This window comes from Streptomyces sp. NPDC058678, assembly GCF_042714835.1.
GTDB lineage: Bacteria > Actinomycetota > Actinomycetes > Streptomycetales > Streptomycetaceae > Streptomyces.
Genome location: NZ_JBHXSG010000063.1, coordinates 1 through 49,955 on the forward strand (window position 1 = coordinate 1; position 49,955 = coordinate 49,955).

General features: G+C 70.5%; 49 protein-coding genes and 6 pseudogenes. 30 read left to right on the top strand and 25 right to left on the bottom strand.

The window, feature by feature from the left end; all coding sequences use genetic code 11:
- A partial coding sequence (locus tag ACFWWR_RS38460) for a helix-turn-helix domain-containing protein (protein WP_384308291.1) occupies positions 1-257 on the bottom strand: 257 nt, incomplete at its 3' end.
- A 116-nt stretch (positions 258-373) separates the two neighbouring features.
- On the opposite strand from ACFWWR_RS38460, the gene ACFWWR_RS38465 reads away from it, so the two are divergent.
- The 6 genes from ACFWWR_RS38465 (at position 374) to ACFWWR_RS38490 (ending at position 3,656) form a co-directional block, all read left to right on the top strand.
- Positions 374-601, top strand: a complete 228-nt coding sequence (locus ACFWWR_RS38465; protein ID WP_384308352.1) for a hypothetical protein — start codon at positions 374-376, stop codon at positions 599-601.
- Positions 541-831 (top strand): hypothetical protein, encoded by a 291-nt coding sequence (locus tag ACFWWR_RS38470; RefSeq protein WP_384308294.1) that lies wholly within the window; start codon positions 541-543, stop codon positions 829-831. Before ACFWWR_RS38465 ends, ACFWWR_RS38470 begins: the two co-directional genes overlap by 61 nt.
- 172 nt (positions 832-1,003) lie before the next feature.
- Positions 1,004-1,873: a WD40 repeat domain-containing protein gene (locus ACFWWR_RS38475; RefSeq protein WP_384308297.1), complete on the top strand. Its 870-nt coding sequence runs from the start codon at positions 1,004-1,006 to the stop codon at positions 1,871-1,873.
- A gap of 138 nt (positions 1,874-2,011) precedes the next feature.
- Positions 2,012-2,329: a (2Fe-2S) ferredoxin domain-containing protein gene (locus ACFWWR_RS38480; protein WP_383872847.1), complete on the top strand. Its 318-nt coding sequence runs from the start codon at positions 2,012-2,014 to the stop codon at positions 2,327-2,329.
- 31 nt (positions 2,330-2,360) lie between these two features.
- A complete protein-coding gene (locus ACFWWR_RS38485) occupies positions 2,361-2,735 on the top strand; it encodes an ArsR/SmtB family transcription factor (protein WP_383872733.1) in 375 nt (124 codons plus the stop codon).
- Positions 2,736-3,452: 717 nt separating this feature from the next.
- Entirely contained in the window at positions 3,453-3,656 is a 204-nt protein-coding gene (locus tag ACFWWR_RS38490) for a cold-shock protein (RefSeq protein ID WP_020120296.1), read from the top strand.
- A gap of 136 nt (positions 3,657-3,792) precedes the next feature.
- On the opposite strand, the pseudogene istA (ACFWWR_RS38495) reads toward ACFWWR_RS38490, so the two are convergent.
- Both istA (ACFWWR_RS38495) and ACFWWR_RS38500 read right to left on the bottom strand, forming a co-directional pair.
- A pseudogene (gene istA, locus ACFWWR_RS38495) lies at positions 3,793-4,980 on the bottom strand (IS21 family transposase); the annotation flags it as partial.
- Between the two features lie 265 nt (positions 4,981-5,245).
- A complete protein-coding gene (locus tag ACFWWR_RS38500; RefSeq protein ID WP_384308299.1) occupies positions 5,246-5,701 on the bottom strand; it encodes an Lrp/AsnC family transcriptional regulator in 456 nt (151 codons plus the stop codon).
- A gap of 122 nt (positions 5,702-5,823) precedes the next feature.
- Between ACFWWR_RS38500 and ACFWWR_RS38505 the strand changes: the two genes are divergently transcribed.
- Together ACFWWR_RS38505 and ACFWWR_RS38510 are read left to right on the top strand one after the other, a co-directional pair.
- Positions 5,824-6,369 carry an RBBP9/YdeN family alpha/beta hydrolase gene (locus ACFWWR_RS38505; RefSeq protein WP_383872740.1) on the top strand — a complete coding sequence of 182 codons (546 nt, stop codon included), beginning with the start codon at positions 5,824-5,826 and terminating at the stop codon, positions 6,367-6,369.
- A gap of 68 nt (positions 6,370-6,437) precedes the next feature.
- Positions 6,438-7,616, top strand: a complete 1,179-nt coding sequence (locus ACFWWR_RS38510) for an IS481 family transposase (protein ID WP_384308301.1) — start codon at positions 6,438-6,440, stop codon at positions 7,614-7,616.
- 213 nt (positions 7,617-7,829) lie between these two features.
- Here the strand turns inward: ACFWWR_RS38510 and ACFWWR_RS38515 are convergent.
- The 3 genes and pseudogenes from ACFWWR_RS38515 to ACFWWR_RS38525 all read right to left on the bottom strand — a co-directional run.
- Positions 7,830-8,162: pseudogene (locus ACFWWR_RS38515) on the bottom strand (transposase); the annotation flags it as partial.
- A 27-nt stretch (positions 8,163-8,189) separates the two neighbouring features.
- Positions 8,190-8,575: pseudogene (locus ACFWWR_RS38520) on the bottom strand (transposase); the annotation flags it as partial.
- A gap of 37 nt (positions 8,576-8,612) precedes the next feature.
- Positions 8,613-9,683, bottom strand: a complete 1,071-nt coding sequence (locus tag ACFWWR_RS38525) for a LacI family DNA-binding transcriptional regulator (RefSeq protein ID WP_383872745.1) — start codon at positions 9,681-9,683, stop codon at positions 8,613-8,615.
- Positions 9,684-10,003: 320 nt separating this feature from the next.
- Here ACFWWR_RS38525 and ACFWWR_RS38530 point away from each other — a divergent pair, with 320 nt between their 5' ends.
- From ACFWWR_RS38530 to ACFWWR_RS38545, 4 genes are read left to right on the top strand one after another with little or no spacing between them, the layout of a single operon-like run.
- On the top strand, positions 10,004-11,305 hold the full coding sequence (locus ACFWWR_RS38530) for an ABC transporter substrate-binding protein (RefSeq protein WP_383872747.1): 1,302 nt from the start codon (positions 10,004-10,006) through the stop codon (positions 11,303-11,305).
- A gap of 11 nt (positions 11,306-11,316) precedes the next feature.
- A complete protein-coding gene (locus ACFWWR_RS38535) occupies positions 11,317-12,387 on the top strand; it encodes a carbohydrate ABC transporter permease (protein WP_383872750.1) in 1,071 nt (356 codons plus the stop codon).
- Positions 12,384-13,217 (top strand): carbohydrate ABC transporter permease, encoded by an 834-nt coding sequence (locus ACFWWR_RS38540; protein ID WP_383872753.1) that lies wholly within the window; start codon positions 12,384-12,386, stop codon positions 13,215-13,217. Before ACFWWR_RS38535 ends, ACFWWR_RS38540 begins: the two co-directional genes overlap by 4 nt.
- A gap of 41 nt (positions 13,218-13,258) precedes the next feature.
- Positions 13,259-14,941 (top strand): glycoside hydrolase family 13 protein, encoded by a 1,683-nt coding sequence (locus tag ACFWWR_RS38545; protein WP_383872755.1) that lies wholly within the window; start codon positions 13,259-13,261, stop codon positions 14,939-14,941.
- Between the two features lie 267 nt (positions 14,942-15,208).
- Here the strand turns inward: ACFWWR_RS38545 and ACFWWR_RS38550 are convergent.
- The 4 genes and pseudogenes from ACFWWR_RS38550 to ACFWWR_RS38565 all read right to left on the bottom strand — a co-directional run.
- A pseudogene (locus ACFWWR_RS38550) lies at positions 15,209-15,481 on the bottom strand (transposase); the annotation flags it as partial.
- A 118-nt stretch (positions 15,482-15,599) separates the two neighbouring features.
- Positions 15,600-16,316 (bottom strand): annotated as a pseudogene (locus ACFWWR_RS38555) (ATP-binding protein); the annotation flags it as partial.
- Positions 16,288-17,418 (bottom strand): annotated as a pseudogene (gene istA / locus ACFWWR_RS38560) (IS21 family transposase); the annotation flags it as partial. The pseudogenes istA (ACFWWR_RS38560) and ACFWWR_RS38555, both read right to left, overlap by 29 nt.
- Before the next feature lie 668 nt (positions 17,419-18,086).
- The gene (locus ACFWWR_RS38565) at positions 18,087-19,052 is read right to left on the bottom strand and encodes a pirin family protein (protein ID WP_384308304.1); all 966 of its coding nucleotides are present in this window, start codon (positions 19,050-19,052) and stop codon (positions 18,087-18,089) included.
- A 135-nt stretch (positions 19,053-19,187) separates the two neighbouring features.
- Between ACFWWR_RS38565 and ACFWWR_RS38570 the strand changes: the two genes are divergently transcribed.
- Positions 19,188-19,655 (top strand): MarR family winged helix-turn-helix transcriptional regulator, encoded by a 468-nt coding sequence (locus ACFWWR_RS38570; RefSeq protein WP_384308306.1) that lies wholly within the window; start codon positions 19,188-19,190, stop codon positions 19,653-19,655.
- Positions 19,656-19,705: 50 nt separating this feature from the next.
- Positions 19,706-20,053: a tetratricopeptide repeat protein gene (locus ACFWWR_RS38575; RefSeq protein WP_384308308.1), complete on the top strand. Its 348-nt coding sequence runs from the start codon at positions 19,706-19,708 to the stop codon at positions 20,051-20,053.
- An 81-nt stretch (positions 20,054-20,134) separates the two neighbouring features.
- Here the strand turns inward: ACFWWR_RS38575 and ACFWWR_RS38580 are convergent, their stop codons facing one another.
- Positions 20,135-21,550, bottom strand: a complete 1,416-nt coding sequence (locus tag ACFWWR_RS38580) for a PepSY-associated TM helix domain-containing protein (protein ID WP_384308312.1) — start codon at positions 21,548-21,550, stop codon at positions 20,135-20,137.
- A gap of 147 nt (positions 21,551-21,697) precedes the next feature.
- On the opposite strand from ACFWWR_RS38580, the gene ACFWWR_RS38585 reads away from it, so the two are divergent.
- Positions 21,698-22,345, top strand: a complete 648-nt coding sequence (locus tag ACFWWR_RS38585; protein WP_383872772.1) for a peptide deformylase — start codon at positions 21,698-21,700, stop codon at positions 22,343-22,345.
- Between the two features lie 9 nt (positions 22,346-22,354).
- Here the strand turns inward: ACFWWR_RS38585 and ACFWWR_RS38590 are convergent, their stop codons facing one another.
- Positions 22,355-23,788 (bottom strand): dihydrolipoyl dehydrogenase family protein, encoded by a 1,434-nt coding sequence (locus tag ACFWWR_RS38590; protein WP_384308315.1) that lies wholly within the window; start codon positions 23,786-23,788, stop codon positions 22,355-22,357.
- A 119-nt stretch (positions 23,789-23,907) separates the two neighbouring features.
- On the opposite strand from ACFWWR_RS38590, the gene trxA reads away from it, so the two are divergent.
- The gene (gene trxA, locus ACFWWR_RS38595; protein ID WP_383872777.1) at positions 23,908-24,294 is read left to right on the top strand and encodes a thioredoxin; all 387 of its coding nucleotides are present in this window, start codon (positions 23,908-23,910) and stop codon (positions 24,292-24,294) included.
- An 18-nt stretch (positions 24,295-24,312) separates the two neighbouring features.
- Here trxA and ACFWWR_RS38600 read toward each other — a convergent pair whose 3' ends face one another.
- From ACFWWR_RS38600 to ACFWWR_RS38615, 4 genes are all read right to left on the bottom strand, one after another.
- Positions 24,313-25,749, bottom strand: coding sequence for a benzaldehyde dehydrogenase (locus ACFWWR_RS38600; RefSeq protein WP_384308318.1), 1,437 nt, complete (start codon positions 25,747-25,749; stop codon positions 24,313-24,315).
- Between the two features lie 30 nt (positions 25,750-25,779).
- Positions 25,780-26,958, bottom strand: a complete 1,179-nt coding sequence (locus tag ACFWWR_RS38605; RefSeq protein WP_383872782.1) for a 4-hydroxybenzoate 3-monooxygenase — start codon at positions 26,956-26,958, stop codon at positions 25,780-25,782.
- 18 nt (positions 26,959-26,976) lie between these two features.
- On the bottom strand, positions 26,977-28,011 hold the full coding sequence (locus tag ACFWWR_RS38610; protein ID WP_383872784.1) for a LacI family DNA-binding transcriptional regulator: 1,035 nt from the start codon (positions 28,009-28,011) through the stop codon (positions 26,977-26,979).
- Between the two features lie 71 nt (positions 28,012-28,082).
- A complete protein-coding gene (locus tag ACFWWR_RS38615; RefSeq protein ID WP_383872786.1) occupies positions 28,083-28,751 on the bottom strand; it encodes a TetR/AcrR family transcriptional regulator in 669 nt (222 codons plus the stop codon).
- A gap of 118 nt (positions 28,752-28,869) precedes the next feature.
- Between ACFWWR_RS38615 and ACFWWR_RS38620 the strand changes: the two genes are divergently transcribed.
- Positions 28,870-29,433 (top strand): NAD(P)H-dependent oxidoreductase, encoded by a 564-nt coding sequence (locus ACFWWR_RS38620; protein ID WP_384308321.1) that lies wholly within the window; start codon positions 28,870-28,872, stop codon positions 29,431-29,433.
- Positions 29,434-29,552: 119 nt separating this feature from the next.
- Here ACFWWR_RS38620 and ACFWWR_RS38625 read toward each other — a convergent pair whose 3' ends face one another.
- Positions 29,553-30,458: a LysR family transcriptional regulator gene (locus ACFWWR_RS38625; RefSeq protein WP_384308324.1), complete on the bottom strand. Its 906-nt coding sequence runs from the start codon at positions 30,456-30,458 to the stop codon at positions 29,553-29,555.
- Positions 30,459-30,571: 113 nt separating this feature from the next.
- Here ACFWWR_RS38625 and ACFWWR_RS38630 point away from each other — a divergent pair, with 113 nt between their 5' ends.
- Positions 30,572-30,790: a hypothetical protein gene (locus ACFWWR_RS38630; protein WP_384308327.1), complete on the top strand. Its 219-nt coding sequence runs from the start codon at positions 30,572-30,574 to the stop codon at positions 30,788-30,790.
- Here ACFWWR_RS38630 and ACFWWR_RS38635 read toward each other — a convergent pair.
- Both ACFWWR_RS38635 and ACFWWR_RS38640 read right to left on the bottom strand, forming a co-directional pair.
- Positions 30,766-31,647: an LLM class F420-dependent oxidoreductase gene (locus tag ACFWWR_RS38635; protein WP_384308330.1), complete on the bottom strand. Its 882-nt coding sequence runs from the start codon at positions 31,645-31,647 to the stop codon at positions 30,766-30,768. The genes ACFWWR_RS38630 and ACFWWR_RS38635 overlap by 25 nt on opposite strands.
- 95 nt (positions 31,648-31,742) lie before the next feature.
- Positions 31,743-32,714, bottom strand: coding sequence for a TerC/Alx family metal homeostasis membrane protein (locus tag ACFWWR_RS38640; protein ID WP_384308332.1), 972 nt, complete (start codon positions 32,712-32,714; stop codon positions 31,743-31,745).
- Positions 32,715-32,960: 246 nt separating this feature from the next.
- On the opposite strand from ACFWWR_RS38640, the gene ACFWWR_RS38645 reads away from it, so the two are divergent.
- Both ACFWWR_RS38645 and ACFWWR_RS38650 read left to right on the top strand, forming a co-directional pair.
- Positions 32,961-33,944, top strand: a complete 984-nt coding sequence (locus tag ACFWWR_RS38645) for an alpha/beta hydrolase (protein ID WP_384308334.1) — start codon at positions 32,961-32,963, stop codon at positions 33,942-33,944.
- An 88-nt stretch (positions 33,945-34,032) separates the two neighbouring features.
- Complete coding sequence (locus tag ACFWWR_RS38650) at positions 34,033-35,022, top strand: helix-turn-helix domain-containing protein (protein ID WP_383872803.1); 990 nt, start codon at positions 34,033-34,035, stop codon at positions 35,020-35,022.
- A gap of 28 nt (positions 35,023-35,050) precedes the next feature.
- Here the strand turns inward: ACFWWR_RS38650 and ACFWWR_RS38655 are convergent, their stop codons facing one another.
- Positions 35,051-35,404 (bottom strand): hypothetical protein, encoded by a 354-nt coding sequence (locus ACFWWR_RS38655; protein WP_383872806.1) that lies wholly within the window; start codon positions 35,402-35,404, stop codon positions 35,051-35,053.
- A gap of 179 nt (positions 35,405-35,583) precedes the next feature.
- Here ACFWWR_RS38655 and ACFWWR_RS38660 point away from each other — a divergent pair, with 179 nt between their 5' ends.
- Positions 35,584-36,042, top strand: coding sequence for a MarR family winged helix-turn-helix transcriptional regulator (locus ACFWWR_RS38660; RefSeq protein WP_383872809.1), 459 nt, complete (start codon positions 35,584-35,586; stop codon positions 36,040-36,042).
- The gene (locus tag ACFWWR_RS38665; RefSeq protein ID WP_384308338.1) at positions 36,039-37,232 is read left to right on the top strand and encodes a CaiB/BaiF CoA transferase family protein; all 1,194 of its coding nucleotides are present in this window, start codon (positions 36,039-36,041) and stop codon (positions 37,230-37,232) included. Before ACFWWR_RS38660 ends, ACFWWR_RS38665 begins: the two co-directional genes overlap by 4 nt.
- A 42-nt stretch (positions 37,233-37,274) precedes the next feature.
- Here ACFWWR_RS38665 and ACFWWR_RS38670 read toward each other — a convergent pair whose 3' ends face one another.
- Complete coding sequence (locus ACFWWR_RS38670; protein WP_383872816.1) at positions 37,275-37,982, bottom strand: SDR family oxidoreductase; 708 nt, start codon at positions 37,980-37,982, stop codon at positions 37,275-37,277.
- A gap of 101 nt (positions 37,983-38,083) precedes the next feature.
- On the opposite strand from ACFWWR_RS38670, the gene ACFWWR_RS38675 reads away from it, so the two are divergent.
- On the top strand, positions 38,084-38,923 hold the full coding sequence (locus ACFWWR_RS38675; RefSeq protein WP_383872819.1) for a helix-turn-helix transcriptional regulator: 840 nt from the start codon (positions 38,084-38,086) through the stop codon (positions 38,921-38,923).
- Here the strand turns inward: ACFWWR_RS38675 and ACFWWR_RS38680 are convergent.
- Together ACFWWR_RS38680 and ACFWWR_RS38685 are read right to left on the bottom strand one after the other, a co-directional pair.
- Positions 38,920-39,597: a formylglycine-generating enzyme family protein gene (locus ACFWWR_RS38680; RefSeq protein ID WP_383872822.1), complete on the bottom strand. Its 678-nt coding sequence runs from the start codon at positions 39,595-39,597 to the stop codon at positions 38,920-38,922. The genes ACFWWR_RS38675 and ACFWWR_RS38680 overlap by 4 nt on opposite strands.
- A 61-nt stretch (positions 39,598-39,658) precedes the next feature.
- Entirely contained in the window at positions 39,659-40,552 is an 894-nt protein-coding gene (locus ACFWWR_RS38685; protein ID WP_384308340.1) for a hypothetical protein, read from the bottom strand.
- 238 nt (positions 40,553-40,790) lie between these two features.
- Between ACFWWR_RS38685 and ACFWWR_RS38690 the strand changes: the two genes are divergently transcribed.
- Positions 40,791-40,934, top strand: a complete 144-nt coding sequence (locus tag ACFWWR_RS38690) for a hypothetical protein (protein ID WP_383872827.1) — start codon at positions 40,791-40,793, stop codon at positions 40,932-40,934.
- A 182-nt stretch (positions 40,935-41,116) separates the two neighbouring features.
- On the opposite strand, the gene ACFWWR_RS38695 is transcribed toward ACFWWR_RS38690, so the two are convergent.
- Positions 41,117-41,302 carry a hypothetical protein gene (locus tag ACFWWR_RS38695; RefSeq protein WP_384308343.1) on the bottom strand — a complete coding sequence of 62 codons (186 nt, stop codon included), beginning with the start codon at positions 41,300-41,302 and terminating at the stop codon, positions 41,117-41,119.
- Positions 41,303-41,533: 231 nt separating this feature from the next.
- On the opposite strand from ACFWWR_RS38695, the gene ACFWWR_RS38700 reads away from it, so the two are divergent.
- From ACFWWR_RS38700 to ACFWWR_RS38710, 3 genes are all read left to right on the top strand, one after another.
- Positions 41,534-42,334 carry a pectate lyase gene (locus tag ACFWWR_RS38700; protein WP_384308346.1) on the top strand — a complete coding sequence of 267 codons (801 nt, stop codon included), beginning with the start codon at positions 41,534-41,536 and terminating at the stop codon, positions 42,332-42,334.
- A gap of 261 nt (positions 42,335-42,595) precedes the next feature.
- The gene (locus tag ACFWWR_RS38705; RefSeq protein WP_383872832.1) at positions 42,596-44,674 is read left to right on the top strand and encodes a bifunctional polysaccharide deacetylase/glycosyltransferase family 2 protein; all 2,079 of its coding nucleotides are present in this window, start codon (positions 42,596-42,598) and stop codon (positions 44,672-44,674) included.
- A 30-nt stretch (positions 44,675-44,704) separates the two neighbouring features.
- Complete coding sequence (locus ACFWWR_RS38710; protein ID WP_383872834.1) at positions 44,705-45,916, top strand: LCP family protein; 1,212 nt, start codon at positions 44,705-44,707, stop codon at positions 45,914-45,916.
- 21 nt (positions 45,917-45,937) lie between these two features.
- Here the strand turns inward: ACFWWR_RS38710 and ACFWWR_RS38715 are convergent, their stop codons facing one another.
- A complete protein-coding gene (locus tag ACFWWR_RS38715) occupies positions 45,938-47,131 on the bottom strand; it encodes a N(5)-(carboxyethyl)ornithine synthase (RefSeq protein WP_384308349.1) in 1,194 nt (397 codons plus the stop codon).
- Positions 47,132-47,800: 669 nt separating this feature from the next.
- Here ACFWWR_RS38715 and ACFWWR_RS38720 point away from each other — a divergent pair.
- The 3 genes from ACFWWR_RS38720 (at position 47,801) to ACFWWR_RS38730 (ending at position 49,719) form a co-directional block, all read left to right on the top strand.
- On the top strand, positions 47,801-48,877 hold the full coding sequence (locus tag ACFWWR_RS38720) for a fatty acid desaturase family protein (protein WP_384308355.1): 1,077 nt from the start codon (positions 47,801-47,803) through the stop codon (positions 48,875-48,877).
- Between the two features lie 90 nt (positions 48,878-48,967).
- Positions 48,968-49,450, top strand: coding sequence for a DUF2975 domain-containing protein (locus ACFWWR_RS38725; protein ID WP_383872839.1), 483 nt, complete (start codon positions 48,968-48,970; stop codon positions 49,448-49,450).
- Positions 49,450-49,719, top strand: coding sequence for a helix-turn-helix domain-containing protein (locus ACFWWR_RS38730; protein WP_383872842.1), 270 nt, complete (start codon positions 49,450-49,452; stop codon positions 49,717-49,719). Before ACFWWR_RS38725 ends, ACFWWR_RS38730 begins: the two co-directional genes overlap by 1 nt.
- Positions 49,720-49,955 lie beyond the last annotated feature (236 nt).

Consider the following 49,955-nt stretch of genomic DNA (forward strand, 5'->3'; position numbering starts at 1 on the left):
CACATCGCGAGCTTGGCCTGCAGGCGAGGGCCGAGCCGGCAGTCGTAGCCGGAGGGGCCTCTGGAACGCAGCGCCTCGCGTCCGCCCGTCCTCCAGGTGCGGCGCCACTGGTAGACCGACTTCTCACTCACCCGTAACTCCCGGGCGATGCAGGGGACTTCCACGCCTTCCTCGAAGAGGTCAACGGCCCGCATCCGCACCTCTTCCCGGCGCCTGCGCTGCTCGGCGGGCAGCCCGCCCCCGTCCGGATACCGCATGCCTCCGGCGTACCAGCCCAAACGGACCGCGTCATCGGTCCCGACACAGATCCAGACCCCGAAACGCCGAAGTCAGTAAGCGGTGGCGGCCCGACGACAGCCACCGCCACTACCTGATCTGCCGCGCCTGCGGCAGCAGCCGGCCGGTGGACTCCGAGGTCGTCGAGGAGTGGGCCGAACGCATCGCCGCCGACTCCGGATTCGCGGCGGTGGAGCACACCGTCGAACTCACCGGCGTCTGCGCCGGCTGTCAGCCCACCACAGACGAAGGAGAACTGCCGCCATGCCACTGGGATTTGGCCCCGGAAGCCCCGCGACACCGAGCCCACGGCTGCGCGAGCTGAAGGAGGCCGTACGCACCCTGCTGGACCTCGACGAGGACACCGCCGTCGTGATCCGCCAGCTCGCCTGCACCGAACCGGGCTGCCCGCCCCTGGAAACGGTCGTCGCCGCCCTCCCCATGAACGGGCCGCCCCGCCGCTGGACCCTGCACCAACCCGCCGAGCAGATCACCGAGGACGACCTCAAGGCCGCCCTGCTCACCACCGCACCCGAAGGAGCCCGACCCGCATGACCCAGCCCACCCCTGTGGACGGCCGCGTCCCCGTCACCGTCCTGACCGGCTTCCTCGGCTCCGGCAAGACAACCCTGCTCTGAACATCACCGCACCCGACCAGGCCCTGACCGTCGCCTGGGAGATCACCATCGACGACGCACCCGTCGCCCTCAGCGCCCGCGGCGACCTCGTGGCCGTCGCCGGAGCCGAGGGCACGGTACGCGTCCTCGATGCCGCCATGGGCGCCGAAATGGAAGAACTCGAGCTGCCCGGCGGCGCCCTGAAGGTCCAACTTCCCTCGCCAGCACGACACTTGGCGGTCACCGGACCCATGGGGTACGCGCTGTGGCGGCGCACGGACGGCCGCACCGTCGTCCGCGAGTCCGGCGCCTGGTCCTCCTCCGCCGCCTGGGCCAACGACGAGCGGGTCGCGGTCGCCTCCGGACGCGTGGCGCTCGTACTCGACGCGGACAGCGAGGAGTTGTGGCGTACGGAGCCCGCCGCGTCCACCGTCACCGACCTCGCCTGGCTGCGCCGGGGGCGACGGCTGGCCGCGGCCGGGGCCGTACGCGGCCACGAGCGCCACACCGCCCAGCCCGTGGTCACCTACCCCTACATCGGCTCACACCTCGCGCTCGCCGTCGCCCCGACCGAGAAGTGGATCTGCAGCGGCAACCAGGACGCCTCCATCCACATCTGGCGCACCCGCGACGGCAGCGAACTGACCATGTCCGGCTACCCGGAGAAGGTCTCCCGCCTCGACTTCGACGACACCGGCTTCTGGCTCACCGCCGACGGGGCGCCGGACCTGACGGTCTGGGACTTCTCCGGAAAGGGCCCCGCCGGCACCGCACCGCGCCAGCTGCGCTGCCACGAGACGATCACCGCGCTCGCCTGGCGGCCCGGTCCCGCCGGACACCTCGCCAGCGGCGGCCACGACGGAACGGTCGCCCTCTGGTACCCACCGCCGGACAGCCCGCCAACCGGCTGCGACCGGTGCGCACCCTGGACGACACGGGCGCCGCAGTCGGCGCGCTGGCCTGGGCCGGACCGCACCTGATGATCACCGCCTACCGCGACGGCCGCGTCCGGGCCTACGGCCTGCCCTCGCGGACAACGCTGTGAACCGCCGTACGACACCGATCGCCACCACCGCCGGCCGTACGGTGCCGATCGGCGCGGCAACCGCCCTTGCACACTGGTCGTCTGCCGCGGCTGCTGCTGCGGCAACCCACGCAAGCACCCAGGCGCCGACCACGCCTGGCAGCTCGACCGCCTGCGCGCGGTGGCCGCCGACTCCGCGGGCTGCCTCGCCGTCCGTACATCGGACTGCCTCGGCCCGTGCGACCAGGCCAACGTCATCGTCGTCCGGCCCTCCACCGCCGGCCGCAGGGCCGGCGGCCGGGCCACCTGGATCGGCTTCGCCCTGGACGACGACTGCACCGACGATCTGATCGCCTGGGTCACCGCGGGTGGACCCGGCCTCGCCCAACCCCCGTCCGCCCTGAAGCTTTAGTTCGTCCGCCCACCCCGTGAGACGAGGACCCGTGCACGCCGCTGAACCCGGCAGCGGAGCAGGAACGGGCGGCCGCGGCATCTTCGCGGCCGCCCGCCTCGACGAGGCCACCGCCACCTCCGTCGCCGCCACCCTCCAGGCCCTGGCCACACCATCCCGGCTGCGGATCCTCACCACCCTGCGGCACGCCCCATACCCGGTCGGCGCCCTGGCAGCCGCCGTCGGCATGGAACAGTCCGCCGTCTCCCATCAACTTCGGCTCCTGCGCGCCCTGGGCCTGGTCACCGGAGAACGCGACGGCCGACGCATCGTCTACCGCCTCTACGACGACCACGTCGCCCAACTCCTCGACCAGGCCGTCCACCACATCGAGCACCTCCGCCTCGGCCTGCGCGACCCCCACTGAACCACCCCGGAGTGCTCCGGTTGGCGACTGGGACGCTCAGCATCGCTCCAGCGCGGCAACTGACGCGCGCCATACGGGACTAGGCACCGCACACTTGAAAACAATTTTCATTAAATTGGACAGAGTCGACCTGAGGCAGCGCGACGGAGCCGTAGCGCAGACGACGCACGCCGAACAGACGTGCATGCCAGTCACACACATGCCAGACAGGAGAAACCCCGTGAGCGAGACCGCGCACCGCCGGCAACCGGCGTCGTACCGGTGATGTACACGATCGAGGACGGCATGGCCGCGGCAGTCGGCCCGTCGTCGAGGTGGACGAAGACGACGTTGCCGACGCATACTCCGTGGCACCGCAGTCCTGCGGCAGGGGCTGTCCGGTCAGGACGGCGCTGGAGGCGGCCACCGGACGGTAGCCGCGAGAAGTTCCAGGGCAAGGCGGTGTGCAGGCAGCCGCAAGGCGACCGTCCCGTGTGCATTCAGTGAGGTTCCGCCTGAGGCGGCCGATGCCTGGAAGCACACCGGCACTGGCGCCGTCTTGATAGCGGCTGCCACGCCGCGGGTGTAGCGTCGTGAGCCAGCAGTCGTGGTTCCGAAGTCCCGTTCGCCTGTGATCGCCATCACGGGCGTTCTTGCGTTTCAGCGCCTCTCCGGACCAGGGCGATCACCTCCCGGGCACGCAGGGTGCGGGCCCGGTTTCCCTCGAAGGAGACAGTCATGGCCAAGGGCACGGTCAAGTGGTTCAACAGCGAGAAGGGCTTCGGCTTCATCGAGCAGGAGGGCGGCGGCCCCGACGTCTTCGCCCACTACTCCAACATCGCCGCCCAGGGTTTCCGCGAGCTGCAGGAGGGCCAGAAGGTCGAGTTCGACGTCACCCAGGGCCAGAAGGGCCCGCAGGCGGAGAACATTCGTCCTGTCTGATCGCCGCTGCGGCAAGGCCCGGCATACCGACTTGAGGCCACCGGGCCTTTCCGCCTGCTGTATCCGGACAGCAGGCCGGTGTCCCAGGCCGAGCCTGGGCCGTCGCCGGGTACGGCTCGGGCCCGCTAAGACTGCAGATGCGAGCACCACGCCTGCTACCCGCATCAGAGAGATGAACCCGCAGGTGGGCACGCCCTGAGCCCTGGTGGTCGGGTGTCGTGGAGTGGAGCGTGACCTGGGATTTCGTGGCCCTGATCTCGACCAGCTGGCGCGGACGAACCCGCATCGCCGGCACCGAGTAGAGGTTCGCCTCGACGGCAACAAGGCAGTCCTTGCCGACGTAGCGGAGATATCGCTGGGCGACCACGTAGGGGGTGGCCGGCAGCGGACGCAGAGCCATGTGGTCGCGGACCGCCCGCAGGCCGATGACCTCGCCGTGGGTGCCGTGGACCTTCGCCCGCCGCAGAGGGACTCAGGCAGTGAAGGCGGCGTTCATCTCCTCGACCGAGGAGAAGGCCCGACCGGCCAGGACATGGTCGCAGACGATGCCGACCTGCCGCTCGACCCGGCCCTTGCCCTGAGGACGGTAGGCGGCTAGCACGTCCACATCGAAGTCGTAATGGCCGGCGAACGCGACTGCCTCCGGATGCAGCGGGACAGCCTCGCCTGGTGCGATGTGGCGGCGGACGACGGTCTTGGTGCGGTCGTAGACGATCGACATCGGGACACCGCCAAAGTGGGGCGAACGACTGACGGTGGCAGTCGAAGAACGTGGCCAGGCCCTGGCTGGTGGTGAAGCAGCAGAACGGGTCCCGCGAGTAGGGCAAGGTCATATGGAAGGAGTAGACCTTCGGGATCCCGACATGTGCCAGAATCTTGCCCTCGTCGCCCCAGTCCACCTGGGCCTGAGCCCCGGGTACCACCTCGAACTGGCGGTGAAGACCGGCCAGCTCACCCGGACTGATCCCGAGTTCCTCCGCGATCCTGGGTCGGGCCTCCTGCAAGTAGAGTTTCACGCGCTGATAGGTGCCGGTGAACCCGTACTCGGCCACCAGCCGCTCGTGGATCACGGCCCTTTGAGGAGGATCTCGGCCTTCAGCATGGCATCGATCAGCGGCGCGACCTCGTCCACCACCCGCCGCCGCGGCTGGCCGTTCGCGGCCCTCTTCGGCGGCGCGACCGGAACCTCACCCGACAGGTACTTGGTGACCGTGCGCCGGTTCAGCCCAGTCTCCTTCGCGATCTCCCGCAGGCTCATCGCGCCGGATTCGTAGAGACCGCGAAATCGCCTCAGCTCCAGCCACCGATGCGGGTCCAGCACCACCGTCAGCCGCCCTCCCCGATCCCGAACCGACGGCAGCAGACTTCCGGCTCCTACCCCTCCGTGCATCAACAACGGTGCGGTCTCATTCGTACGAGGTGGTGCACGTTCACGTTCACATGTACGCCGACAGTCGGGGTGGGCACGGTGCCGACGTGCGGGGTGGCGCCGCCGGCTGGCAGCGCCGCGAGCGACGCCGACTTCGCCCCGCGTACGCACACTGCCGGCGCCCAGTGCGTCGGGCGGGCCGGTCCCTAGCTGTTGCTGGTCAGGACGTTGTTGACGGTGCCGTGGGCAACGATTTGGGCGGGTAGCTGCGCAGGACGAGTGAGGTGGTGACCGGTCCGTAACGGGCGAGGGAGTCTACGACCTGTTCAAGGCGTTCGGCGTGAGAACAGTGCACGTCGAGCAGCAGGCAGTCCTCGCCAGTCACGCGGAGGGTCGAGACGATCTCGGGTGTCTTGGTGGCAAGGGTGAGTGCTTGGGACAGCTGCGCGTGGGTGGTGCGTAGCCGGACGATGGCGTGGATGTTCAATCCGACTGCGGCTGGGGCGACGACGGCACGGTAGCTGGTGATGATCCCGTTCTTCTCCAGGCGTTGGATGCGGGCGCTGGCTGCCGGCTGGGACAGCCCGACGCGGCGTCCGACTTCGGCTCCGGTGAGCCGGCCGTCGGTCTGGAGCAGTTCCAAGATGGCACGGTCGATCTCGTCGAGTGATTCCATCGTTGTCACCCCCACTTTCTTTGAGATCACTTGCTGAGCCCGATCGTTGCCGCTGATCCATCGAGAATCGCCCCAGGGTGCCCCCGCGATGTGCGTGGGCACGATTGGAAGGGCGGTAGGCCATGGTCGCGTACGTCATCATTCCTGGGATTGACGGTTCGGATGAGCGGCACTGGCAGAGCTTGTGGGAGAAGCGATGGGGGCCCTCAGCGGTCCGGATCGCACCGGCCTCGTGGAGCAGGCCGGACCTGTCGGACTGGGTTGCCGCAATCCAGGCTGCCTACGAGATCGCTTCCCGGCGTGATAACCAGGTGGCGTTGGTGGCCCACAGCCTTGGCTGCTGGGCAGCTGCGCACTGGCTGGAGCAGGCACGACCCGACACGCTGGCGGCGTTCCTGGTCGCACCTCCCAATCCCCAGGGACCGGCGTTCCCCCGTGAGGCCGCATCGACGTTCCTGGGCCTGTCCGCTCGCCCTTTGCCGTGCCCGAGCCTGATGGTGGCCAGCAACGACGACCCCTACTGCGACCCGACGACGTCCGCCTCCTTCGCACACGAGTGGCAGGCGGAAGGCCATCTCATCGCAGGCCACGGCCACATTAATTCCGACAGCGACCTCGGTGACTGGCAGGCGGGCCTGGAACTCCTTCGCACGCTCGTCGACCGCTGAGATGACCGATCCGACACGGAGGCCCTCCGCGTCGACGCCTGCCCTCACCCTGCTCAGAAAGCCCGTGCATGTCGCATCGCAATGCCCCGCGGTCTCCTGAAGGGTGGCGCCGTCTGATCGACCGCTGCCGGAACCGCCCGATCGCCCACGTCGCCGCAGAGATGGGAATCTCTCGCGCGTGCGCGTCGAAGTGGGTCAACCGCTTCCGCCGCCATGGCGACCTCGGCCTCTTGGACCGCTCTTCAGCGCCCCACCGGCAACCCACAACAACTGATGCCGACGTCGTTGCCCGCATTGAGGACCTCCGCCGCACCCGAAAGTGGTCGGCTGCGAGGATCGCGTTCGAACTCAACAACGGCGGCATCACCATCAGTCGCCGCACCGTGTCCCGCCTCCTCGTAAGCCTGGGCCTGAACCGGCGCCGGTTCATCGACCCCAACGGCGAGACCAACCGCGCACCACGGAAGATCACCGCCCGCCGCCCCGGGCACATGGTCCACATCGACGTCAAGAAAGTCGGCCGCATCCCCGACGGCGGCGGCTGGCGCGCTCACGGGCGGGGCAGCGGACAAGCCAAAGCTGTCGATCGGCGCAAGAAGAAGACAGAACGCGGCGGCTATGTCTATCTGCACTCCGCGGTCGACGGCTACAGCCGCCTCGCCTACACAGAAGCCCTGCCAGACGAAAAGGCCGCGACCGCCGTCGGATTCCTCCACCGCGCCCACGCGTGGTACGCCACCCACGGCATCACCCGCATCGAACGCATCGTCACCGACAACGGCGCCTGCTACCGAGCCGACGCCTTCGCCCGCGCACTACTCGGATCCCGGCATCAACGAACCGCGCCCTACACACCACGCCACAACGGCAAGGTGGAGCGGTACAACCGGATCCTCGCCGAGGAGTTCCTCTACGCCCGCACCTGGCTCTCAGAGCAGCAGCGCACCGAGGCCCTCAAGGTCTGGAACATCCACTACAACTACCACCGGCCCCACAGTGCTACCGGAGGCCAACCGCCAGCAGACCGGCTCCGAATAGGCGTAACCAACGTCTTGGCCTCCTACATAAAGGCTGTGTCAGCTCATCGTCTGCACCAATCACGCCCGAACAAACATCTTCTCCGAACCCGGCCGTGCAAGCTCCTGACACCATCTCCCGCCGTCGGCGCGGCGGCGACGTCAGGCGGCGAACGGCGACCGGCGTGGGCGCGACCGTGGTCGGCGTGGTCACCCTGCTCAGCCAAATGAGATCGCCCGGCAGTTCCAGCGTTCTCTTCTGAGCCGCTGTCCCCCTCCGAAAGAGCACCCTCGTCTCGGGACACCGGTTCCTTCCTGGAACCCGCAGGACGAGACCATGCGCGCATGCCCGCGCCTCGGCTGCCATCGGCGTGCGGACGCGGTCCCGTCTACGCAGGACCCTCGCCGGAGCAAGCCGACGGGGGTCCTCACGTGTCACAGCCCCTATGAGCGGGGTCCTGGCTGTAGCTGTTTGACCAGGTGGAAGACCTCCCGGGCCGCATAGCGCTTGAGGCAACGGACGATTTCGCGACGGGTCTTGCCCTCTTTGATCCGGCGCTCGTAGTAGTCCTGGGTGCGCGGGTCGACCCGCAGACGGGTGAACACAATGCGATGGAGCGCGGCATTGGCCTGACGGTCGCCACCACGGTTGAGGCGACGGTACTGCCGGCGTCCCGAGGAGCGCTCGACGGGACTGACCCCGCACAGCGCGGCGAAGGACGCCTCACTATCCAGGCGCTCCGGGTTGTCCCCCACCGTGATCAGCAAAGCGACGGCCGTGTCCGGACGCCTCGCGACCGCCCCCTTGGACCTGGTCTCCTCCTCTTCGGCGGCAGCCTTCTCCAAAGCGGCGAGCACATCCTGGCTCGTGTGCATCCCGGCGGCATCGTGATGGGCCCGCACGGTGGTGGAGTCGATACTGACCAGCGACAGATCCACCTCACCCCGCTTCGCGGCCTCCGCGATCAGGCCCTCCAGCAGGGCCTCGAACACGCCGACGTCACGCCACTGCCGGAAACGATTGGACACCGTCGACCAGGCACCGAATTCCTGCGGCATCTCCCGCCACTGCCCGCCGGTCCTGAACCGCCAGACCACGCCCTCGAACTGCTTGCGCAACCGCTCGGGGTACGGGCCATACTCGCCGATCGGCAGTACGGCTCGATGAACTCCCACTCCACATCGGTCAGCTGCGCATAACGACCCGATACGCGCCCTAACGGCCCGTCACCCGTGCCGCCGTTCGCCGCGGCCGCCGTCCTCCTGCTGCTGAGGGGCTGATGGCGGAGCCGTCGTGGCCCGCGGGATCAGGTGGGTGGGCAGGATGACGTGCCGCATGTGGTCCGCGTCTGAGTCGTTGATGAGCTTCAGGGCCAGCTCGCCGGCCACGCGCCCTATCTCCGACGGCAGTTGCGCCACCGTTGACAGGTCGCACCACTCGGCCAGTGGCTGGTCGTCGAAGCCGAGCACCGACATCCGCCCGGGTACCTCGATCCGCGTCCTGCGCAGGGTCGAGAGGACGGAGACGGCCAGTTCGTCCTGTTCGGCGAAGATGGCGGTGGGCGGTTCCCGCAGGCTCAGCAGCTTACCGACCGCCTCCAGCGTGGCGCGCCTGTCCTGGGCCTGTGCCGTGACCACCAGGTCGTCGGCCGGGGAGATGCCCGCCTCCGTGAGCGCCTGGCGATAGCCGAGCAACCGCTCGTGCGAGCTGAAGGTGAAGCCGCTGGCGCCCACCGTCGTCACAAAGGCGATCCGGCGGTGCCCGAGGTTGAGGAGGTGCCGGGTGCCGTCGCAGGCACCGGCCACGTCGTCGACGTACACACTGGGGCGGCCCTCGACGTGCTGGCTGACGTAGATGACCGGCATCCCGAGGTCGTCCAGCCGCGCACTCTCCTCGTCGGTGAGGTCGAAGGAGAACACGAGCAGCGCGTCGGCGTTGCGGCGGGCCGGGAGATGCTCGAAGAACGAGGCGCGCTCGGTGAGGTCAGGGATGACGTATACGGCCAGTTGCATGTCGGCCGCGCGCAGCAGCGGGCCCAGGCTGGACAGCGCCGAGCCCATGAACCACGAAGTGAGCGTGGGCACGAGCACCGCCACGACCCCGGTTCTTCCCGTGACCAGGCTCGCGGCCTGCCGCGAGACCGCGAAGTTCAGCTCACGGGCGGCTTGTTCGACCCTGGCGCGGACCTCCGGTGAGACGGTCGGCAGGCCGCGCAGGGTGCGGGAGACGGTGGACGGGGAGACACCGGCCCGTTCGGCGACGTCGGTCATCGTGGGATGCCGTTGAGCTGGAGGCATGAGCGGACGTTAACACGGCCGGGTACCTCTGGGAGGCTCAGCGTGACAGCGCTGTCACGCGCCGGGCCCGGACGTGAAACCGCCAAAGGTAAGTAAGTGCCGCATAACGGGCACAGCATTCAGCCAATTGCCGCCCGCATTACCGGGAATTTGCGGATTGTTTTCCCCAGGTTGCACGCCTGTCATGCAAACGTTGCCACGGCCGAGTCGAAGTCGCCCCCGTGAGGTCATCTGCCATGGCTTTGACCTGCGCTTTCTTCCAGAGAAGCCCGTGACAACACTGTCGCGGCTCCGGTTCCGCACGACCAGGAGAGAGACCCGTGAACAAGATCAGGACGACCAGAGTCCTTCAGTGCTCGGCAACGCTCGTCGCCGCCGGGCTGCTGCTCACCGCCTGCGGCTCGTCCGGCGGCAGCAGTTCCGCCGCGCCCGCCCAGAGCACGTCCTTCAAGGGCCGTGGGCCCATTACCTACGTGGCCGGCAAGGACACCACCGGCACCGTCCAGACGATCCTCAACCGCTGGAACAAGCTGCACCCGAAGGAGAAGGTCACCTTCATCCAGCTGCCGACCGACGCCGACTCGCAGCGGCAGCAGATGATCCAGAACGCGGAGACGAAGTCCGACGCCTACACCGTGCTCGCCACCGACGTCGTGTGGACGTCGGAGTTCGCCGCCCACCAGTGGATCGAGCCCCTGCCCGCGAACCAGTTCCCCCTGCAGAAGATGCTGAAGCCGGTGGTTCAGACGGGGCAGTACCGCGGCAAGCAGTACGCGATACCGGCCAGTTCGAACGGTGAGCTGCTCTTCTACCGCACCGACCTGCTGAAGAAGGCCGGCATCACCCAGCCCCCGTCCACCTGGGCCGAGATGACAGCCGACTGCGCCAAGGTGAAGAAGCTGCCCGAGGCCAAGAACATGTCCTGCTACGCCGGGCAGTTCCAGAAGTACGAGGGCCTGACGGTGAACTTCGCCGAGGCCGTGAACTCCGCGGGCGGTGTCATCACCGACGCCAACGGCAAGCCGGACGTCGACACCCCGCAGGCGAAGAAGGGCCTGGACTTCCTCGTCAAGTCCTTCAAGGACGGGACGATCCCGAAGGAGGCCATCACCTACCAGGAGGAGGACGGCCGTCAGGCGTTCCAGGCCGGAAAGCTCGTCTTCCTGAACAACTGGCCGTATGTGTACTCCCTGGCGGAGAAGAGCAAGATCGCGGGCAAGTTCGCGGTCGCGCCGCTACCCGGCCTGAACGGGCCCGGCACCTCCAGCCTGGGCGGTTCCAACCTGGCCCTGTCATCCTTCGCGAAGAACAAGGCCACGGCCGTGGACTTCATCAAGTTCTTCACCAACGAGGAGAGCTCCACCTACTTCCTCAAGAAGGCCTCGCTCGCCTCGCCGTACGCGGACCTGTACACCGACGCGTCGCTGGACAAGCAGTACCCGTACCTGCCCGACCTCAAGGCGTCCATCACGCACGCCGTGCCGCGCCCGCGGGTCGTGCAGTACGGCGATGTGACGGCCGCGATCCAGCAGGAGGTCTACGCCGCGATCACCGGCAAGGAGAGCAGCTCGCAGGCGCTGAAGAACCTGCAGGCGAACCTGCAGAAGCTCACCGCGCAGTGAGGACCCGGCTCATGTCCGACACGAAGAGTCCGCCCGGAAGCGCGGTGCGGGAGCCCGGGGCGGCGGCAGACCACCGCCCCGGGCGGCCCTCCGCGCTGCCGAACCTCCGGGGCCGGCGGCCCCGTGCCACAGCGGGCGCGGGGAGGATGGCGGCGCTGCTGGTCTCCCCGACGCTCCTGGTGCTGACGATCGTCGTGATCTATCCGACGATCATGGCGCTGAACGAGTCCCTGTACGGGCCGATGGGACTGGACCCGAAGACCGGCTTGTTCAACACCACCGAGCCGTTCGTGGGGTTGCAGAACTACACCGCCATCTTCACCCAGGCCGGGGGCCGTTTCTGGAACGCCTTCTGGAACACCACGCTCTTCACCGTCGTCACGGTGTCACTGGAGACGGTGATCGGCGTGGCCATGGCGCTGATCATGACCAGGGCGTTCCGGGGCCGGTCCGTGGTGCGGGCCAGCATCCTCGTGCCCTGGGCGATCCCCACGGCCATCTCCGGCCTGCTGTGGAAATGGATCTTCAACGCCGACGGCATCGCCAACGTCCTCATCGGACACCAGGTCCTGTGGACCGCCGACGGCTTCTCGGCCAAGATCGCGGTCATCATCGCCGACGTGTGGAAGACCGCCCCCTTCATCGGGCTGCTGGTCCTGGCCGGCCTGCAGGTGATCCCGAAGGAGGTCTACGAGGCGGCCCGGCTCGACGGGGCGAGCGCTCTCCAGCAGTTCTGGCGCATCACCCTGCCACTGGTCAAACCCGCGCTACTGGTGGCGGTGCTGTTCCGGTGCCTGGACGCGCTGCGGATGTTCGACCTGCCCTACATCCTCATCGGCGCGCAGAAGGGCTCGGTGGAGACGCTCTCAATGCTCGCGCAGAACGAGGCCTCCAACGTCCGGTACGGGCCGGCCGCCGCCTACGCGGTGATCCTCTTCCTCTACGTCTTCCTGATCGCGTTCGCCTTCGTCCGGCTGCTGGGGGCCGACCTGGTCGGCGACTTCGCCGGCAAGAGCAGGCGCGCGGGCCGGAGCAAGCGCCGGGACGGCGTGACGCCGCGTCGTGCGGAGGTGACGGCATGACCAGCACGGCCAAATGGCGCCAGTGGCTGCCCTACTTGGGCATCGCCGCCGTGGTGTCCTACTGTCTGGCCCCCTTCTACTGGATGCTGGTCTCCAGTCTGCGGAGCACCGCGGACATCTTCAGCACCTCGCTGCTGCCCCATGCGGTGTCGTTCGAGAACTACCGGTCGGTCTTCAGCCCGTCCCAGGGGTTCTCGCGCGCGCTGCTCAACAGCCTGATCGTCGCAGGCATCACCACCACGCTGGCACTGCTGCTGGCCACGTTCACCGCGTACGCGATGGCCCGGCTGGACTTCCCGTTCAAGCGGCTGGTCCTCACGCTGATCATCGCCACCTCGATGTTCCCGACGGTGTCCATCGTGGTTCCGCTGCTGAAGCTGTTCACGAACATCGGCTGGATCAACACCTACCAGGCCATGATCGTGCCCAGCATGTCCTTCACGCTGCCGCTCGCGGTGTGGAACCTGACCACGTTCTTCCGGCAGATGCCGGACGAACTGGAGCACGCCGCGATGGTCGACGGCTGCACCCGCGGCCAGGCGTTCCGCAAGGTCATCATCCCGCTCGCCGCACCCGGCATCTTCACCACCGCGATCATCACCTTCATCGCAGCCTGGAACGAGTTCCTCATCGCCCTGTCGATGACCAACAAGCCCAGCATGCAGACCGCGACGGTCGCCATCTCCAAGTTCAGCGGTGCCACGACGTACCAGACCCCGTACGGCAGCCAGATGGCGGCGGGCGTCCTGGTCACCATCCCCCTGGTGATCCTGGTGCTCGTCTTCCAGCGCCGCATCGTCTCCGGACTCACCGCGGGTGCGGCCAAGTAGACACCCTGCCGTCCCGCCCCCTTGAAGGAGCCACCCCACCCATGTCCCTCACCGCACCGTGGTGGCGCAGCGCCGTCATCTACCAGGTCTACATCCGCAGCTTCGCCGACGGGAACGGCGACGGCGTCGGCGACATCGCCGGCCTCCGCTCCCGTCTGCCTCATCTCGCATCGCTCGGCATCGACGCCATCTGGATCAACCCGTGGTACAAGTCGCCGATGGCGGACCACGGTTACGACGTGGCGGACTTCCGTCAGATCGACCCGCTGTTCGGCACCCTGTCGGAAGCGGAGCAGCTCATCGAGGAAGCACACCGGCACGGGATACGCGTCATCCCCGACATCGTGCCCAACCACACCTCCGACCAGCACGCCTGGTTCCAGGCGGCGTTGGCGGCCGGGCGGGGCAGCCCGGAGCGGGATCGCTACGTCTTCCGCCCCGGGCGTGGACCGGACGGCGCCGAGCCGCCCAACGACTGGGTCTCCTGCTTCGGCGGCCCGGCCTGGACGAGGCTGCCCGACGGGGACTGGTACCTGCATCTGTTCGCCCCGCAGCAGCCCGACCTGAACTGGGAACACCCCGAGGTGCGGACGGAGTTCGAGTCGATCCTGCGGTTCTGGTTCAGCCGGGGCGTGGACGGCTTCCGTATCGACGTCGCCCACGGGCTCGTCAAGGACCCCGAGCTGTCGGACCTGCCGCCCCGCCAGGAACCGGCGGGGGTACTCGGGCCGCTCTCCCGCAGGGACGACGCGGACGACCTGCCCCTGGCCCGGCAGCACGTCGATCACCCGCATTGGGACCGCGACGGGGTGCACGACATCTACCGGGCGTGGCGCAAGGTGGCCGACGAGTTTCCCGGCGACCGGTCGTTCGTCGCCGAGGCGTGGGCGGACACCCCGGAGCGGCTCGCCGCCTACGTCCGCCGGGACGGACTGCACACCGCGTTCAACTTCGACTTCCTGATGTCAAGTTGGGACGCGAAGGACCTGCGCGCGGTCATCGACGACTCGCTCGCCATGCTCGGTCAGGTGGGCGCGCCGGCCACCTGGGTGCTCTCCAACCACGACGTCATACGCCACCCCAGCCGCTACGGCCGCAAGGCCGTCAAACGCTGGGTGGCCAACGAGCCGTACCGGCCCGAGGGCCCGCTGGACCTGGAACTGGGCACGCGACGCGCCCGTGCGGCCGCCCTGCTGATGCTCGCCCTGCCGGGCGGCGCCTACATCTACCAGGGTGAGGAACTCGGTCTGCCGGAGGTCGAGGACCTGCCCGAGGCCGTACTCCAGGACCCGATCTGGGAGCGGTCCGGACACACCGACCGCGGGCGCGACGGCTGCCGGGTGCCCCTGCCCTGGTCCGGGCGGAACGCGCCGTTCGGCTTCAGCCCGCCGAACGCCTCCGCCGAACCCTGGCTGCCCCAGCCGGCCGACTGGGGGACGCTCAGCGCGGAGGCGCAGACCGGTGACGAGACATCGATGCTGGAGTTGTACCGCGCCGCCCTGCACCTGCGCCGCGAGCTGCCCGCCCTCGGCGACGGCACCCTGACCTGGCTGCGGGCCCCTGCCGGGGTCCTTGCCTTCGGTCGCGACCCGGGCTTCATCTGCGTGGTCAACCTCTCGGCCGAGGCATACCGCCTGCCCGAACACACCTCTCTCGTGCTCTCCAGCGGCCCGGTCGCCGACGGCCTCCTGCCACCGGACCAGGCCGCCTGGCTGACGGTCTAGTGCTGGATTCCTCAAACGACGTACACATATCGGCGTCGCACGAGGCGAGTTGGTGGTGCTGGTCTTCCCCATATCCAAGGCCGGGCTCGGGCGTTGAGCTGGGACGTTGCGAGGCGGGTGGCTTGTTCGATCTCGGGTGGTCCGGCGAAGGACTGGCCGGCGCGGGCGGCCTTGCGGAAGATGCGCCACCAGCCTTCCTGGAGGTTTGAGCCAGCAGGCACCGACGGGGATGAAGACGTGCCGGATTCTAGGGTGGTCCTGAAGCCAGGTCCGGGTGGACAAGCTGTTGTGCGAGGACAGATTGTCGGTGACGACATAGATGTCACCGACAGGGTTGGCTGCCTCGACCTTCTGAAGAAACTGCTGGTAGAAGGCACTGTTACGGGAAGAGGCGGTCATGGTGAGCTCGTGTCCGTCCCGCACACGCAAAGCGCCGTAGACCGAGGTCTTCTCCGGCCCGCGACCGTAGTCGACCTCGGACTTGATGCGGTGCCCGTCCGGCGGCCAGCCCGGCGCCGGCGGGAACGTGCGGGGGATCACCGGTCCGAGCTCGTCGGCGCAGACGACCGTCGCGCCCTCGGGCTGGCAGGTGTAGAGCTCGATGATCCGCGTTGCTGGTCACGATCACCGACGCGCGTTCGTAGCGGCCGGAGATCAGATGGAAGAACAGGTTCGCCGCTTCCGGTTCGAACGGGATGTAGCCGACCTCATCGATCACCAGAACGGGGACGCGCGCGAGACGCAGCAGTTCGTCCTGGAGCTTGCCGGTGGTGTGGGCTGCGGCCAGGCGGTCGACCCACTGCGAGGCGGTGGCGAACGCGACGCGGTGCCCAGCCTGGCAGGCACGGATGCCCAAAGCGATGGCCAGGTGGGTCTTGCCGGTGCCGGGCGGGTCGAGGAAGACCACGTTCTCCTTGCCGGTGATGAAGTCCAGGGTGCCCAGATGGGCCACCGCCTCCCGTTTCAGCCCGCGCAGGTGAGCGAAGTCGAACTCCTCCAAGGTCTTGCGGGCGGGGAAACGGGCCGCGCGGATGCGGCCCTCGCCTCCATGCGCCTCGCGGGCAGCGACCTCGCGCTGCAGGCAGGCTGCCAGGTACTCCTGATGCGTCCAGGACTCGGCGGTGGCGCGTTCAGTAAGCCGGTCGGCAGCGTCCAGCAGAGCCGGTGCCCTCAACGCACGGCTGAGGAAGGCCAGTTCGGCAGCGACGTCCCGGGACGTGGTGGTGCGGATGGCCATGACTTTCACTCCTCTCCGCCGCCGCCCTCGATCAGCTGGAAGACGCGGTCGTAGGCCGGCAGATCCGGCTGTGCGACCTACACCGCCGCGGCACCGGCACCGGCCGGCGGTACTGGCTGCGCATCGCCGTGGCGGCATCGGCGTGGTCCGGGTCGGTCAGCGTCTGGTGGCGGGCCCAGCAGCGTGCATGCTCGGCGACCAGGCGGCCGTCCAGATGAGCTCGCACCGTTTCGGTGTCCGCCTCGATCCGCACGATCCGTCCGATCGCGGCCGGGTGGACGGAGTAGTCGCAGGTGTCCAGGCGGATGTAGTGGTCCCGGCCGATCCGCACCGAGGTCTGCCACCAGCGCGGCGGTGCGGTCGGCGGCAGCGGCAGCATCGCGGCCCGGTCGGCCTCCCACCGCTCGGCCGGGCGGGCCTCCAGGGTGCGGTGCACCCGCCTGTTGGCGACCTCAAGCCACGAGCTCAGCTGCATGTTGAAGTCGCCCGGGGAGGCGAACATCCTGCCGGGCAGGAACGACGTCTCCAGGTAGCCGTTGGCCCGCTCGACCAGCCCCTTGGCCTCCGGGTCGCGGGGCCGGCAAAGGATCACCTTGCAGGCCAGCAGCCCGGCCAGCGCGGCGAACTCATGCCCCAGGACGGCCCGTCCCTCGCGGCGGCGTCCGATGGCGGGTTCGTTGTCCCAGACCAGTGCCTTCGGCACCGCCTTCCAGCCGGACAGCAGGTCCCAGTGCCCGCTCACGAGATCGGCGGCCTGCCTCGACGGCAGCATCCGCGCGGTGATCACCCGCGAGTACCCGGCCACCATCACCAGCACCGGCGGGCGCCCGGTCTGCCCGAAGCCCAGCGGGATGTCCGCCGGCGGGAACCACAGATCGCACTGCGCCAGCTCGCCGGGCTGATACGCCGTCCGGGAGACCGGGTCCGCCGGAAGGTAGACCGGCCGCAGTTCCCGCACCCGTCGCTTCAGCACCGACAACGACCGTTCCCACCCGATCCGCTCGGCGATCACCGTCGCGGGCATCCGCGGGTACGCCGCCAACAGTTCGCGGATCGCCGGCTCCACCGCGTCCACGATCGAGCCCCTCGGCGCCCGCCGGTACTTCGGCGGATCATCACTGGCCACAGCCCGCCGCACGGTGTTCCGGGCGATCCCCAGATGCCGCGCGATCCCCTTGATCGACATGCCCTCCGCACGGTGGAGCCGCCGGATCTCAGCCCAGTCCTCCACACCGATCACCTCTTCCACCTGACTCCCATGCAGCCAGACTGATCACTTGATCACGGAAGGGGTCACTTTTCATCGACCGATAGGGGGTCACGGTTCACGGAACGGCGACATCCGGACACGAACTCGATGGAACATCCAAGATCCGGACCATACGCGGGCCAGACGAGCCGCAAGTGCCGCCCGTTCCATAATCGCCGCAGCTCACGGGCTCACGCGCGCCGTATGACCAGCAGACGAAGAACCTGCTGGGATCATTCCGCCACAGCATGCCCTCCAGGAAGCAGCACCAGGGCGCTCCCGCTACGGCCACCCACGCCTTGCGGTACCTCCACAAAACGACAGGCCGAGCACCAAGTCCCCGTACCGGCGGGTGACTCGGTCACTCGCCAAGTCTGAATCCGTCCAGCGGCCACCCAACCTGCAGCGACCGCCCTACCACCGCTAAGGCAGCACACTAGCCCTTACCGATATCTGATGACGCGTCAGTAGAGTTAGCAAAAGGTTAGCAAGCGTCCTGCCACAGCCACTCAAAGACGGGGACACCGTGAGATGGCGCAGCACCCCGCATCGGGCTTGCGACGCGCCCAGCCGCCCTCCCGCACACGATGGATCTGCGGAAGACAACGCACGGGGGCGAGTCGCCCACCCGTCACCGACCAATCAGCCATTTTCGCAGGTCAGCGAGCCCTTCCCCGCGGCTTCAGAGGCATCGGCGGGAGTTCGGGGGCCGGCAACGGGTCCCCGTCGTATCCCTTCACTTCCCCGAATCTCGACCCTTCCATCCAGTCCGCGCGGGCCTGCGCGATCTCCTCCTGGGTGCGGCCGATCCAGTTCCAGAACATGATCAGCTCCTCCTCGAACGGCTCACCGCCCAGCAGCATCAGGTCCGCGTCCGACTCGGCGCGCAGCGGGAGCTCGGTGCGGCCGCAGCCGAGGTAGAGCATCGAGCCCGGCAGCAACGGCACACCGTCCACCTGCGCCTCGCCGGACATGGACAGCACGGCGTACTCGAAGTCCGGCTCCAGCGGCAGGCGCACGTCCGTGCCGCGGGCGAGGGCGAGGTCCGCGCCGACGATCGGGCTGTACGTGGTGCCGGGCGAGGTCGCGCCGTCGAGGGTGCCGAGGATGAGCGTGGCCGTCACGCCCGGCGCCGTGACGACGGGCAGTTCGGCGTGGTGTTCGAAGTGCGGGTCGGTGTGGCGGTGGCCGTCCGGGAGGGCGACCCACAGCTGGGCGCCGTGCAGGAGTCGGGCGTGGGACCGGGGGCTCTCCTCGGAGTGGCTGATCGCCCGGCCGGAGGTCATGAGGCCCAGCTCGCGTGGGCGGATCGTCTGGAGGCTGCCGGTGGAGTCGCGGTGCAGGACCTCGCCCTGGTGCAGCCAGCTCACGGTCTGCAGGCCCATGTGGGGGTGCGGCGGCACCTGCATGCCGGGTTCGTCGGCGATGTCGTCGGGGCCGTAGTGATCGACGAAGCACCAGGCGCCGATCATGCGGCGGCCCAGGTTGGGCAGCAGGCGGCGGACTTCGGTGGACTCGCCGAGCTTGACGTGACGCGGGCTGAGGAGTTCCCGGACGGGCTCGGCCACCACGAAGCCGCGGCCGCCGCACAGGGCGGGAACCGCCTCGCGATCAAGATTGCTCATGGCGCTCAACCTAGCTCCGCGGGGGCTCCCACGTCAGGCCAACGAACCCCCGTTCATTAGTAGCCATGTACATAGTATCCATGTACTGTATTCACGAACCGAGGAGCACATGACCCCAGGGACAGAGGAGCAGTCATGACCACCACCGCGCCCATCACCGCACCCACCGTCGACGGCCGCGTCATCGGCCTTGCCCACTACGCCGGGCGCGCGGTCCTGGAGAGTGTCCTGGGCCGCCACGAGCTGACCTTCCAGCAGATGCTCACCCTGCGGCCCGTCGCGGTCGCCGACGCCCCCGTCGAGCGCGACGGAGTCGTCACACAGATCGCCGACGCGATCAAGATCGACACGGCGGACGTGCACCGCGTCGTCGAGGAGCTGGTTACCAAGCGCCTGGTGACGGCCGAGGGCCCGCAGCTGCTGGCCACGGATGCCGGACGGGACCTGTACGGCGAGGCGAGCGGCGAGACCGGGAAGATCTCCGCCCGGATCTACGACGGCATCTCCGCCGAGGATCTGGCGACCGCGGGGCGGGTGCTCACGCAGGTCACCGAGCGGGCCGACGCGGAACTGGCCGCGCTCGCCGAGCAGCTCCACAAGTAGTGGAATGTTTGACCATCTTGCGCGGTTGAAGGCGGCAAAGGAGGTCAGCAGTGGAAATGACGTACTACGACCACGGAACGCCGACCGAGCGCTGGGATCGCGCGCAGATGTTCTTCGACGCGAAGGAATACGCCGCCGCGGCGCGTGTCCTGGGCGGGCTGGTCGAGGAGGTGCCGGAGCAGACCGGACCGCGGCTGCTGCTGGCCCGCGCCTACTACCACTCGGCCCAACTGCGGCGCGCGGAGACCGAGTTGCGCGTGATCGTCGAGCGGGACCCGGTGGAGCACTACGCGCGGCTGATGCTGGGCCGCACCCTGCAGCGGCAGGGCCGGCACGAGGAGGCGGAGCCGCACATGCGCCTCGCCTCGGCACTCGCGGGCGACTTCGAGCAGCTCTGAACCGACCGTCGTCCGGGCCCGGTTCCCTTCCTGGGAGCCGGGCCCGAACCATGTCCCGCGCCCTCGGTGGCCGCAACCCCGCTACGCCGCGTCGGCACCGCTCGTCCGCGTGCGCCGGCCCCGCCGGTGGGCGATCTCGCCGAGCACGACGTCCACCACGACGAACGCGGCCAGCGGGATGCCGAACAGCGGAACGAAGTAGCCGAGCACGGCGATCACCGCCACGGACGGCAGCAGGATCTGCGGCGGCACCTGCTGCCAGGCACCGCGCGGGACGGGCCGGCCGAAGGAGGAGCCGCGGCCGCGCTGCCACCACATGCGGTACCCCAGGACGATCAGCAGGATCAGCGAGAGCGCCAGCAGCATCAGCGCGATCTGGTTGACCAGACCGAACAGGACGCCGGTGTGCAGGTCGATGCCCCAGCGGGTCAGCTTGGCCAGCACCGGGTAGTCGTCGAACCGCAGGACGTCGGTGACCGCACCGGTGGCGGGGTCGATCGCGACCGAGTCCTGCTTCTCGGGCCAGCTGCGCTGCACCTGCCTCACGACGTACGCCGACGAGGCGTCCGCGGGCGGGACGAGCTCGACGGGGTCGCCGAGCCCCTCCGCGCGGGCCGCGGCCAGGATCTTGTCGAGGCCCACGCCGTGCTCCGCGTCCCCGGCCGAGGCGGACGCGCCGTGGCCCGAGTGCTCGCCGGTCGCGGTCGACGTGACCGACGGGGTCGACTGGCCGAGCGAGGTGCGCAGTTCGTCGATGTTCGCACCGGCGTAGGTCGACCAGGTCAGGCCGGTCGCCGACAGGAAGAAGAAGCCGGCCGCGGCCCACACGCCGACGGTGCCGTGCAGGCCGAGCGTGCGGCGGCGCCCGCTGGTGCCACGCACCTTGCGCAGGGCACGGCGGCGGGACAGCCACAGGACCAGGCCGCCGGCCGCGATCACCCACAGCCAGCTCGCGGCGAGTTCGCTGTACAGGCGCCCGTTCTCGCCCAGGTGCAGGTCCCGGTGGAACTCGTCGATCCAGGTGCGCAGCGGCAGCGCCCCGGTCGAGCCGTACTGCTCCAACGCCCCCTGCACCTTGGCGGTGTACGGGTCGACGAACACCGCGAGGGTGTGGTTCGGGTCGACGCCCTCGACGCCGGACAGCAGCACCCTGGTGGTCGCGTCGTCCTCGGGCGAGGGGCGTATCGCGGAGACGGTGCCCCCGGGGTGGGCCTCGCGGGCGGCGGCCACCTGCTCGGAGATCGGCAGCTTGGCGTCGCCGACGGCGGAGACGGTCGTCTCGTCGGCGTAGACGATCTTCTCGGCCTGGAACGCGCCGGCGTACAGGAAGCCGGTGACGGCGGCGACGAACAGGAACGGCGCGACGAACACGCCGGCGTAGAAGTGCAGGCGCAGGATCAGTGGGCGCAGCGGGGCCCATCTGCTGGGGGACGACGGCGCCGGGGCGGCGACGGGTTTCGGGGCCTCGTCCGTGGTGGTCGAGGGAGCGGTGGACATCGGCGGGCTTCTCCCGGGGCAGGGGACGTTTCTCGGGCTGTGGCGGTCCAGAAGTCGGGGGAAGGGGCCGCCGAGTTCCCGGGGATGCGTGTGGTGTGCGTCACTCTGGAGGAGGGGTGTGCCGAGAGGTCGTGGCATCCTGGCGCGATGGTTTCTTCCCGTGATCGCGCGCCGCTGGCCGAACTGGTCGAGGAACTCCTGGCCACGGACGGCCCGTTGCCCATCGTCGCCGCGGGCGATCCGGTGCTGCGACGCGGCGCCGCGCGCTTCGACGGACAGCTGGAGCCGGCCCTGCTGGCCCGTTTCGTCGAGGCCCTGCGGGTCACGATGCACGCGGCGCCGGGCGTGGGCCTGGCCGCGCCGCAGGTGGGCGTGGGGCTGCGGATCGCGGTCGTCGAGGACCCCGCTCCCGTGCCGGAGGAGGTACGGCTGGTGCGCGGGCGAGTGCCGCAGCCGTTCCGGGTACTGGTCAATCCGTCGTACGAGCCCGTCGGCACCGCGCGTGCCGCGTTCTTCGAGGGCTGCCTGAGCGTGCCGGGCTGGCAGGCGGTGGTGTCGCGGCCCGCCGAGGTGCGGCTGACCTGCCAGGACGAGACGGGCCGCGCGGTGGACGAGGTGTTCACCGGCTGGCCCGCCCGGATCGTCCAGCACGAGACGGACCACCTCGACGGCACGCTGTATCTCGACCGCGCGGAACTGCGTTCGCTGTCCTCGAACCAGGCGATGGCGGAGCGGTGGGCGCAGCCGACGCCCAGGGAGGCGGCGGCCTCCCTCGGCTTCGAGTTGCCCCGGTGACCGGGTGGGTCAGTTGTCCCGGTACGCCTCCAGCAGCCGCAGCCACACCTCGCTGATCGTCGGATACGACGGCACGGCGTGCCACAGCCTGCTGATCGGCACCTCGCCGGCGACCGCGACGGTCGCCGAGTGGATCAGCTCGCCGACACCGGGGCCGACGAAGGTGACCCCGAGGAGGATCTCGCGTTCCAGGTCGACGACCATGCGGGCGCGGCCCTTGTAGCCGTCGGCGTACAGGCCCGCTCCGGAGACGGAGGCGAGGTCGTAGTCGACCGCGCGGACGCGGCGGCCGGTCTGTTCCGCCTCTGCCAGGGAGAGGCCCACGGCGGCCGCCTCGGGGTCGGTGAAGACGACCTGGGGGACGGCCGCGTGGTCGGCGGTGGCGGCGTGGGCGCCCCAGGGGTCGGACTCCAGGATCGGGACGCCGGAGGCGCGGGCGGCGATGGCGGCGCCCGCGATCCGGGCCTGGTACTTGCCCTGGTGGGTGAGCAGGGCGCGGTGGTTTACGTCGCCGACGGCGTACAGCCACTGGCTGCCGGTGACGCGCAGGCTGTCGTCGACCTCGAGCCAGGAGCCGGGCTCCAGACCGACGGTGTCCAGGCCGATGTCGTCGGTGCGCGGGGCGCGTCCGGTGGCGAAGAGGATCTCGTCGGCCTCGATGCGGTCGCCGCCGTCGGTGACGACCACGACCGTGCCGTTCTCGCGGGTGACGGACTCGACGGAGGTGCCGGTGCGCACGTCGGCGCCGGCCTCGACGAGGGCTTCGGCGACCAGCTCCCCGGCGAACGGCTCCATGCGGTTCAGCAGGCCCTTGCCGCGGACGAGGAGCGTGACCTGCGAGCCGAGGGCCTGCCAGACGGTGGCCATCTCGGTGGCGACCACTCCCCCGCCGACGACGATCAGCCGGCCGGGCGCCGCCTTTGCGCTGGTGGCCTCACGGCTCGTCCAGGGCCTGACCTCGGCGAGGCCGGGCAGGTCCGGCAGCACGGCGCGGGTGCCGGTGGAGACGGCCACGGCGTGCCGGGCGGTCAGTACCTTCTGCCCGCCGTCGGGGCCGGTGACCGTGACCGTGCGCGGTCCGCTGAGGCGGCCGTGTCCGCGGTGGACGTCGGCGCCGATGCTGTCGAGCCACTGGATCTGGCCGTCGTCCTTCCAGTGGGAGGTGTAGTAGTCGCGGTGGGCGAGGACCGCGGCCGTGTCGAGGGGGCCCTGCACCGCCTGGCGCAGGCCGGGCGTGCGGCGGGCGTCGGCGCGGGCGATGACCGGGCGCAGCAGGGCCTTGCTGGGCATGCACGCCCAGTACGAGCATTCGCCGCCGACCAGTTCGCTCTCCACGACCGCGGTGGAGAGTCCGGCCGCACGGGTGCGGTCGGCGACGTTCTCCCCCACGGGCCCGGCACCGAGCACCACGACGTCGTACGCGATGGATTCCGTTTCCGTCATGGGGTCAGTCTGGTGGGTGGTGTGCGCCGAGGCCACATGGGTACGTGCGCGGAATATGTACCAGGGCCGCCGTGTTGTGCCGACGGCTTCGCCCCCACACCAGGAAGAGGGATCACGCCATGAGCAGCACCGTGGAGCTCACCAAGGAGAACTTCGACGAGACGGTCACGGAGAACGAGTTCGTCCTGATCGACTTCTGGGCGTCCTGGTGCGGTCCGTGCCGTCAGTTCGCGCCGGTCTACGAGAAGGCCGCCGAGGAGAACCCGGACCTGGTGTTCGGCAAGGTGGACACCGAGGCGCAGCCGGAGCTGGCCGCGGCCTTCGGCATCCAGTCGATCCCGACCCTGATGATCGTGCGGGACCAGGTCGCCGTGTTCGCCCAGCCGGGCGCCCTGCCCGAGGCCGCCCTGACGGACGTCATCGGGCAGGCCCGCAAGCTGGACATGGACGAGGTCCGCAAGGCCGTCGAGGACCAGCAGGAGCAGGCCGAGCAGAACGGCCAGTGACCCGCCCTGCCGAAGGCCCTAGAAGGGGTACGGCGCCACGTCCGCGCGTACCGTCGTCCAGCGCACGTCGGTGAAGGCCTCCAGGTTGGCCTCGCCGCCGAAGCGGGCGCCGGTGCCGGACGCGGCGACGCCGCCGAAGGGGGCGACCGCCTCGTCGTTCACGGTCTGGTCGTTGATGTGCACGATGCCGGTCGGGATCCGCTCGGCGAGGTCCAGGCCGCGGGCGGCGTCCCGGGTGACGATGCCGAGCGAGAGTCCGTACGGGCCGGTCGCGGCCAGGGCGGCCGCCTCCTCGGGCGTGCCGAAGGATCGTACGGGCGCGACCGGACCGAAGACCTCCTCCGCGTAGGCGGGCGTGCCCTCGTCGACGTCGGCGAGGACCGTCGGCCGGTAGAAGAGCTCCTCGTGCGTGCCGCCCGCGGCCAGCTTGGCGCCCCGGGCCGTGCTCGCCTCCACCAGGCCGTGGATCTTGGCTAGCTGGCCGGAGTCGATGATCGGGCCGAGGTGGACCTGGCCCCGGAACGGGTCGCCGACGGCGAGGGAGTCGGCCTTCGCGGCCAGCCGCTCGACGTACTCGCCGTACAGCGACTCGTGCACCAGGTGGCGGCCGGTGGTCATGCAGATCTGGCCCTGGTGGAAGAAGGAGCCCCAGGCGGCCGTGGAGATCACCGCGTCGAGGTCGGCGTCCTCCAGGACGATCAGGGCCGAGTTGCCGCCGAGTTCCAGGTGCGCACGCTTGAGGTGACGTCCGGCGGCCTCGCCGACGGCCCGGCCGGCCGCGGTGGACCCGGTGAAGGAGATGACCGGCACCCGCGGGTCGGCCACCAGCGCCTGGCCGGCGTCCGGGCCGCCCGGCAGGACGTGGAACAGGCCCTCCGGCAGGCCCGCCTCGGCGAAGACCGCGGCGAGTGACAGTCCGCCGCAGACCGCCGTACGCGGGTCGGGCTTCAGGACGACGGCGTTGCCGAGGGCGAGGGCCGGGGCGACCGAGCGGATGGAGAGGATCAGCGGGGCGTTGAACGGTGAGATCACGCCCACGACCCCGGCCGGAACGCGCCGAGTGTAGGACAGCCGGGCCGCCTCGCTGGGCAGGACCTGCCCGGCCGGGCGGGAGGCGAGGGCGGCGGCCTCGTAGCACTCCTGGGCGGCGACGTGCAGCTCGAAGTCGGCCTTGCCGGGGATGGACCCGGACTCCCGGACCAGCCACTCGCGCAGTTCGTCGGCGTGCGCGGCGAACAGGTCGCCGGCCTTGCGCAGCACGCCCGCGCGGACGAAGTGGGGCACACTGGCCCAGTCGGTCTGGGCGGCGCGGGCCGCCTCGGCGGCGGTCCCGACGTCCTCGGCGGTGGCGAGGGTGACGGTGCCGAGCGTGTCGCCGGTGGCGGGTTCGGTGACGGCGTGTTCAGGTCCTGACAGGGTGCGCGATTGCCAGGTCTTGGGGTCGAGCAACGGCATGACGGCTCTCCGTTCGGTCACCGGAGGGACTCACAGGGTGAGCGGGAGTCCCGAGTAGTTCGCGGCCAGTTCGGCCGCCGCGTGGCGGGATGCGGTGATGCGGCGCAGCCGTGCGAGCTGCATCCGGTCGTCGAACACATCCCCATTTGGTTGAGCGTGCAACATCCTAGTCATGTCGTACGAGAACCGGGTCGCCTGCCACACCCTTGCGAGGCACAACTCCGAATAGCCGTCCAGGAGTTGCTCCGCTCCCGTACGGTGCAGCTCGGTGAGGGCGCGAGCCAGGACGCGGACGTCGGAGACCGCGAGGTTGAGGCCCTTGGCGCCGGTCGGCGGGACGATGTGGGCGGCGTCCCCGGCGAGCAGCAGCCGTCCGTGGCGCATCGGCTCGTGGACGTGACTGCGCATCGGCGTCACCGATTTGGCGGTGACCGGGCCGCGGGCCAGGGTCCAGTCGGCGTCGATCGCGAAGCGGGCGGCGAGTTCGTCCCAGATGCGTTCGTCGGGCCAGTCGCCCGGATCGGTCCCGTTCGGGACCTGGAGATAGAGCCGGGAGACGGCCGGGGAGCGCATGCTGTGCAGGGCGAAGCCGCGCTCGCCGCGGGCGTAGACCAGTTCCTCGCAGGACGGCGGGACGTCGGCGAGGATCCCCAGCCAGGAGTACGGAAAGTCGTGGGCGTACGTCCGGCTCGTCGCCGTCGGAAAGGCGTAGCGGGCGATGCCGTGGGAGCCGTCGCAGCCGACGACCCAGTCGCAGGCGAGCGTCCGTTCGCGGCCCTCGTGCCGGAAGTGTACGACGGGCCGCTCACTGTCCGGCTTCTCGATCGCCAGTGCCTCGGCTCCGAACAACAGCGGTGGCCCGTCGGCCAGTTGGAGGGCGACGAGGTCCTTCACGATCTCGGTCTGGGCGTAGATCGTGACGGTACGGCCGCCGGTGAGGGCCGGGAAGTCGATGCGGTGGCGTTCGCCCGCGAACCGCAGTTCGATGCCGTGGTGCACCAGCCCCTGGGTGTCGAGACGGTCGGCGGCGCCCGCCTCGCGCAGGGCGTCGACCGTGCCCTGCTCCAGCATTCCGGCGCGCTGGCGCTGTTCGACGTATTCCCGCGTCCTGCTCTCCAGGACCACGCAGTCGATGCCCGCCCGGTGCAGCAGACGGGCCAGGAGCAGTCCTGCCGGGCCACCGCCGATGATGCCGACCGTGGTGCGCATGGCCCGCCTCCCTGGGTCTCAGCTGGAGTCGCGGTGGACCACCGAGGCTCCCAGCACCGTGTGCGTCTCGGGCGCGGCGCCGGGGTTGCGCGCCGCGCGGTCGACCAGTTCGGCCAGGTCGCGGCCGGACGGCAGCTCGATGTGGACAGTACTCAGTCTGGGCCGCAACAGCCGTCCCAGCATCAGGTCGTCGGCCCCGATCACCGCCGCCTCCTCGGGAATGCCGACGCCCTCGTCCTGCAGGGCACGCATCAGCAGCATCGCGTACTCGTCGTTGTAGGCGAACACGGCGTCGAGGTCGAGCGTCCGCCAGCGGGCGGCGAGCCGCGCGGCGGCGGTCTCCTCATAGGCCAGGGACAGGGCGGTGACGGTGGCGTCGGTGCCGTGCAGGGCCCGTCGTACGCCTTCGAGGCGGGGCGTGGAGAAGGCGTCCAGGCCGGGTTCTTCGGGGACGACGACGCCGATGCGGCGCCGGCCGCGGGCGTACAGGTGGCTTCCGGCCGAGTGACCGACCGCCTGGTGGTCCATGAGCAGGGCGTGGGCGCCCTCGACGGCCTCGGGGCCGAGGGTGACCACGGCCCGGGCCCCGGAGCGCTTGAGCACGGTGACGCCCTTGGGGCCGAGGCCGGAGCCGGGCACCAGCACGGCTACCGGCCGCAGCTCGGCCCAGGCGCGGGCGGCCTCGTCGCCGTGCGCGCCGACCGCGCCGAACTGCACGACCGTGTAGTCGAGGCGGCCCAGGGCCCACTGGAGCTCGCTGATGAACTGGCTGTAGAGCGGGCCGACCGGGAAGGTCGGCGCGGGCATCAGGACCATCCGGCTGTGCCCGGCGCGCAGGCTGCGGGCCGCCGCGTGCGGCACGTACCCGAGCTCTTTCGCCGCCTCGTGGACGCGGCGGCGGGTGGGCTCGCTGATCCGGACGGCGCTGGTGTTGTTGAGGACGTAGGAGACGGTCGCGCGCGACACGCCGGCCAGGCGGGCCACATCGGCGCTCGTGGGCACGGAGCGCGGTACGGGCGACGCGGACGCGGGCGTTTTCGGTATCTGCACCATGACGTACCGCATCTTTGCAGAACCTGTGCGTGGAACTTTCGGGTGGGGGAACTTCGCGGCGAAAAAGACGCTCAGCGCGACTGTTCGCCCGCGGTTGCCGTCATCCGGTCGACCAGGTCGCACCAGCCGGCCTCCAGGCGCTCCAACGGCATCCCGCACTGCCGGGTCAGGTGATGGATCAGGACGGGGCTCACATATCCCATCAGCGTGTGGGCGAGGAGCTCGACGTCCGCGTCCGGGACCGCCTGGCGCAGCAGCAGGGCGACATGGCTGCGCAGGACGCGGCGGGGCGGGGCGGAGAACCGGCGTTCCGCGCTCGGTTCGGCCGCCAGTTGCAGGTCTAGTTCGTCGACCGAGCGGCGCAGCAGGGCGCAGCCGAAGGCCCGCAGTCGCTCGGCGGGGGGTGCCCCGGGGCCCAGCGGCGGGGGGCCGCTGAGGAAGGCTGCCTGGAACTTCTTCTCGGAGTGGTCGAGCAGGGCGGTCAGCAGGCCGGTGCGGTCGCCGAAGCGCCGGAACACCGTCCCCTTGCCGACGTTGGCGGCGACGGCCACGGCCTCCATCGTCACGCCGGCCGCGCCGTGCTCCGCCACCAGCCGGGCGGCGGCCTCCAGCAGCCGGGCCCGGTTGCGCGCGGCGTCGGCGCGCAGACCGGGCTCCTCCTCCAGGGCACCGACCTGCAGCAACTCGGGCTGGGCGACGGGCTCCTGAGGCTGCGGGAACGGAGGCAGGACGGCGGACATGAAAACAGCGTAAAGCATCCGGAACGAAACTGGACCGCGGTCCGGTTAGGATGCTAGAAAGTTAAACGGACCTCGGTCCGGATCGTAACGGCACTGTTTCAGCACCCGGGAGTTTCGCATGTCTGTTCGTATCCTCGCGCTCGTCGGCAGCCTCCGCGCCGGTTCGACCAACCGTCAGCTCGCCGAGGCGGCCGTCAAGCATGCTCCCGAGGGCGCCGACGTGGTGCTGTTCGAGGGCCTGGCCGACATCCCCTTCTACAACGAGGACCTCGATGTCGAGGGCAGCGTCCCGGCCGCCGCCGCCACGCTGCGCGAGGCCGCTGCCGCCTCCGACGCCTTCCTGCTCTTCTCCCCCGAGTACAACGGCACCATCCCGGCCGTCCTGAAGAACGCGATCGACTGGCTGTCCCGCCCGTACGGCGCCGGCGCCTTCGGCGGCAAGCCCGTCGCCGTGGTCGGCACCGCCTTCGGCCAGTACGGCGGCGTCTGGGCGCAGGACGAGGCCCGCAAGGCCGTGGGCATCGCCGGCGGCAAGGTGATCGAGGACCTCAAGCTCTCCATCCCCGGCTCCCTGACCCGCTTCGCCGAGACCCACCCGGCCGACGACGCCGAGGTCGCCGCGCAGCTCACCGAGGTCGTCGCCCGCCTGCACGGCCACGCCGGCGAAGCGGTCGCCGCCTGACGCGTCCGGACCCCGCAAGGGGCTGGAACCGCCGTATCACCGCAGGTCCCGAGGGGGCCGGAGCACGCACAGCGCTCCGGCCCCCTCGGCGCGTCCCCGGGCGCGCGCTCCCTCGAAGGTCAGGCCACCGCCGTGGACGCCAGCTCCCGCAGCTCCGCCAGCGCGGCCACCACGGCGGGGCGGGTCCGGCCGCCCCGGCGGGTGCAGGTGAGCAGCTTGCGGTGCGGGTTGCCCGTGCAGGGCACCCGGGCGATCGGCAGGTGCGGGGTGAGGTGGGCCAGCCGGGGGATCAGCGCGACGCCTAGCCGGTGGGCGACCAGATGGGCGGTGACGTTCCAGTCCAGCGCGTGGTGGACGATGTCCGGCGTGAACCCGGCCTCACCGCACGCGGACAGCACATGCGGGCGACAGGGGCTCTCCGGGACCGGGGCGATCCAGTCCTCGTGCCCCGCCTCCGCGAGGTCGACGCGTCCGAGCCCTGCCAGCGGATGGTCGGCGGGGACGACCAGGTCGAAGGGGTCGTCCAGGAGGGGCTGCTGATCGAAGCGCGCGTCGCCGAGCGGCGGGTTGTGCGGGGTCGCCTCGACGACCGCCAGATCGCTCTCCCCCTCGAAGAGCAGGTCGAAGCTCTCCGGCACGCCCGCCTCCTGGATGCGGACGGCCAGCCGCGGGTGCCGCTCGCGCAGCCGGACCGCCATCGGGGCCAGCAGCACCGAGACGGCCACCGGGAAACCACTCGCACGCAGCGGCCCGGCGGGCTCGCCGTGGTCGGCCCGGAGGTCGAGTTCGGCCTGTTCCCAGCGGGCCTGGATGGCGTCGGCGTGCGCGAGCAGGCTCTCGGCGGCCGGGGTGAGCCGTACCCCGCGCCCCTGCGGTTCGAGGAGGTCGACGTCCAGATCGCGGGCGAGCTGGCGGATCTGCTGGGAGGCGGCGGAGGTCGTGAAGTGCAGGGCGGCCGCGGCGGCGGTGACCGTGCCGTAGTGCGCGACCGCCCGCAGGACATGAAGCCGGCGCAGGTCAATCATGAAGCCCACGCTTCAAGGTCGGCTCCGGAAAGTCAACCTGGACGTGTACGAAGACTCCGGCGCACCCTGGCTGTGTCGCGACGGCCCATCAGATCCCGCACGAAGGAGTTCCCATGACCAGCACGACCGGCGCCGTCTGCCCGCACTGCGGTTGGCCCGACGGCGCCGAGCCCTTCCAGGTGGTGTCCCGGCACGGCACGGCGGCGGGGACCACGGTGTGGACCCGCTGCGCCTGTGGTTCGCTGCAGGTCCGGATCGTCGACGGCCGGGGCACGCGGATCGTCTCCCGCAGCCGCCCGGCCGCGGCTCAGTCGAGCTCCGCCAGCCGCTGAACGGCCGGGGCCACGAAGCGCTCGATCCACTCGGCCGGCTCACTGATGCGTGGCGCCAGGATCACCGTGTCGATGCCGAGCCCGGTGTAGCCGGCGATGTCCCGGGTGAAGGCGTCCAGGTCGCCCTCGGTGGCCGGTTCCCCCGTGTAGGCGACGGTCCTGCGGATCTCGTCGGGGTCGCGGTCCCCGGCCTCGCAGTGAGCGCGCAGGACGTCGAGCTTGTGCCGGACCTCCTTCGGGGAGGTGGCGAACAGGTTGCAGGCGTCGCCGTACCGGGCCACCAGGCGGAGCGTCTTCCGCTCGCCACCGCCGCCGATCATGATCTCGGGGTGCGGGCTGCTCACCGGCGCCGGGACGCACAGGGTCTCGGCGAGCCGGTGGTGCTCGCCCCTGAAGGGGCCGTTCGCCTGCGGGTCCCACATCTGCAGGCAGATCCGCAGGGTCTCCTCCAGCCGCTCGAAGCGCTCGGCGAGCGGCGGGAACGGCACGCCGAGCCCCTCATGCTCGCGGTCGTACCAGGCCGCCCCGATGCCGAGGGTGGCCCGGCCACCGGACAGCACGTCGAGGGAGGTGACGATCTTGGCCAGCAGTCCGGGGTGGCGGTAGGTCACGCCGGTGACCAGGGCGCCGAGCCGGACCGTGGAGGTGTGGGCCGCGAGGTAGCCCAGCGTCGTGTACGCCTCCAGCATCGGGTCCTCGGCGCCGCCGTTGAACTCCATCTGGAAGTAGTGGTCCATGACGGACAGCCGGCTCACGCCCGCCGCCTCGGCCGCGGCGCCCGTCGCGGCCAGTTCGCGGCCGAGTGCGCGGCCGCCCCCGCTGTGGTCGAACCGGTTGATGTGTACGCCCACCCGCATGTCCGCCTCCGCTCACCGGGACCGTCCGGTCCTTCGCCGACACCGGTGACGCTAGGTCTTGAAGCGCTCTCGAAGTCAAGCGTGGCGCGACGCCCTCACGCCACCTGTTCGGGCTCGACGGCCGCCTCCTGCTTCTTCGAGGCCCGCAGGCTGGTCAGCGTGGTGACCGTCAGGACGAGCACGATGAAGCCCAGCGAGAAGGGGATGCCTATCTCCGGGACATGGACGCCGGACTCGTGCAGCGCGTGCAGGACCAGCTTGACGCCGATGAAGCCGAGGATGATCGACAGGCCGTAGCTGAGGTGGACCAGCTTCCTGAGCAGGCCGCCGATCAGGAAGTACAGCTGCCTCAGGCCCATCAGCGCGAACGCGTTGGCAGTGAACACGATGTACGGGTCCTGGGTCAGACCGTAGATCGCGGGAATCGAGTCCAGGGCGAACAGGACGTCGGTGGAGCCGATCGCGAGCATCACGACCAGCATCGGCGTCATGACCCGCTTGCCGTTCTCCGTGACGAACAGCTTGGTGTCGTGGTAGCGGTCGGCCACGCCGAAACGCTTCTCCACCGCTTTCAGCAGCTTGTTCTCCTGGTACTCCTCATCGTGCCCCTCCTTGCGGGCGTCCTGGATCAGCTTCCAGGCGGTCCAGATCAGGAACGCCCCGAAGAGGTAGAAGACCCACGAGAACGCGGAGATGATGGCCGCGCCGGCCGCGATGAAGCCCGCGCGCAGCACCAGGGCCATGATCACGCCGACCATCAGCACGCGTTGCTGGTACTGGGACGGCACCGCGAACTTCCCCATGATCAGGACGAAGACGAAGAGGTTGTCGACGCTCAGCGACTTCTCCGTGACGTACCCGGCGAAGAACTCACCGGTGGGTTTGCCGCCGCCGAAGAGGAACAGCCCGACGCCGAACAGGCAGGCCAGGGCGACCCAGACGACCGTCCAGGTCCCCGCCTCCCGGACCGACACGTCATGGGGCTTTCTGCCGATGAAGAAGTCCGCGGCGACCAGCGCGCACAGGGCCGCGACGGTCAGCAGCCAGACGGTGGGAGAGACGTTCACTGGTACTCCTGGTGCGTGGGGGAATCGACAGCGTTGTCAGCGCATCCGGTCTCTTCCACCGACAGGAGATGAAGAACTGGCCATGTCCTGGTAAAGAACGGCAGGTCACACTGGGGCATGACCGAAATGCGCGGGCGCCCACCCGCCGTACGGCGGGCAGCTTCCGCCGGACGGCGGCGCCCCGGAGCCCGGCCGGGGCGCGAATCATGGCGCAACGAGCCGCCGCGCCCCGCGTCAGGAGATCCCATGAGTCACGTCCCGCCCCCGTTCGACCCGGAACTCGCCGCCGCCCTGGAAATGATCAAGGACCTCGTGTCACCCGGTTTCACCCCGGACGAGATCGACGCCGTACGCCAGGGCCCGGGCGTCCAGCTGCTGGCCGAGCCGGACCTGACCATGGACGGCCATTTCAAGGTCGAGGACCGTACGGTGCCAGGGCCCGAGGGTGCTCCCGAGATCTCGCTGCTGATCTGCCGGCCCACCGCTCCTGAGCTTGTGGGTGTGCCGCAGCCCGTCGTGTACCACGTGCACGGTGGCGGCATGATCCTCGGCACCAACCGGTTCGGGGTGGACGGGCCGCTGGCCTGGGCGAAGGAACTGGGCGCGGTCGTGGTGTCGGTGGAGTACCGGCTGGCGCCCGAGCATCCGCACCCGGCGCCGGTCGAGGACGTCTACGCCGGTCTCGTCTGGACGGCGGAGCACGCGGTGGAGATCGGCGGCGACCCGGACCGCATCGTCGTGGCGGGCGCCAGCGCGGGCGGCGGTCTGTCAGCGGCGCTGGCGCTGCTCACGCGGGACCGCAAGGGGCCGCGGCTGATCGGCCAGCTGCTGATGTGCCCGATGCTGGACGACCGCAACGACAGCGTCTCCAGCCACCAGATGGCGGGCCTCGGCGTGTGGGACCGTACGGCGAACGAGACCGGCTGGGGAGCGCTGCTCGGCGAGGCGCGCGGCGGTCCGGACGTGTCCGCGTACGCGGCGCCGGCCCGCGCCGAGGACCTGTCCGGGCTGCCGCCGGCCTTCCTCGACGTGGGTTCCGCGGAGACCTTCCGGGACGAGGTCGTCGCCTACGCCTCCCGGCTCTGGCAGGCGGGAGGGGTGGCCGAGCTGCACGTGTGGCCCGGCGGCTTCCACGGCTTCGACGGCTTCGCCCCGCAGGCGGCGCTCTCGCAGACGGCCCGGGCGGCGCAGTCGGCGTGGCTGGGCAGGCTCCTGGGCGGCGACCACTGAGGCGCCGGCCGGCCTCGGGGTCGTAAGCCGAAAGGGACCGCACCCCGCAGGCTCCCCGGAACGTGACCGCATGGCGCACCATGGACGCATGAAAGAGCTGGCCGGGCGCCTGACCGCGCTGGACCCGGACGCCGGCGCCGCCGTCCAGGTCATCGCCTACTTCGACCGACTGGCCGAGTCCCGGGCCGGTCTGGAGGCGCTGGTCCGTGGGGCCGCGGTGCTGGCCGGGGTGCCCGCGCGGCTCGTCGACACCGACCGGCGGGTGCGCGTCCGCGTCGAGGCCGACGGCACCCGCCGGGACACGGACCGTGCGCCGGATGCCGCCTGGCCGTCGGCCGCGCTGGCGCCGGGCGGGGCCGCGGCCCTGTGGCTGGAGCGGGCGGAGGCGGCGCCGAGCGTGGTCGACGCGGTGATCCTGGAGCGGGCCGCAGGAGCCGTACGGCTCGTCCTCGACCGCACCCGGGGCCGGGCTCGCACCGACGATCCCGCGCTGATCGAGACGGTCCTGGACGCCTCGGCCCCGGAACCGGCCCGGCTGCACGCGGCCCGCGGGCTGGGCCTGGACCCCGCGGCACCGGCACGCGCCCTGGCCCCGCGCGACGGCCGCCCCCGCATCGTCGCCGCGCACCCGGGGGCCGGACTCCCCACCGGCCGGCTCGGCGTCGGCCCCGCCGTCCCGGTGCCGGACCTGCCGCGTTCCTGGGCCGCCGCCCGTACCGCCCTGCGGTTCACCGCGCAGGGCACCGCGCAGGACCCCGGACCGCGCGTGGTGTACGCCGACGAGCTCGGCGGCATCGCCCTGCTGGCCGACCTGGTCGCCCCGGGCGCCGAACCCCCGCCCGACGTCCGGGCGCTGGAAGCGGCGGCCGCGACCACGCCCTGGCTGTCGGCCACCCTGCACGCCGTGGCCGCGACGGCGAGCCTGCGCGCGGCGGCCGCCGAGATCAACGTGCACCACTCCACGCTCCAGGACCGCCTGACCCACGCCGAGCACCTGCTCGGCTGGCCCCTGCGCACACCGCAGGGCCGGCTCAGACTGCAGCTGGCCCTGACGATGAGGCACCTGGCGCGGTCCTAGCGGTCACGGGCGCCGTCCGGCGGTCACCTCACCGGAACTCGTGGACGACCTGGATCCTGCCGACGATGTGGTCGTTGAACTCGTCCAACTCCTCGGCGGGCACCCACAGTTCGAGGATCGTCCGCCCGCCCGCCTGCTGGACGGGGTAACGGCTGAGGAACTCCGTGTCGACCTCGAAGCGGGTGACGTAGCCGGCGCCGTCGTGCTTGACGTTCCAGTCCCGGGCGATCCGGATCGCGTAGTCCTCGCCCAGGACCGGGTAGAAGATCGGCTGCTCGGGCAGCCGCGGCGGCCAGGCGCGCCGGTCCAGCTCGCGGACCAGGGCCAGCTCCTGGGGTCCGGTGGGGCGCCAGAGGGTGGTGGTGGCTCGGCGGCCGGTCATGGGTATCGCTCTCCGTGCCTGGTGCGGCAGTTGGGGTCTGGACCCTATCGGGGCGCGTGCCGGACGGCCACGGATAAAAAGAGCAATGCTTGCGTGCGCGGTATAAGCGCATCCGCTGGAAATTTCACGCATGCCCTATCCTGGATGGTCAGTCACCTCGGGACGGAGGAGCAGGCCCCATGACCGCCACAGACCCCGCACTCACCGCCCTCGCACAGGGCTGGTGCGCCCTCTCCCTGCTGCACGGCAGGATCGAGGCCCACATCGAGCGGGCCCTGCAGGCGGGGCACGACCTGAGCGTGCGCGAGTACTCCCTGCTGGACGTCCTCGGCCGCCAGCACGACGGGGAGGGCGGCCACCTCCAGATGAAGCAGGTCGCCGACGCCGTCGTCCTCAGCCAGAGCGCCACCACCCGCCTGGTCACCCGCCTCGAAGACCGCGGCCTGCTCTCCCGCTACCTCTGCCCCACCGACCGCCGCGGCATCTACACCGACGTCACCCCGGCCGGTCGTGAACTCCTCGAGGAAGCCCGCCCCACCAACGAGAGAGCCCTGCGCGAAGCACTCGACGAGGCCGCGCGGAACCCCGAACTCGCCCCGCTGGTACGGGCCGTCGAGACCCTCGGCGTAGCCGCATGAGCCTGCCGCCGCTTCCGCTGTCCGGGATCACCGTGGTCAGCCTGGAGCAGGCGGTGGCCGCTCCCTTCGCCACGCGGCAGCTCGCCGATCTCGGCGCCCGGGTGATCAAGGTGGAGCGGCCGGGCGACGGCGACTTCGCGCGCCGCTACGACACGACCGTGCACGGCCACTCCAGCTACTTCGTGTGGCTCAACCGGTCCAAGGAGTCCCTCACGCTGGACCTCAAGGACCCCCGGGGCCGCGAGATCCTGCACGAACTCCTCGGCGGCGCCGACGTGTTCGTCCAGAACCTCGCGCCGGGAGCCGCCGACCGGCTCGGCCTCGGCGTGGACCGCCTCCAGGAGCGGTGGCCGCGGCTGATCCCGTGCACGATCTCCGGCTACGGCACCTCCGGACCGTGGGCCGACCGCAAGTCGTACGACCTGCTGGTGCAGTGCCAGACGGGCCTGGTGTCCCTGACCGGCACCGCCGACGAGACCGCCCGCGTCGGCATCTCCGTCGCCGACATCGCGGCCGGGATGTACGCCTACACCGGCGTCCTCACCGCCCTCTTCACGCGCGCCACCACCGGCACGGCACACCCGGTCGAGGTGTCCCTGTTCGAGGCGCTGGCCGAGTGGATGGGCCAGCCCGCCAACTACACCCGCTACGGCGGCACCCAGCCCCCGCGCCTGGGCACCCAGCACGCGACCATCGCGCCGTACGGCGCCTACACGGCCGCCGACGGCAAGGACGTGCTGTTCTCCATCCAGAACGAACGCGAGTGGGTCGCGCTGTGCGCCGACTTCCTCGGGCGGCCCGAGCTGGCCGACGACCCGCGCTTCGCGACCGGCTCCGACCGGGTCGTCCATCGCGAGGAACTCAACGCCGTCGTCGCCGAGCGCGTCGCGCGCTCCGACGCCGAGGAGATCCTGAAGGACCTGGAGGCCATCGGCATCGCCTGCGCCGGGGTCAACGACATCGCCGGGTTCCTCGACCACCCGGTCCTCGCGGCCCGCGGCCGCTGGCGCGAGGTGGGCGTCCCCGGCGGAGAAACGGTGCAGGCGCTGCTGCCGCCGGCCGACCTGGCGGGGCTGCCGGCGCGCATGGACCCCGTACCGGCCGTGGGCGAGCACACCGAGGCGATCCTCACGGCACTCGGCTGGAGCACCGGCGACATCGAGGCGCTGCGCGCCGACGCCGTCATCTGACCACCGAGGACCGTCGGCCGGGCCGACGAGTGCGGCCGGGTCTCACCAGGGGAGTCGGCCCTCGGCGTCGAAGTAACCCCCGGTGGGACCGTCGGGGGTCACCCGGGCCATCCGCACGATGATCTCGGCGCCCTCCTCGACGGTCTGCGTACCGGTGTTCCCGTTCAGGTCCGTCGCCGTGTAGCCGGGCTCGACGGCGTTGATCCGCATGTCCGGGAACGCCTTCGCGTACTGCACGGTGATCGCGTTCACCGCCGCCTTCGACGTCGGGTAGGCGACGCCCGGGTAGGAATACGCCGGATGGTTCGGGTCGGAGAGCGCGGTCAGGGAGGCCAGGCCGCTGCTGACGTTGACCACGACCGGCGCGGCCGACCGTTGCAGCAGCGGGAGGAAGGCGTGGGTGACGCGGACCACGCCGAAGACGTTCGTGTCGAACACGCTCCGCATCAGGTCGGCGGTCACCTCCGCGGCGCCGATCACGCTGTTGCCCTCTCCCCTCGCCTCGATTCCGGCGTTGTTGACGAGGACGTCGAGTCCACCGTCGGATGCGACGGTCTTCGCCGCGGCCTCGACGGAGGCGTCGTCGGTCACGTCCAGGAGGACGAACCGGGCGCCGATCCGTTCGGCGGCCCGGCGTCCGCGCTCGGCATCGCGGCTTCCGAGGAGGACGGTGTGACCCGCTGCGACGAGCCGGCGGGCGGTCTCGAAGCCCAGGCCCTTGTTCGCTCCGGTGATCAGTGTTGTCGTCATGCGTCCAGGTTCCGGCGCGATGGCGCGGCCGGCCAGAGGCCCCTTCTTCCTGGGACTGCGGGTACCAGGCACGTCCTGGGCGGACGGTGTTCACTGGGGGCATGACGGCGACGGAACTCGGACATGCGCTGCGCCGCTGGCGTGACCGCGTCTCCCCCCAGACGGCCGGTCTGCCCACGGGCGGCAGGCGGCGCGCCGCCGGGTTGCGGCGCGAGGAGCTCGGCCTGCTCGCCGGGATCTCCGTCGACTACGTCACCCGCCTCGAACAGGGCCGGGCCTCCCACCCGTCCGGGCAGGTCGTCGAGGCCCTGGGCCGCGCGCTGCGCCTGACGGGGGACGAGCGGGCCTACCTGTTCCGGCTGGCCGGGCTGGTGCCGCCGGGCCCCGAAACGGTGCCCGCCCACATCACGCCCAGCGTCCAGCGGCTGCTGGACCGGCTGGTGGACACCCCCGTCGGCGTCTCCGACGCGGCCTGGACGCTGCTCCTGGCCAACCCGATGTACGCGGCGCTGATGGGCGATCCGTCCGAGCGGCGCGGCTTCGAACGCAACGGCGTGTGGCGCAACTTCACGGGCGCGAGCACCCGCGTCCGGCACACACCGGAGGAGATGCGCGCCTTCGAGGCCGCCATGGTCTCCGAACTGCGCGCGACCGCGCAGAGGTACCCCGAGGACCCGCAACTGCGGTGCTTGATCGCGCAGTTGCGCGCCGACAGCGAACGGTTCGCCGAGCTGTGGGAGGCGGGCGTGGTCGGCCGGCTGGAGGGCTCGCGCAAGACCATCGAGCATCCGCAGGTGGGCGTGGTGAGGCTGGACTGCGACGTGCTCAGCGTGGCGGGCAGCGATCTGCGCGTCATCGTCTACACGGCCCGGCCCGGCACGGAGGACGCCGAGCGGCTGAGGCTGCTCTCGGTCCTCGGCACCCAGACCCTCGTCGGCTAGCCGGACGCCGCGGAACGCGTGACGCGGAACCCCACGTCGTCCACCCGGAACGTCGGATGGCTGCGGCGGCGCACGGACGCCCGGCAGCTCCAGTGCTCGTCGAACCAGCCGCCCCCGCGCAGCACCCGGTAACTGCCGTAGACCTCAGGGTCGTAGAGATCCCAGCACCACTCCCAGACGTTGCCGAGCATGTCGTACAGACCCCATGGGTTGGGCCGTCTGCCACCCACCTCGTGGATCCGTTCGTCCGAGGTGCCGCGGTGCCAGGCGATCTCGTCGAGGGGTCCGTACCGCGGACCGGTGGTGCCGGCGCGGCAGGCGTGCTCCCACTCCGCCTCGGTCGGCAGCCGGTACCCGTCGGCGTCCACGTCCCGGTCGACTCCTTCGCCGTCGGCGTGGACGCGGTACGCGGGCGCCAGGCCGGCGCGCTCGGACAGGGCGTTGCAGAACCGGACCGCGTCCCACCAGGAGACCCCCTCGACGGGTAACCGGTCACCCTGCGCGGCACTGGGGCGATGCCCCGTCACCTGGGCGTACAGCTCCTGGGTGACGGGGTACGCGGCCAGCAGGTAGGGCGCGAGCCCCACCTTCCAGCTGCGTTCGGTCCGCCGGTCGGCCAGCGTGACCTCTCCGGCGGGGACGGCGATCATCTGATGCTCCGTGCTCAGGTTCATGCGCGGATGATCTCACCGGGCCGGAAAGCAGGCCGGGTGGATGATCCGCCACGACGGGTCCTCAGTAGCCGTAGCGGTTCTTCAGGTGGCGCCAGAAGTCGCGGAACATCCACTTGTCGAACTCCGTGATCTGCGCGGCGCTGCCCGCCTTCATGAGGAAGCAGCACTGGCCGGTCGGGGTCCAGTCGTAGAAGTCGTCGAGGCCGAAGGTGTGGCCGACCTCGTGCAGGTAGATGTGGATGTTCTCCTGGTCCAGCGCGCCGGTGAAGTACTCCTGGCCGACCCGCTGGCCCCAGTCGCCGCCGGCGCCGCCCTGGAATCCCTTGGTCAGCCACAGCGACTGGTCGTAGTGGCGGGCCGCGCCGCCCGGGCACTTGGAGTAGTTGCCGTCCTGGTGGAAGAAGCGGCCGCAGTCCGGCGCGCACTGCGGGGCACCGCCGCCGTCGAGGTTTCCCGCGTAGATGTCGACGGAGTTGTCGGTCCACTGCAGGGTCGAGCGGGACTTGACCGCCCAGCCGACGATGTTGACGGGAACGGTGGTGTACGGCCAGGCGTTGTGCCCCTTGCCGCCTTCGACCATCGCCGCCGTCCACTTGCCGAACTGCTTCTTCAGCGCGGTGTGGATCCGGTCGCGCAGGGCGGTGCTGACGGGGGCGTCGGACTCCCAGCGGACGCAGTAGTTGACGCTTCCCTTGTTGGCCATGACCTGGTCCCAGCCGTAGTTCCGGAAGCCGTAGAGGTCCGGGTAGGTCGACTGGACGTGGTTCCAGACCTCGTTCAGCGGCTGGACGAGGTTGGCGGGCGGATTCCAGTCGTCGGCGGCCTGGGCCGGGACGGCCACGGCCCCGGTCGGGGTCGCCGCCGCCTGGGCCGGGGTCACCGACATGCCCGGCAAGGCGAACAGCGTTGCCAGGGCAGTCAGGACGGCGATCAGACGCGCAATGCGGGTGCGCATGGTGAACTCCCTCGGTGGGGTAGGGGATTTCACCTTCGTGTCGCCGCCGACGCCCGGCCTGGTTGCCGCGACCTGTCGGGCAGGTTGCCCTGCCCGGCTCAGCCGACCAGTTGTGCCTCCACCGGGAGGTCCGCCGTGGGCACAGTGGTCACCTCTGTCGCGCCGCCGCCCGGCACTCCCGTGACCCGTCCGATCGCATCGCGCCGATCCCAGCGCTGTCGCAGCCGCCGCTGCCCGAGTGGCCGACTCCTTGCCGCCGACCATCGGGATGGCGACACGGCGGCTGCCGGACCGGCTGGGTCCGCTGCTGGAGGCGCTGACCCTGACACTGACCGCACCGGAGGCCGGCGCCGACGACCGGCGACCGGCGACCGGCGACTGATGTCCGTGGAGGATCCACGGAGGGCGTTCGAGGAGCTGGCCGACGACGTCGTCCACGGCGACCTGGACCGGGACGCGCTCGACGCGTGGAGCCCTACGGTGCCGGTGCGGGTACAGCATCGGTCGGGTGCGCCGTGGCTGGGCAGCTCGGCCGGGCTCGAACGGCTCGGGGCCCGGGCGGCCTCACACGAGGGCGTCGAGCGCGACCGTCGCGGGCCGGCCGGCCGGACGGCGGTGGCGTGCGGACGCCTGGCTGCCCGAGGCGCTGGGCGGGCGTCCGCCGCCCCTGCGGTCTCCCGGCAACCTTTGCGGGAGCGGTGGCGACTGGTAGGTGACGCGCTCCACGAACTGCTGAACGAAGGTCACCACGTGAGTACGAGAACAGCCCTGCACCGCCGGACGCGGCGTGGGAGAACGAACCGTCGCACGGTTCTGATCAGCGTGGTGGCCACCGCTCTGGTCGGGGGTGCGATCACCGGCGGTCTGCTGATGAGGTCACCGGACTCCGGACCGGCGGCGGTCAAGAACTGGTCCTCGCCGCCCGCTTCGGCGTCGCCTCCCCCTTCGGCTTCGGCATCGTCACCCTCCCCTTCGCCGTCCGTGTCGGCTTCCGCCTCGGTCTCGGCCTCGGCTTCGGCTTCGGCTTCGGCTTCGGCGAGCAAGAGCGCGTCCGCGTCCGCCGCCAAGCGCCCTTCCCCCGTCTCCGCCCTCGGTTCCTGGCCCACCGCCACCGGCGGCAAGGCGGTGACGTCCACCATCAGGGTCTCCGGCAGCTACGACGGCGGCCTGCAACGCTTCTACGGCTCTGGCGCCCTGGGCGGCTCCGGCCAGGGCGAGGACCAGGATCCGGTGTTCGAGCTGGCCGACGGAGCCGTCCTGAAGAACGTCGTTCTCGGCGCACCGGCCGCCGACGGCGTGCACTGCCTGGGCAGTTGCACCCTGCAGAACGTGTGGTGGCAGGACGTCGGCGAGGACGCGGCCACCTTCAAGGGCACCTCGCCCTCGGCCACGTACCTCGTGGTCGGCGGTGGCGCACGGAAGGCGGACGACAAGGTCTTCCAGCACAACGGTGCCGGCACGCTGACGATCAGGAACTTCCAGGTCGCCGAGTTCGGCAAGCTCTACCGCTCGTGCGGCAACTGCGAAACGCAGTACAAGCGCCACGTCGTGATCGACAACGTCAGGGTGACCGGCCCCGGCAAGGTGGTGGCCGGCATCAACGCCAACTACGGGGACACCGCCACCCTTTCCGGTGTGACGGTCGTCGGCGACAGCGGCGGGGACATCACCATCTGCGAGCGTTTCCAGGGCAACACCACCGGCGCGGAGCCGAGCAAGCTCGGCAGCGGCCCGGACGGCACGTCCTGCCGCTACAGCGCATCGGGCATCGCCTACAAGTGACCCGTCCCCGGCTTCCTGTGAGGATCGGTGTTACGGCCATGCAAGCGAAAAGCTGTGGCTAGACTCCCGCCCCATGCGTAACTCCAGTCCCGTCAGGCAGTGGAAGAAGACGTCCCCTCGCGCCTCGCGCCCCGACACCCACGACTGGAGAAGAACGGCCCGGAACGTGGCCCGTCGGGGCGCGAGGCGCTTCAAGGCGCCCGCGCCGCAGGCCACTTGCGACCTGCTCGGCACATCGGCCGCAAGGGGGGACGACGTTCCGTGAAAGCTCGGCACAAGCAGTCCCGCGACCCGCGCGGACACTGGCTGTTACTGATACTCGTCCTTCCCGCGATGTTCGGGGCCCTGCTCTTCGAGGGGTGGACCAACCACGAGGTCGACGCGGCGAAGACCCGGTCCGCCTGCACCTCGCCCGTACCCGACGCCGTGGCGGGCGGCGGCCCAGTGGTGGGCATCAACCGCAACGGAATACAGACCGGCTCGATGCCCGCCCGCACCGTCGCGCTCACCTTCGACGGCGGTCCCGACCCCGTGTGGACCCCGCGCCTGCTCGACCTGCTGCGACAGCACCGGGCGCGCGCCACCTTCTTCCTCTTCGGCTCGCAGGCGGCCCGCCATCCGGACCTGGTACGGCGGATCCGCGACGAGGGGCACGAGATCGGCTCGAACACCTACACCGGTGCCGCCCTGGGTGAGACGTCGTCCGCCCGCTTCTCCGCCGAACTGGACCTGACGCAAAGCGCGTTGGCGGGTACCGCGGGCCTTCGCACCAACCTGCTGCGGATGCCGCGGACCACCTCGCCCGACACCCTGTGCGGCCGCGAGTGGCAGGCGGCACGGCGCGCCACCGCCCAGGGTTACGTCCTGGTCGCCTCCGACAAGGCGTCCCGGAAGCCGGCACAGGGCCTGGTCCGGCAGCTCAGCCAGACGGCACCCGCCTACCGGGCGGCGGAGAGGCTTCTCGAGAGCCGGAGCGTAGACCGCTTCACCACCGTCTCGGCAGGGCTCCGGCTCACGCCTTACGCCCCGGTGTCGACCCTCGCGAGGTGGCGTGGCACCGCCCTCGTCTGGGCCACCACCGTCGGGCACGCGTTCTCGAACGCCATGACCTGGACGCTCGGCATCGCGGGCGCTCTCGGGGTGCTGCGCCTGGTGCTGCTCGCCGTCTTCGCGCGTGCTCACGTCCGGCGACTGGAGCACTCCCGGCCGGGCGCGCCCTGGCTGCGGGAGGTGACGGAACCGGTGACGGTGCTCGTGCCCGCCTACAACGAAGAGGCCGGCATCGAGTCCACCGTTCTTTCCCTGCTCGCCTCCGACTACCCCCAGCTGCAGATCATCGTGGTCGACGACGGCTCGACGGACCGTACGGCGGAGCTCGCCGAGGGCATCGGCGATCCGCGCGTGCTGGTGATCCGCAAGCCCAACGGAGGAAAGGCCGCCGCCCTCAACACCGGTCTGGATCAGGCGAGTTACGGCATCGTGGTCATGGTCGACGCCGACACCGTCTTCGAACCGGACGCCATCCACCATCTCGTGCAGCCGCTGGCACACCCGGCCGTCGGCGCGGTCAGCGGCAACACCAAGGTCGGCAACCGGCGGGGCCTGCTCGCCAAGTGGCAGCATCTCGAGTACTGCTTCGGCTTCAATCTCGACCGCCGGATGTTCGAGGTGCTGGAGTGCATGACCACCGTTCCCGGGGCCATCGGGGCGTTCCGACGGGAGGCGCTGATGGGCGTCGGCGGGGTCAGCGACGACACCCTCGCCGAGGACACCGACCTCACGATGGCGCTGTGGCGGGCGGGCTGGCGGGTGCTCTACGAGGAGTCCGCCGTCGCCTGGACCGAAGTGCCCACCTCCCTGCGCCAGTTGTGGCGTCAGCGCTACCGCTGGTGCTTCGGCACCATCCAGGCCATGTGGAAACACCGCGGCGCGGTCCTGGAAGTGGGCGTGGCCGGGCGCTTCGGCAGGCGCGGACTCACGTACCTCGCGCTGTTCCAGGTCGTCCTGCCGCTGCTCGCGCCGGTCATCGACGTCTTCGCCCTGTACGGCGTGCTGTTCCTCGATCCACTGAGTTCGGCCGTGGTGTGGTTCGGCTTCCTGGGCGTCCAACTGGTGTGCGCCGGTTATGCGTTGCAGCTCGACGGGGAGCGGAAGCGGGCCCTGTGGTCGATGCCTTTCCAGCTCTTCGTCTACCGGCAGTTGATGTACCTGGTCGTCATCCAGTCCGTGGTCGCCGCCCTGTTGGGCAGTCGGCTGAAGTGGCAGCGCATGAAGCGTTCCGGTACGGCCGCTGAACAGATCGGAGGTCCGGCCTCGTATAAGAGCCTGCCGACGAGATGATCCCGATGTGGTGAGGGACTGAGCAGGCTGATGAGTGACGGGACCGACCGCCCGGCGGGCCACTACGACCGGAGCGGTGGTGTGGTGGAGCCGCCGCGCGGCGTCACGGGGCGGGTGCCGCGCGGAAAAGGGGCGTCGCCGACGACGCGTACGGCACCACTTCCGGGCATGCCCTCGCCCGCCACTCCGGGCCGCACGGGCCACGGGCGCAGCCCCCACGGGGACGCGGGGGGCCGTCGTTCCCCCAAGCCGCGTCCCACCCGGCGACGCAGGGTCACGCGGCTGGCGATTCTCGTGGTCTGCGCGCTGTCCGTCTCCTCCGTCGGCACGTACGTGTGGGCGGACACCAAGCTCGACCAGGAGGTCGACCTCGGCGCGCTGCCGGACCGCCCGGCGGACGGGCGGGGAACCAACTACCTGATCGTGGGCTCCGACAGTCGCGAGGGCCTGTCGGAGCAGGCCAGGAAGGATCTGCGGACCGGCTCGGCCGAGGGCCGCCGCACCGACTCGATGATCCTGCTGCACACCGGCGCGAACGGCACCACGATGATGAGCCTGCCGCGCGACTCGTGGGTGACCGTCCCCCCGTACATCCGTCCCGAGACCGGCAGGAACTTCCGCGCCCAGCCCGACAAGCTGAACGCCGCGTTCTCGCTCGGCGGCCCCGACCTGCTCGTACGGGCCGTGGAACGCAACACCGGGCTGCGTGTCGACCACTACGCGGAGATCGGCTTCGCGGGCTTCGTCGGCGTGGTGGACGCGGTCGGCGGCGTGGACCTGTGCCTGGACCGTGCCGTCCAGGACGAGAAGTCGGGCGCGGACCTGCCGAAAGGCTGCCAGACCCTGGACGGCGCCCAGGCGCTGGCGTTCGTCCGGCAGCGCAAACAGGAAACCCAGGGCGACCTGGGACGCACGCGCAACCAGCAGAGGTTCCTCACCGCGCTCGCCGGGAAGGCCGCCACTGCAGGGACACTCCTCAACCCCGCCAAGGCCTTCCCGACCCTCGAAGCGGGCCTCGACACGCTCGTCGTGGACCAGGACACGGAGCTACGGGATCTCATGTCGCTGTTCCAGGCGATGCGGGGCGTCACGGCCGGCGGCAGACAGATCAACGTGCCCGTCTCCGACCCCGCCCTCGCCACGTCCAAAGGAAGTGCCGTGAAGTGGGACGACCGCCGGGCGCGGAAACTCTTCGCGGAACTGAGGGACGACCGGCCGGTGACGCTCCCGAGGGAGAAGTGACCACGCCCGGCCGGCGGTCTGTCAGGCCGGCTGGGCGGAGGTGCTCATCACCGGGGTGGGGGCGCCGACCGGGGCCTCGGGGGCGTGGGGATAGGCGGCCGTCCGGTGCTGGAAGGACAGGATCTTCGGGTTCTGCACGACGCCGTCGCGGATCTCGATGGCTTTGCTGAGCGTGACCTCGGCGTCCCACGCCTCGGGGCCGCGCATGACCTTGCGGAGATACGGGAGGAGCGCCTCGCTGATCTCCCACGTCGCCGAGTTCCACAGGTGGGACGGGCTGTGGTCCACCGCGTAGTAGTGGCAGCCGGGGCCCACCGTGGGCATCGGCTCGCCGAAGGAGGTCGGCCGGGCCCACTCGAAACCCATGCCCTCGTCGCAGGAGACGTCGATGAAGAAGGTCCCCGGCCGGAACAGGGCAAGCTCCTTGTCGGTGACGAACGTCAGCGGCGCGTCGGTGTCCTGAAGGACACAGTTGACCACGATGTCGAACCCGGCCAGGTACTCCGCCATCGGCACGGAACCGGCCGCGGTGACTGCCCGCAGTCGCGAGGGATCGTCCTCCTGCTCCTCGAAGTGGCCCATCACGACCGAGGGCATCGGCGAGGCCACCGCCGCCGCGGCACGCTGGGTGAGCACCGTGACGTCGGACACGCCCATGGCGCCCAGGCCCGTGACCGCTCCGCGCGCTGTGGCGCCGAAGCTGATGACCGCCGCGCGCAGGCGGCGGCCGTAGCTCCCGGTCAGCCCGCCGAGCTGCAGGGCGTGCAGCACCGAGCAGTAGCCGGCCAGCTCGTTGTTCTTGTGGAACACATGGACGCTGAAGGCGCCCGTGGAGGTCCAGTGGTTCATGGCCTCCCAGGCGATGAGGGTCAGCCGTCGGTCGATGGCGAGCTGGGTCATCCTCTCGTCCTGCACGCAGTGCGGCCATCCCCACAGCACCTGGCCCTCGCGCAGCGCGGCGACGTCCTCGTGCATGGGTTTGGGCAGCAGCAGCACGTCGCACTCGGCGACCAGTTGCTCACGGGAGCGCAGGCCCGCCACGAGCGGCCGCAAAGCGTCGTCGGCGACACCGAACCGATCGCCGTATCCCTCTTCGAGGAAGATCCTCCCGCGCAGGTCCGGCGCGATCCGCTCGAGGTGGGCGGGGTGCAGCGGCAGCCGGAACTCGTTCTCCTTGCGGGAGGACGCGAATACTCCGAGGCTCATCAGGCTCATGCGCTTCCTCAATCATTCAGTTTTGTGGTGCTTGGGTCGTGCGTGAGGTCCCGGGATGCCTCTCGGGCCCTCGGGAAACGGGAACCGCCGAAGCGGGGCGCGGCGCGGAACGGGATACGGACGGCCTGCGCCGTGCTCCGAGGGCGACGCCGAAACGGATGACGGCGTGCGAGGTGCGCTCGATGCCGCCACCGTACTCCTCCGCGGGCCCCGGAGCCGACCGTCGGGGCGTCGTCGGCCCCTCCCCCCGCGCGGCCGGGAACCTTGCCGGCACTCCGGACGTTGTGGAGAGTGGTTGTAGTTGAAGTTTGCGAACGTGTGAGCGCCCGCGGAGTTCTGACAGCGGGCGCTTCGTCGTTTCGGGTTTTTCTTCGACGGCTGGCGACCAGCAGCCCGGGATCGCGCGAGCGCGCGTACTCGACGTACTCGCCATCTCGAAGGAGACCGCACATGGCCGGACTTATCGTCCACCACTCGGCCATCCACACCTCCAGCGGCGTGCGGGCCGACCAGGTCCGCGCACTCTGAGGACACCCCGTTCCGATGCAGGCCCGCGCCGCGGGCCTGCATCGCGCTGCTTCCCCACGGGCTTCACGCACCCGACGCCCTGCCCCCGCGCCGGCACCGGCCCGCACGCTCTCCGAAAGGCAATCCGTGACCACTGACACCATGAACCGGGGCACCGATCCGGCAGATCCCGCCGGGATCACGGGTCCCCCGCCCGGCAGCCGGGGCAGCGACTACGCCGTGCTGTCCCGCGAGGTCAAGCAGAGCGGGCTGCTGAACCGGCGCCCGGGCTACTACTCGGTCAAGGTCGGGGCGAACCTGCTGCTGCTGGCCGCCGGATGGACCGCGTTCGCCCTGATCGGGGAGTCGTGGTGGCAGCTGCTGACCGCCGCCTTCCTCGCGGTGATGTTCACCCAGACCGGGTTCATCGGGCACGACGCCGGGCACCATCAGATCGCCGCCTCCAAGCGCGTCAACAACCTGATCGGCCGGGTGCACGCCGACCTGCTGATCGGTCTCAGCTACGGCTGGTGGATCGCCAAGCACAACCGGCACCACTCCCACCCCAACCACGTCGACCGCGACCCCGACATCGCCGACGGCGCGATCGCCTTCACCGAGGACCAGGCCCGTGTCCGCAGCGGGGCGTATGCCTGGCTGGGCCGTCATCAGGCCTGGCTGTTCTTCCCGATGCTGCTCCTGGAAGGGCTCGCCCTGCACGTGGCCGGCGTACGGGCGCTGTTCGACCGCGCCGGCACCCGCGCTTCGCGTCTGACCAAGCTGTCCGAGGCGGGACTGCTGACCGCGCACCTCGTCGGCTACCTCGCGGCCGTGTTCCTGGTCCTGTCCCCCGTCCAGGCCCTGTGCTTCATCGCCGTGCACCAAGGACTGTTCGGGCTGTACATGGGGTGCTCGTTCGCGCCCAACCACAAGGGCATGCCCATGTTCGCCAAGGACGCCAAGATCGACTTCCTGCGCCGGCAGGTACTGACCTCACGCAACATCCGAGGCCACCGGGTCACCGACTTCGCCCTCGGCGGTCTGAACTACCAGATCGAACACCACCTGTTCCCCTCCATGCCGCGCCCCAGCCTGCGCCATGCCCAGGAGATCGTGCGCACGTTCTGCTCCCGTCACGGCATCGCCTACCACGAGACCGGGCTCCTCGACTCCTACGCCCAGGTGCTGCGGCACCTCCACGCGGTGGGCGGGCCGCTTCGCCCCGAACTCGAGTACTGATCCTTTCGGAACCGCCGCCCGCCGCATCCCGCTTGCCTCTCCTATCGAGTATCGATAGATTTCCATCGTGCCTCGATCGAAGGAGAGACGATGGGGAAGCTGACAGTGCTTGCGCTGCGCGCCGTGCTCGTGGTGCTGCTCGCCGGTTCGGTGGGCGTGCAGGCGGTGATGGTGCCGCTACTGGCCCTCGACATGAAGGACTTCGACCGGCGCACACCGGTCCTCGTGATCGTGGTCCTGGGGATGGTTACGGTCCAGGTCGTCCTGGTCTGCGTGTGGCGGCTGGTGGCGATGGTGCGGCGGGGAACCGTGTTCTCCCACGCCGCCTTCCGGTACGTGCACGTCGTGATCGGCGCGATGGCGACGGCCGCGCTCCTGGTGTTCGCGCTCGGGGTGGTCCTGGCTCCCGGCGAGGACGTGGCCCCGGGCGTCGTGCTCCTGCTGGGCGGGATCGCCCTGGGGGTCCTGGGCGTCGCGCTCATCGTGCTCGTGCTGCGGATGCTGCTCGCCCAGGCCGTCGCGCGCGACGTCGAGGCCGCGCAGTTGCAGGCCGAGCTGGCAGAGGTGATCTGATGCCGATCGCCGTCGACATCGACGTCATGCTGGCCAAGCGGAAGATGTCCGTGGGCGAGCTCGCGGACCGCGTCGGCATCACACCCGCCAACCTGGCGGTGCTCAAGAACGGCCGCGCCAAGGCGGTGCGCTTCACGACGCTCGCCGCGCTCTGCGAGGTGCTCGAGTGCCAGCCGGGAGACCTGCTGCGCTGGGAGGCCGAGAACGCCGACGACACGCTCGCCGACCTCCAGGCCTCACCGGCAGCGCCTGGCGGCACGGAGGGATGACCCGCGGCGCTAAGGCCTGTCCGGCGGATCAAGTCGCAGGAAGTCTGCGGCGTCTCATCGACGCAGGTGAGCGGGGCCTGGTGCGTCGAGCTGCAAGGCGGAGGAGGGCGTCGACGCGACGGGGTCCCCCCGCTCGAGCGAAAGTCGAGAGTGGAGGAGTCGGCAACCGACGACAACGCCGCAGATCGGCGTGCCAGGCCCCGCGTCTGCGGCATGATCCGCCGGACAGGCCCTAG

Bases quoted from the DNA above. Each gene is read 5' to 3' on its own strand.
- ACFWWR_RS38470 (WP_384308294.1), top strand. From the start codon at position 541: ATGCCACTGGGATTTGGCCCCGGAAGCCCCGCGACACCGAGCCCACGG.
- ACFWWR_RS38490 (WP_020120296.1), top strand. From the start codon at position 3,453: ATGGCCAAGGGCACGGTCAAGTGGTTCAACAGCGAGAAGGGCTTCGGC.
- ACFWWR_RS38500 (WP_384308299.1), bottom strand. From the start codon at position 5,701: ATGGAATCACTCGACGAGATCGACCGTGCCATCTTGGAACTGCTCCAG.
- ACFWWR_RS38505 (WP_383872740.1), top strand. From the start codon at position 5,824: ATGGTCGCGTACGTCATCATTCCTGGGATTGACGGTTCGGATGAGCGG.
- ACFWWR_RS38510 (WP_384308301.1), top strand. From the start codon at position 6,438: ATGTCGCATCGCAATGCCCCGCGGTCTCCTGAAGGGTGGCGCCGTCTG.
- ACFWWR_RS38525 (WP_383872745.1), bottom strand. From the start codon at position 9,683: ATGCCTCCAGCTCAACGGCATCCCACGATGACCGACGTCGCCGAACGG.
- ACFWWR_RS38535 (WP_383872750.1), top strand. From the start codon at position 11,317: ATGTCCGACACGAAGAGTCCGCCCGGAAGCGCGGTGCGGGAGCCCGGG.
- ACFWWR_RS38540 (WP_383872753.1), top strand. From the start codon at position 12,384: ATGACCAGCACGGCCAAATGGCGCCAGTGGCTGCCCTACTTGGGCATC.
- ACFWWR_RS38545 (WP_383872755.1), top strand. From the start codon at position 13,259: ATGTCCCTCACCGCACCGTGGTGGCGCAGCGCCGTCATCTACCAGGTC.
- ACFWWR_RS38565 (WP_384308304.1), bottom strand. From the start codon at position 19,052: ATGAGCAATCTTGATCGCGAGGCGGTTCCCGCCCTGTGCGGCGGCCGC.
- ACFWWR_RS38570 (WP_384308306.1), top strand. From the start codon at position 19,188: ATGACCACCACCGCGCCCATCACCGCACCCACCGTCGACGGCCGCGTC.
- ACFWWR_RS38580 (WP_384308312.1), bottom strand. From the start codon at position 21,550: ATGTCCACCGCTCCCTCGACCACCACGGACGAGGCCCCGAAACCCGTC.
- ACFWWR_RS38585 (WP_383872772.1), top strand. From the start codon at position 21,698: ATGGTTTCTTCCCGTGATCGCGCGCCGCTGGCCGAACTGGTCGAGGAA.
- ACFWWR_RS38590 (WP_384308315.1), bottom strand. From the start codon at position 23,788: ATGACGGAAACGGAATCCATCGCGTACGACGTCGTGGTGCTCGGTGCC.
- trxA (WP_383872777.1), top strand. From the start codon at position 23,908: ATGAGCAGCACCGTGGAGCTCACCAAGGAGAACTTCGACGAGACGGTC.
- ACFWWR_RS38600 (WP_384308318.1), bottom strand. From the start codon at position 25,749: ATGCCGTTGCTCGACCCCAAGACCTGGCAATCGCGCACCCTGTCAGGA.
- ACFWWR_RS38605 (WP_383872782.1), bottom strand. From the start codon at position 26,958: ATGCGCACCACGGTCGGCATCATCGGCGGTGGCCCGGCAGGACTGCTC.
- ACFWWR_RS38610 (WP_383872784.1), bottom strand. From the start codon at position 28,011: ATGGTGCAGATACCGAAAACGCCCGCGTCCGCGTCGCCCGTACCGCGC.
- ACFWWR_RS38615 (WP_383872786.1), bottom strand. From the start codon at position 28,751: ATGTCCGCCGTCCTGCCTCCGTTCCCGCAGCCTCAGGAGCCCGTCGCC.
- ACFWWR_RS38620 (WP_384308321.1), top strand. From the start codon at position 28,870: ATGTCTGTTCGTATCCTCGCGCTCGTCGGCAGCCTCCGCGCCGGTTCG.
- ACFWWR_RS38625 (WP_384308324.1), bottom strand. From the start codon at position 30,458: ATGATTGACCTGCGCCGGCTTCATGTCCTGCGGGCGGTCGCGCACTAC.
- ACFWWR_RS38630 (WP_384308327.1), top strand. From the start codon at position 30,572: ATGACCAGCACGACCGGCGCCGTCTGCCCGCACTGCGGTTGGCCCGAC.
- ACFWWR_RS38635 (WP_384308330.1), bottom strand. From the start codon at position 31,647: ATGCGGGTGGGCGTACACATCAACCGGTTCGACCACAGCGGGGGCGGC.
- ACFWWR_RS38645 (WP_384308334.1), top strand. From the start codon at position 32,961: ATGAGTCACGTCCCGCCCCCGTTCGACCCGGAACTCGCCGCCGCCCTG.
- ACFWWR_RS38650 (WP_383872803.1), top strand. From the start codon at position 34,033: ATGAAAGAGCTGGCCGGGCGCCTGACCGCGCTGGACCCGGACGCCGGC.
- ACFWWR_RS38655 (WP_383872806.1), bottom strand. From the start codon at position 35,404: ATGACCGGCCGCCGAGCCACCACCACCCTCTGGCGCCCCACCGGACCC.
- ACFWWR_RS38660 (WP_383872809.1), top strand. From the start codon at position 35,584: ATGACCGCCACAGACCCCGCACTCACCGCCCTCGCACAGGGCTGGTGC.
- ACFWWR_RS38665 (WP_384308338.1), top strand. From the start codon at position 36,039: ATGAGCCTGCCGCCGCTTCCGCTGTCCGGGATCACCGTGGTCAGCCTG.
- ACFWWR_RS38670 (WP_383872816.1), bottom strand. From the start codon at position 37,982: ATGACGACAACACTGATCACCGGAGCGAACAAGGGCCTGGGCTTCGAG.
- ACFWWR_RS38675 (WP_383872819.1), top strand. From the start codon at position 38,084: ATGACGGCGACGGAACTCGGACATGCGCTGCGCCGCTGGCGTGACCGC.
- ACFWWR_RS38680 (WP_383872822.1), bottom strand. From the start codon at position 39,597: ATGAACCTGAGCACGGAGCATCAGATGATCGCCGTCCCCGCCGGAGAG.
- ACFWWR_RS38685 (WP_384308340.1), bottom strand. From the start codon at position 40,552: ATGCGCACCCGCATTGCGCGTCTGATCGCCGTCCTGACTGCCCTGGCA.
- ACFWWR_RS38710 (WP_383872834.1), top strand. From the start codon at position 44,705: ATGAGTGACGGGACCGACCGCCCGGCGGGCCACTACGACCGGAGCGGT.
- ACFWWR_RS38715 (WP_384308349.1), bottom strand. From the start codon at position 47,131: ATGAGCCTGATGAGCCTCGGAGTATTCGCGTCCTCCCGCAAGGAGAAC.
- ACFWWR_RS38720 (WP_384308355.1), top strand. From the start codon at position 47,801: ATGAACCGGGGCACCGATCCGGCAGATCCCGCCGGGATCACGGGTCCC.
- ACFWWR_RS38725 (WP_383872839.1), top strand. From the start codon at position 48,968: ATGGGGAAGCTGACAGTGCTTGCGCTGCGCGCCGTGCTCGTGGTGCTG.
- ACFWWR_RS38730 (WP_383872842.1), top strand. From the start codon at position 49,450: ATGCCGATCGCCGTCGACATCGACGTCATGCTGGCCAAGCGGAAGATG.